Annotated in this window: 62 protein-coding genes and 1 pseudogene (2 of these 63 cut by a window edge); 44 read left to right on the plus strand and 19 right to left on the minus strand. The window is 74.0% G+C overall.

What is annotated here, in order from left to right:
• Positions 1-683, minus strand: the 5' portion of a protein-coding gene (locus BJ983_RS27285) for a LysR family transcriptional regulator (protein ID WP_179796689.1). The gene continues 259 nt to the left of window position 1, outside the view; the window shows 683 of its 942 coding nt (coding positions 1-683); its start codon is at positions 681-683; the stop codon falls past the left edge of the window.
• A gap of 85 nt (positions 684-768) precedes the next feature.
• On the opposite strand from BJ983_RS27285, the gene bla reads away from it, so the two are divergent.
• The 3 genes from bla (at position 769) to BJ983_RS27300 (ending at position 3,230) form a co-directional block, all read left to right on the plus strand.
• A complete protein-coding gene (bla, locus tag BJ983_RS27290; protein WP_179796690.1) occupies positions 769-1,644 on the plus strand; it encodes a class A beta-lactamase in 876 nt (291 codons plus the stop codon).
• A 155-nt stretch (positions 1,645-1,799) separates the two neighbouring features.
• The gene (locus BJ983_RS27295; protein WP_179796691.1) at positions 1,800-2,507 is read left to right on the plus strand and encodes a GPP34 family phosphoprotein; all 708 of its coding nucleotides are present in this window, start codon (positions 1,800-1,802) and stop codon (positions 2,505-2,507) included.
• Positions 2,508-2,618: 111 nt separating this feature from the next.
• Positions 2,619-3,230 carry a hypothetical protein gene (locus tag BJ983_RS27300; RefSeq protein ID WP_179796692.1) on the plus strand — a complete coding sequence of 204 codons (612 nt, stop codon included), beginning with the start codon at positions 2,619-2,621 and terminating at the stop codon, positions 3,228-3,230.
• Between the two features lie 2 nt (positions 3,231-3,232).
• Here BJ983_RS27300 and BJ983_RS27305 read toward each other — a convergent pair whose 3' ends face one another.
• The 3 genes from BJ983_RS27305 to BJ983_RS27315 form a co-directional block, all read right to left on the minus strand.
• Positions 3,233-3,694 (minus strand): hypothetical protein, encoded by a 462-nt coding sequence (locus BJ983_RS27305; RefSeq protein ID WP_179796693.1) that lies wholly within the window; start codon positions 3,692-3,694, stop codon positions 3,233-3,235.
• A gap of 61 nt (positions 3,695-3,755) precedes the next feature.
• A complete protein-coding gene (locus BJ983_RS27310; protein WP_179798322.1) occupies positions 3,756-4,961 on the minus strand; it encodes an MFS transporter in 1,206 nt (401 codons plus the stop codon).
• A 1-nt stretch (position 4,962) separates the two neighbouring features.
• Positions 4,963-5,256, minus strand: coding sequence for a 4a-hydroxytetrahydrobiopterin dehydratase (locus tag BJ983_RS27315; RefSeq protein WP_179796694.1), 294 nt, complete (start codon positions 5,254-5,256; stop codon positions 4,963-4,965).
• 46 nt (positions 5,257-5,302) lie between these two features.
• Here BJ983_RS27315 and BJ983_RS27320 point away from each other — a divergent pair, with 46 nt between their 5' ends.
• Positions 5,303-5,701 carry an NUDIX domain-containing protein gene (locus BJ983_RS27320; protein ID WP_179796695.1) on the plus strand — a complete coding sequence of 133 codons (399 nt, stop codon included), beginning with the start codon at positions 5,303-5,305 and terminating at the stop codon, positions 5,699-5,701.
• A gap of 4 nt (positions 5,702-5,705) precedes the next feature.
• Here the strand turns inward: BJ983_RS27320 and BJ983_RS30295 are convergent, their stop codons facing one another.
• Positions 5,706-6,038, minus strand: a complete 333-nt coding sequence (locus tag BJ983_RS30295) for a hypothetical protein (protein WP_218891746.1) — start codon at positions 6,036-6,038, stop codon at positions 5,706-5,708.
• A gap of 122 nt (positions 6,039-6,160) precedes the next feature.
• Here BJ983_RS30295 and BJ983_RS27330 point away from each other — a divergent pair, with 122 nt between their 5' ends.
• From BJ983_RS27330 to BJ983_RS27355, 6 genes are all read left to right on the plus strand, one after another.
• On the plus strand, positions 6,161-8,233 hold the full coding sequence (locus BJ983_RS27330) for an ABC transporter substrate-binding protein (RefSeq protein ID WP_179796696.1): 2,073 nt from the start codon (positions 6,161-6,163) through the stop codon (positions 8,231-8,233).
• A 153-nt stretch (positions 8,234-8,386) separates the two neighbouring features.
• Complete coding sequence (locus BJ983_RS27335) at positions 8,387-10,168, plus strand: ABC transporter substrate-binding protein (protein ID WP_179796697.1); 1,782 nt, start codon at positions 8,387-8,389, stop codon at positions 10,166-10,168.
• Positions 10,169-10,248: 80 nt separating this feature from the next.
• Positions 10,249-11,247: an ABC transporter permease subunit gene (locus BJ983_RS27340; protein WP_179796698.1), complete on the plus strand. Its 999-nt coding sequence runs from the start codon at positions 10,249-10,251 to the stop codon at positions 11,245-11,247.
• Positions 11,240-12,178 (plus strand): ABC transporter permease, encoded by a 939-nt coding sequence (locus tag BJ983_RS27345; protein WP_218890500.1) that lies wholly within the window; start codon positions 11,240-11,242, stop codon positions 12,176-12,178. Before BJ983_RS27340 ends, BJ983_RS27345 begins: the two co-directional genes overlap by 8 nt.
• A 3-nt stretch (positions 12,179-12,181) precedes the next feature.
• The gene (locus BJ983_RS27350; RefSeq protein ID WP_179796699.1) at positions 12,182-13,192 is read left to right on the plus strand and encodes an ABC transporter ATP-binding protein; all 1,011 of its coding nucleotides are present in this window, start codon (positions 12,182-12,184) and stop codon (positions 13,190-13,192) included.
• Positions 13,189-14,247: an ABC transporter ATP-binding protein gene (locus tag BJ983_RS27355; RefSeq protein WP_179796700.1), complete on the plus strand. Its 1,059-nt coding sequence runs from the start codon at positions 13,189-13,191 to the stop codon at positions 14,245-14,247. Before BJ983_RS27350 ends, BJ983_RS27355 begins: the two co-directional genes overlap by 4 nt.
• A gap of 63 nt (positions 14,248-14,310) precedes the next feature.
• On the opposite strand, the gene BJ983_RS27360 is transcribed toward BJ983_RS27355, so the two are convergent.
• Complete coding sequence (locus tag BJ983_RS27360) at positions 14,311-15,171, minus strand: aminoglycoside phosphotransferase family protein (RefSeq protein ID WP_179796701.1); 861 nt, start codon at positions 15,169-15,171, stop codon at positions 14,311-14,313.
• A gap of 128 nt (positions 15,172-15,299) precedes the next feature.
• On the opposite strand from BJ983_RS27360, the gene BJ983_RS27365 reads away from it, so the two are divergent.
• From BJ983_RS27365 to BJ983_RS27375, 3 genes are read left to right on the plus strand one after another with little or no spacing between them, the layout of a single operon-like run.
• Complete coding sequence (locus BJ983_RS27365; RefSeq protein WP_179796702.1) at positions 15,300-15,977, plus strand: maleylpyruvate isomerase family mycothiol-dependent enzyme; 678 nt, start codon at positions 15,300-15,302, stop codon at positions 15,975-15,977.
• A gap of 5 nt (positions 15,978-15,982) precedes the next feature.
• Positions 15,983-16,825: an N-acetyl-1-D-myo-inositol-2-amino-2-deoxy-alpha-D-glucopyranoside deacetylase gene (gene mshB / locus BJ983_RS27370; protein WP_179798328.1), complete on the plus strand. Its 843-nt coding sequence runs from the start codon at positions 15,983-15,985 to the stop codon at positions 16,823-16,825.
• Positions 16,822-17,190 carry a hypothetical protein gene (locus tag BJ983_RS27375; RefSeq protein WP_179796703.1) on the plus strand — a complete coding sequence of 123 codons (369 nt, stop codon included), beginning with the start codon at positions 16,822-16,824 and terminating at the stop codon, positions 17,188-17,190. The genes mshB and BJ983_RS27375 overlap by 4 nt, the downstream gene beginning before the upstream one ends.
• 31 nt (positions 17,191-17,221) lie before the next feature.
• Here BJ983_RS27375 and BJ983_RS27380 read toward each other — a convergent pair whose 3' ends face one another.
• Positions 17,222-17,812, minus strand: coding sequence for a hypothetical protein (locus tag BJ983_RS27380; protein WP_179796704.1), 591 nt, complete (start codon positions 17,810-17,812; stop codon positions 17,222-17,224).
• Positions 17,813-17,873: 61 nt separating this feature from the next.
• On the opposite strand from BJ983_RS27380, the gene BJ983_RS27385 reads away from it, so the two are divergent.
• From BJ983_RS27385 to BJ983_RS27400, 4 genes are all read left to right on the plus strand, one after another.
• Positions 17,874-18,686, plus strand: a complete 813-nt coding sequence (locus BJ983_RS27385; RefSeq protein WP_179796705.1) for a hypothetical protein — start codon at positions 17,874-17,876, stop codon at positions 18,684-18,686.
• A gap of 179 nt (positions 18,687-18,865) precedes the next feature.
• Positions 18,866-19,186: a ferredoxin gene (gene fdxA / locus BJ983_RS27390; protein WP_179796706.1), complete on the plus strand. Its 321-nt coding sequence runs from the start codon at positions 18,866-18,868 to the stop codon at positions 19,184-19,186.
• Positions 19,183-20,280, plus strand: a complete 1,098-nt coding sequence (gene dapC, locus BJ983_RS27395; RefSeq protein WP_343054380.1) for a succinyldiaminopimelate transaminase — start codon at positions 19,183-19,185, stop codon at positions 20,278-20,280. Before fdxA ends, dapC begins: the two co-directional genes overlap by 4 nt.
• Positions 20,280-20,519 carry a zinc-ribbon domain-containing protein gene (locus BJ983_RS27400; RefSeq protein ID WP_179796707.1) on the plus strand — a complete coding sequence of 80 codons (240 nt, stop codon included), beginning with the start codon at positions 20,280-20,282 and terminating at the stop codon, positions 20,517-20,519. Before dapC ends, BJ983_RS27400 begins: the two co-directional genes overlap by 1 nt.
• Positions 20,520-20,532: 13 nt before the next feature.
• On the opposite strand, the gene dapD is transcribed toward BJ983_RS27400, so the two are convergent.
• Positions 20,533-21,513, minus strand: coding sequence for a 2,3,4,5-tetrahydropyridine-2,6-dicarboxylate N-succinyltransferase (gene dapD / locus BJ983_RS27405; RefSeq protein WP_179796708.1), 981 nt, complete (start codon positions 21,511-21,513; stop codon positions 20,533-20,535).
• Positions 21,514-21,552: 39 nt separating this feature from the next.
• On the opposite strand from dapD, the gene dapE reads away from it, so the two are divergent.
• Positions 21,553-22,608 carry a succinyl-diaminopimelate desuccinylase gene (gene dapE / locus BJ983_RS27410; protein ID WP_179796709.1) on the plus strand — a complete coding sequence of 352 codons (1,056 nt, stop codon included), beginning with the start codon at positions 21,553-21,555 and terminating at the stop codon, positions 22,606-22,608.
• 72 nt (positions 22,609-22,680) lie between these two features.
• Here dapE and wrbA read toward each other — a convergent pair whose 3' ends face one another.
• Positions 22,681-23,307: an NAD(P)H:quinone oxidoreductase gene (gene wrbA, locus BJ983_RS27415; RefSeq protein ID WP_179796710.1), complete on the minus strand. Its 627-nt coding sequence runs from the start codon at positions 23,305-23,307 to the stop codon at positions 22,681-22,683.
• 188 nt (positions 23,308-23,495) lie between these two features.
• Between wrbA and BJ983_RS27420 the strand changes: the two genes are divergently transcribed.
• From BJ983_RS27420 to BJ983_RS27455, 8 genes are all read left to right on the plus strand, one after another.
• Entirely contained in the window at positions 23,496-24,221 is a 726-nt protein-coding gene (locus BJ983_RS27420) for an LOG family protein (protein WP_343054457.1), read from the plus strand.
• Positions 24,218-24,757 (plus strand): TIGR00730 family Rossman fold protein, encoded by a 540-nt coding sequence (locus BJ983_RS27425; protein ID WP_179796712.1) that lies wholly within the window; start codon positions 24,218-24,220, stop codon positions 24,755-24,757. Before BJ983_RS27420 ends, BJ983_RS27425 begins: the two co-directional genes overlap by 4 nt.
• On the plus strand, positions 24,754-25,698 hold the full coding sequence (locus tag BJ983_RS27430) for a glucosyl-3-phosphoglycerate synthase (protein WP_179796713.1): 945 nt from the start codon (positions 24,754-24,756) through the stop codon (positions 25,696-25,698). The genes BJ983_RS27425 and BJ983_RS27430 overlap by 4 nt, the downstream gene beginning before the upstream one ends.
• 36 nt (positions 25,699-25,734) lie before the next feature.
• Positions 25,735-26,175 (plus strand): DivIVA domain-containing protein, encoded by a 441-nt coding sequence (locus BJ983_RS27435; RefSeq protein ID WP_179796714.1) that lies wholly within the window; start codon positions 25,735-25,737, stop codon positions 26,173-26,175.
• Positions 26,162-26,611: an SRPBCC family protein gene (locus tag BJ983_RS27440; RefSeq protein WP_179796715.1), complete on the plus strand. Its 450-nt coding sequence runs from the start codon at positions 26,162-26,164 to the stop codon at positions 26,609-26,611. The genes BJ983_RS27435 and BJ983_RS27440 overlap by 14 nt, the downstream gene beginning before the upstream one ends.
• The gene (locus BJ983_RS27445) at positions 26,608-27,237 is read left to right on the plus strand and encodes a DNA-3-methyladenine glycosylase I (RefSeq protein ID WP_179796716.1); all 630 of its coding nucleotides are present in this window, start codon (positions 26,608-26,610) and stop codon (positions 27,235-27,237) included. The genes BJ983_RS27440 and BJ983_RS27445 overlap by 4 nt, the downstream gene beginning before the upstream one ends.
• Positions 27,238-27,367: 130 nt before the next feature.
• A complete protein-coding gene (locus BJ983_RS27450; protein ID WP_018335229.1) occupies positions 27,368-27,535 on the plus strand; it encodes a DUF3117 domain-containing protein in 168 nt (55 codons plus the stop codon).
• Between the two features lie 2 nt (positions 27,536-27,537).
• A complete protein-coding gene (locus BJ983_RS27455; protein WP_179796717.1) occupies positions 27,538-29,016 on the plus strand; it encodes a leucyl aminopeptidase family protein in 1,479 nt (492 codons plus the stop codon).
• A gap of 76 nt (positions 29,017-29,092) precedes the next feature.
• On the opposite strand, the gene BJ983_RS27460 is transcribed toward BJ983_RS27455, so the two are convergent.
• Positions 29,093-30,082 carry an O-methyltransferase gene (locus BJ983_RS27460; protein ID WP_343054381.1) on the minus strand — a complete coding sequence of 330 codons (990 nt, stop codon included), beginning with the start codon at positions 30,080-30,082 and terminating at the stop codon, positions 29,093-29,095.
• 204 nt (positions 30,083-30,286) lie between these two features.
• Between BJ983_RS27460 and sigE the strand changes: the two genes are divergently transcribed.
• The 4 genes from sigE (at position 30,287) to tatB (ending at position 33,835) form a co-directional block, all read left to right on the plus strand.
• Positions 30,287-30,889, plus strand: coding sequence for an RNA polymerase sigma factor SigE (sigE, locus tag BJ983_RS27465; RefSeq protein ID WP_179796718.1), 603 nt, complete (start codon positions 30,287-30,289; stop codon positions 30,887-30,889).
• Entirely contained in the window at positions 30,886-31,545 is a 660-nt protein-coding gene (locus tag BJ983_RS27470; protein ID WP_179796719.1) for a zf-HC2 domain-containing protein, read from the plus strand. The genes sigE and BJ983_RS27470 overlap by 4 nt, the downstream gene beginning before the upstream one ends.
• Positions 31,546-31,699: 154 nt before the next feature.
• A complete protein-coding gene (locus tag BJ983_RS27475; RefSeq protein ID WP_179796720.1) occupies positions 31,700-33,331 on the plus strand; it encodes a trypsin-like peptidase domain-containing protein in 1,632 nt (543 codons plus the stop codon).
• Between the two features lie 15 nt (positions 33,332-33,346).
• On the plus strand, positions 33,347-33,835 hold the full coding sequence (tatB, locus tag BJ983_RS27480; protein WP_179796721.1) for a Sec-independent protein translocase protein TatB: 489 nt from the start codon (positions 33,347-33,349) through the stop codon (positions 33,833-33,835).
• Between the two features lie 6 nt (positions 33,836-33,841).
• On the opposite strand, the gene BJ983_RS27485 is transcribed toward tatB, so the two are convergent.
• A complete protein-coding gene (locus tag BJ983_RS27485) occupies positions 33,842-34,330 on the minus strand; it encodes a MarR family winged helix-turn-helix transcriptional regulator (RefSeq protein ID WP_179796722.1) in 489 nt (162 codons plus the stop codon).
• Positions 34,331-34,409: 79 nt separating this feature from the next.
• Here BJ983_RS27485 and BJ983_RS27490 point away from each other — a divergent pair, with 79 nt between their 5' ends.
• From BJ983_RS27490 to BJ983_RS27510, 5 genes are all read left to right on the plus strand, one after another.
• On the plus strand, positions 34,410-35,288 hold the full coding sequence (locus BJ983_RS27490) for a dioxygenase family protein (RefSeq protein WP_179796723.1): 879 nt from the start codon (positions 34,410-34,412) through the stop codon (positions 35,286-35,288).
• A gap of 314 nt (positions 35,289-35,602) precedes the next feature.
• Positions 35,603-37,246: a glycosyltransferase family 2 protein gene (locus BJ983_RS27495; RefSeq protein ID WP_179796724.1), complete on the plus strand. Its 1,644-nt coding sequence runs from the start codon at positions 35,603-35,605 to the stop codon at positions 37,244-37,246.
• 30 nt (positions 37,247-37,276) lie between these two features.
• On the plus strand, positions 37,277-37,453 hold the full coding sequence (locus BJ983_RS27500; RefSeq protein ID WP_179796725.1) for a hypothetical protein: 177 nt from the start codon (positions 37,277-37,279) through the stop codon (positions 37,451-37,453).
• Between the two features lie 4 nt (positions 37,454-37,457).
• Positions 37,458-38,423: a polysaccharide deacetylase family protein gene (locus BJ983_RS27505; protein WP_179796726.1), complete on the plus strand. Its 966-nt coding sequence runs from the start codon at positions 37,458-37,460 to the stop codon at positions 38,421-38,423.
• Positions 38,420-39,877, plus strand: a complete 1,458-nt coding sequence (locus BJ983_RS27510; protein WP_179796727.1) for a lanthionine synthetase LanC family protein — start codon at positions 38,420-38,422, stop codon at positions 39,875-39,877. Before BJ983_RS27505 ends, BJ983_RS27510 begins: the two co-directional genes overlap by 4 nt.
• 170 nt (positions 39,878-40,047) lie before the next feature.
• Here BJ983_RS27510 and BJ983_RS27515 read toward each other — a convergent pair whose 3' ends face one another.
• Positions 40,048-40,605 (minus strand): helix-turn-helix domain-containing protein, encoded by a 558-nt coding sequence (locus BJ983_RS27515; RefSeq protein WP_179796728.1) that lies wholly within the window; start codon positions 40,603-40,605, stop codon positions 40,048-40,050.
• Positions 40,606-40,622: 17 nt separating this feature from the next.
• On the opposite strand from BJ983_RS27515, the gene BJ983_RS27520 reads away from it, so the two are divergent.
• Positions 40,623-41,099, plus strand: a complete 477-nt coding sequence (locus BJ983_RS27520; RefSeq protein ID WP_218891647.1) for a GNAT family N-acetyltransferase — start codon at positions 40,623-40,625, stop codon at positions 41,097-41,099.
• 88 nt (positions 41,100-41,187) lie between these two features.
• Here the strand turns inward: BJ983_RS27520 and BJ983_RS27525 are convergent, their stop codons facing one another.
• The 3 genes and pseudogenes from BJ983_RS27525 to BJ983_RS27535 form a co-directional block, all read right to left on the minus strand.
• Complete coding sequence (locus BJ983_RS27525; RefSeq protein WP_179796729.1) at positions 41,188-42,321, minus strand: Mrp/NBP35 family ATP-binding protein; 1,134 nt, start codon at positions 42,319-42,321, stop codon at positions 41,188-41,190.
• Positions 42,322-42,525: 204 nt separating this feature from the next.
• Positions 42,526-42,966 (minus strand): annotated as a pseudogene (locus BJ983_RS27530) (DUF1003 domain-containing protein); the annotation flags it as partial.
• Positions 42,959-44,269 (minus strand): magnesium transporter MgtE N-terminal domain-containing protein, encoded by a 1,311-nt coding sequence (locus tag BJ983_RS27535; protein ID WP_179798343.1) that lies wholly within the window; start codon positions 44,267-44,269, stop codon positions 42,959-42,961. The gene BJ983_RS27535 and the pseudogene BJ983_RS27530, both read right to left, overlap by 8 nt.
• Positions 44,270-44,441: 172 nt before the next feature.
• Here BJ983_RS27535 and BJ983_RS27540 point away from each other — a divergent pair, with 172 nt between their 5' ends.
• The 3 genes from BJ983_RS27540 (at position 44,442) to BJ983_RS27550 (ending at position 47,426) form a co-directional block, all read left to right on the plus strand.
• Positions 44,442-45,401: an aldolase/citrate lyase family protein gene (locus BJ983_RS27540; protein ID WP_179796731.1), complete on the plus strand. Its 960-nt coding sequence runs from the start codon at positions 44,442-44,444 to the stop codon at positions 45,399-45,401.
• A 44-nt stretch (positions 45,402-45,445) separates the two neighbouring features.
• Entirely contained in the window at positions 45,446-46,639 is a 1,194-nt protein-coding gene (locus tag BJ983_RS27545; RefSeq protein ID WP_179796732.1) for an acyl-CoA dehydrogenase family protein, read from the plus strand.
• Positions 46,640-46,907: 268 nt separating this feature from the next.
• Positions 46,908-47,426, plus strand: coding sequence for a YflT domain-containing protein (locus BJ983_RS27550; RefSeq protein ID WP_018335213.1), 519 nt, complete (start codon positions 46,908-46,910; stop codon positions 47,424-47,426).
• Positions 47,427-47,528: 102 nt separating this feature from the next.
• Here BJ983_RS27550 and BJ983_RS27555 read toward each other — a convergent pair whose 3' ends face one another.
• The 3 genes from BJ983_RS27555 to BJ983_RS27565 form a co-directional block, all read right to left on the minus strand.
• The gene (locus BJ983_RS27555) at positions 47,529-48,008 is read right to left on the minus strand and encodes a hypothetical protein (protein ID WP_179796734.1); all 480 of its coding nucleotides are present in this window, start codon (positions 48,006-48,008) and stop codon (positions 47,529-47,531) included.
• A 61-nt stretch (positions 48,009-48,069) separates the two neighbouring features.
• Complete coding sequence (locus tag BJ983_RS27560) at positions 48,070-49,545, minus strand: MFS transporter (RefSeq protein WP_179796735.1); 1,476 nt, start codon at positions 49,543-49,545, stop codon at positions 48,070-48,072.
• 146 nt (positions 49,546-49,691) lie between these two features.
• A complete protein-coding gene (locus BJ983_RS27565) occupies positions 49,692-50,780 on the minus strand; it encodes a magnesium and cobalt transport protein CorA (protein ID WP_179796736.1) in 1,089 nt (362 codons plus the stop codon).
• A 304-nt stretch (positions 50,781-51,084) separates the two neighbouring features.
• Here BJ983_RS27565 and BJ983_RS27570 point away from each other — a divergent pair, with 304 nt between their 5' ends.
• The 5 genes from BJ983_RS27570 (at position 51,085) to BJ983_RS27590 (ending at position 54,471) form a co-directional block, all read left to right on the plus strand.
• Entirely contained in the window at positions 51,085-51,600 is a 516-nt protein-coding gene (locus BJ983_RS27570; RefSeq protein ID WP_179796737.1) for a MaoC/PaaZ C-terminal domain-containing protein, read from the plus strand.
• Between the two features lie 75 nt (positions 51,601-51,675).
• On the plus strand, positions 51,676-52,185 hold the full coding sequence (locus BJ983_RS27575; RefSeq protein WP_179796738.1) for a PH domain-containing protein: 510 nt from the start codon (positions 51,676-51,678) through the stop codon (positions 52,183-52,185).
• 16 nt (positions 52,186-52,201) lie between these two features.
• Positions 52,202-53,059, plus strand: a complete 858-nt coding sequence (locus BJ983_RS27580; protein ID WP_179796739.1) for a PHP domain-containing protein — start codon at positions 52,202-52,204, stop codon at positions 53,057-53,059.
• 1 nt (position 53,060) lies between these two features.
• Positions 53,061-53,903, plus strand: coding sequence for a RecB family exonuclease (locus tag BJ983_RS27585; protein WP_179796740.1), 843 nt, complete (start codon positions 53,061-53,063; stop codon positions 53,901-53,903).
• Between the two features lie 37 nt (positions 53,904-53,940).
• The gene (locus BJ983_RS27590) at positions 53,941-54,471 is read left to right on the plus strand and encodes a hypothetical protein (RefSeq protein ID WP_179796741.1); all 531 of its coding nucleotides are present in this window, start codon (positions 53,941-53,943) and stop codon (positions 54,469-54,471) included.
• Here the strand turns inward: BJ983_RS27590 and BJ983_RS27595 are convergent.
• Positions 54,455-55,137, minus strand: partial view of an aminotransferase class V-fold PLP-dependent enzyme gene (locus BJ983_RS27595; protein WP_179796742.1) — the 3' portion only. It continues 541 nt past the right edge of the window; the window shows 683 of its 1,224 coding nt (coding positions 542-1,224); its start codon lies off the right edge, out of view — the gene reads right to left on this strand; its stop codon occupies positions 54,455-54,457. The genes BJ983_RS27590 and BJ983_RS27595 overlap by 17 nt on opposite strands.

The raw sequence follows: 55,137 nt of genomic DNA on the forward strand, positions 1-55,137 counted from the left end.
GCGGCCAGGACGGCGCGGTCGTCCTCGACGGCGATCACCCGCGGCCGGACGCCGCGGCGCGACACGGCGTCCACCAGCTGGTCGTGCGCCGCGGGGTGGTGGGCCCGGGGCGGCAGCGCGAGGGGGAGGTCGCGCAGCGCCGCCCACCGCAGCTGTCCTCCGGGCGCGCGGGCGGCCGGCACGAGCAGGCGGGTGGCGAGCCGGACGACGGGCCCGGCCGCCAGGTCGGACAGCACCCCGGGATGGCGGACCACCGCGAGGTCGCACCGGCCCGCGAGGAGCCGCTCCGCCAGCTCGACCGTCGGGGCCACCGTGGTCTCGACGCCCCGGCCCGAGGCCTCCCGCACGGCGGCGGCGAGGGCGGCGACGACGTCGGGCCGCAGGACGCCGACCACCCCGAGCCGGACCGTGGAGCCGGCCTCCGCCTGGTCGAGCGCGCTGCGTCGCAGGGCGCCGGCCGCCGCGACGAACGCCTCGGCGGGACCGAGCAGCGCGCGCCCGGCCGGGGTGAGCACCACCTCCCGGGCGTTCCGCTCGAACAGGCGCACGTCCAGGTGCGACTCCAGGCGGCGCAGCCCCTGCGACAACGGCGGCTGGGTCATCCCGAGGCGGTCCGCGGCCCGCCCGAAGTGCCGTTCCTCGGCGATCGTCACGAAGAACGTCACGTGCCGCAGGAGGTCCACGAGCAGCAACGATAGGCCGGACAGCATCGTCGTCCGTGCGATACGGACTTCGACGGATCCGGTTCGTCCTGCTTCGCTGCGGATCATGACGCTCTCCCGACGACGGGTCCTCGCCCTCGGTGCCGCGGGCACGGCCGCCCTCCTCGGCGGCTGCGCCGCTCCCGCCCCGGCGCCCCTCGAGCCGACCACCCCCGCCGTCGGGAACGATCCCTTCGCGGCGATCGAGGCGGGCTTCGGTGGCCGCCTCGGCGTGTTCGCGCTCGACACCGCCACCGGGCGGACGGCCGGGCACCGGGCCGACGAACGGTTCCTGCTGTGCTCGACCTCGAAGATGCCGACCGCCGCGGCGATCCTGGCGCGGCGGGTGCCGCTCGAGGAGGTCGTGCGCTACGCGCCGGCCGACCTGGTGCGGAACTCGCCGACCACCTCGCGGTCGACCGCGCTCACGATCGGCGAGCTCTGCGCCGCCGCGATCACCGTCTCGGACAACACCGCGGAGAACCTGCTGCTGCGCCGGCTGGGCGGGCCGGAGGCGGTCGAGGCGTACCTCCGGACGATCGGCGACGGCGTCACGAGCCTCGACCGGTACGAGCCGGAGCTCAACGCCCGGCAGGGCACGCTCGACACGTCGACCCCGCGGCAGATGGCGGCGACGCTGCAGGCCTGCACGCTCGGGACCGGGCTGGACGGGTCCGGCCGCCGGCAGCTCACCGACTGGCTCGTCGCCAACACCACCGGCGGGCAGCGCATCCGCGCGGGCCTGCCGGCCGGGTGGCGCACCGGCGACAAGACCGGGAGCGGCGACCGGAACGAGGTGAACGACGTGGCGGTGACGTGGCCTCGCGGGCGCCCACCGGTCCTCGTCACGGTCTACACCGAGCCCGCCGATCCGGCCGAGGAGCGCAACGTCCCCGCGGTCCCGGCGGCCGCCGCCGCGGCGGTCCGGGCCCTCGGATTCTGACGTCGGCGTGTCGCCGGTGCGGCGCAGACGGGTGGTCGACCCCGTGCGACGACCGGTCGACCGGGTCGAAGATCGACGATCGGTGAGGACGAGCGGTCGATCGCGACGCCCGACCGGGTGAGGTTCCCCCGGGTCGTGTGCCTACGCTGTCCGCCGTGCGTTCCGAACGATGGTCGGCCCCCACCCGGGAACTGACCCTGCCCGAGCGCATCGCGTGGGTGCTCGGGGACGAGGACGGACGGCCGGTCTCGAGCCTCACCGAGCCGGCCGGGCTGCTCGTCGCCGCCGCGATGGTGGAGCTGCTGCTCGACGCCTCCCTGCTCGACGCCGGGTCGTCCTACCGCCGCGGTCCGGTCGAGCCGACCGACCCGCTGCTGTGCTGGGTGGCCGACGGCCTGCTGCGCCAGGGCGGGCACAAGAGCGACCTCGGGCACGCGGTGACGGGTCCCCGCGGCGCGCAGATGATCCGCCGCACGATGGACCGGCTCGTCGAGCGCGGCCTCGCGCACCGGGAGCCGCGCCGGGTGTTCGGCTACCTCGCGATGCCGGTGTTCGGCTCCGCGCTGCGGGTGCACGAGACGAACGCGCTGCACCACGACCGGAGCGTCGTCCGCCAGGTGCTCGACGGCGCCGAGCCCGACGAGGACACCGCCATGGTGGTCGTGCTCCTCCACCACGGGCGCCGGGTGCGCGCGCTGCACCCGCTCGACGTCGGTACCGCCGCCGACCGGTCCCGGGCGATCGCGTCCGGCCGGTTCGTCCGCCCGGGGATCGACCAGGACATCGTCCGGCTCGTGAGCCCCACCGTGCAGACCGTCCTCGCGGCCCTGACCGCCACCGAGGTGCTCAGCTCCGGCGGCTGACGCCGCGCGCTAGCACGTCCTCCGGGGTCTGATCGTCGGGGGGTCCCGATCGGGGCCTCGGCGGTCTAGTCTCGTGACGTTCCACGCGCAGCGTTCCTCCAGGGGGCAGCCATGCCGACCACGCAGCCGTCCGCCACGCCCGACGGGCTCCCCGTGCTGGAGGCGGGCGCCCATCGCGACGCCCGCTCCGGGAGCTGCGTCATGGAGTACGTCTCCGTGCTCGCCGGCGAACGCTTCACCGACCGACCGCAGTGCACGCACCCCGCCGTGGCCGCCCTCGCCTGGCAGGTCAACGACGCGGTCTCGCACGAGGTGCGCCAGCAGCTGGGGCTGCGGGCGGTCGACCTCGTCGGCGCGGGCCGCGACCACGACGGGCCGGTGCGCCCGCTGGTGCTCGCCGCGGTCGCCCGGGCCGGGCTCGCGCTCGACCCGGAGAACCGCTTCTTCACCCGGCTGGTCCGGCGCGTGGGGGCCGCCCAGGAGCGGGCGGCGGCGCGGCGCGCGGCGGGGCACGACGCCGGGGACGGCGCGGGCGGCCGCATCGCGACGCTGCTGCACGTCGGGCCGGTCAACCACGCCTGCGCCCACCTGCTCGTCGCCGCCCGGGCGGCCGGGCTCGACGGGGCCGCGCGCGACGCCATGATGCTGGCGCTGCTCGACGACTGCCTCGCGTCGCTGCGGGGCGAGCGGACGTCCGGCCGCACGCCGGCCACCACCGGCTGAGCTCAGCCGAGCTGCACGCAGACCCCCGCGACGACCTTCAGGCACACGGCCACCGCGGGGGCCCGTGAGGGCGCGACGGAGGCCCGCGGGGCGGATGCCGGGGGCTGCGGCGCCGGCGATCCCGACGACGATCCCGACGACGGGTCCGCGGGCCGGGGCGCCCGGGCGGCGGTCGCGGGGGCGGTGGTGTCGCCCGCGACGGCCGGCGCGGGGTCGCGCGTGGTCCCCGGAGCGGTCGGCGTCGTCGGCGCGGCGGGTGCCTGCGACCGGACCTCGCCCCCGGCCGGGACCACCACGGCGGCAGGGGCGGGCGGCGCGCCCGTCGGGCCCCCGACGGCGGGTGCGGTCGGCGTGGGCGTCGAGGCCTCGGCGTCCTCGGCCACGCGGGTCAGCACCGTGGCCACCTGCGCCACGATCATCATCGCGAGGGCGCCGGCGGCGACGGCGAGCAGGATCCGGCGCACGACGCGGTAGTCGGGCCGACGACGTCCGGTATTACGGACCGGCCCCGTCGTCGAGGCGGGTTCACCCGACCGTCCGATCGGTGGTCGCGCGCCGCCGCCACGTTGCTCCGAGCGCGGTCACACAGGCGAGCGCGGCGACCGCGAAGGACCACGGCGCACCCAGCGCCCCGAGCACGGCCGCCAGCGCCGTGGCGCCGACCCCGGTGCCCGCATCGTAGGCCGTGTTCCACACGCTGCTGGCGGTCCCGGAGCGCCCGGGTCCGGCGCGGTCGAACAGCGTGACGAGCGTGTCGTTCTGCACCGCGCCGAAGCCGAGCCCCACCAGCCCGGCCCCGGTCACGACGACGGGTGCGCTCCCCGCGAGCAGCCCGCCGGCGGCGGTCGCCGCCCCGAGCGCCGTGACGACGAGCGACGGCCGGGTGATCCGGCCCGCGAGGTGGAGGCGGTCGCCGAGCTCCCCGGAGACGCCGCGGCCGACGAGCTGGGCGAGGGTCAGGGCGAACAGCGAGAGGGCGGCCGTCGAGGTGGCGCCCGCCCCGACGAGCGGGAGCACCGTGATCACCCCGCCCGCGCTCGCCGCGCACACCAGCATCACGACCCACGGCCCGGCGACGGTGCGCACGTGCAGCGAGGGCCGCTCGCCCGTCGCCTCGTCGGCCGTGCCGCCCCCGCCGTCGGGACGATCCCCGGGGACCGTCCCGGACCCGTCGTCGGGAACGACCACCCGGCGTGGCAGCAGCGCCATCGCGGGCAGGGCGAGCAGCGGCAGCGCCGCGCCGAGGAGCAGGACGGGGGTGGGGCCGAGCCGCGACCACGCCCAGACCCCACCGGTCAGCAGGACCAGCTGGGGCAGGCCGATCGCGATGCCGTAGACGCCGGTGGCCCGGCCGCGGATCGCCGGCGGGACGAGGTCGGACACGAGGGCCGCGCCTGTGACGGTGAGGATGCCGAAGCCGACCCCGCGCGCGACGGCGACCGGCACGAGCAGCCCGAGCGAGGGGCTCAGCGGGAGCAGCGCGGCCGGGGCACCGAGGGCGAGGGCGCCGAGCGCGAGCGCCGCGCGGTGGCCGACGGCGCGCAGGAGCGCGGGCACGCCGAGCTGGGACACGACGGTCGCGGCCATGAACACGCCGGTGACCGACCCGGCCAGCCCGGGCCCCGCCCCGCCGTCCGTGGCCCACAGGGGGAGGACCGGCAGGAGCAGGGCGTACCCGCCGAACGCCGCGAAGGTCGCGGCGAGGACGGCGAGGAAAGGTGCGCTGCGCAGGTCAGGCCTGCGCGTCGATGGCCGCCGAGATCTTCCGCGCGAGGTCGGGGTCCTTGGCCGTGAGGCCGCCCTCGGAGTGCGTGGAGAGGCGGAAGGTCAGCGTGTCGTACCGGATGTCGATGTCCGGGTGGTGGTCGGCGGCCTCGGCCTCCCGGGCGACGGCGTCGACCACCGCGATGGCGTCGAGGAAGCCCGGCAGCGTGGCGGTGCGCACGAGGGAGTCACCGTCCCGCTCCCAGCCCGGGAGGTCGGCGAGGGCGGTCGAGACGGCGTCGTCGGAGAGCAGGTCGGCCATGGGAGGTCATGATGCACGTGATCGGGCCGGGATGAGGGGGACGCGGGTGAAGGTCGTGGTGGGGGCGGCGGTGGTGGACGGCGGGCGGCTGCTCGTGGCGCAGCGGGCGGAACCGCCGGACATGCGGGGCCGGTGGGAGCTGCCCGGCGGGTCGGTCGAGGACGGCGAGTCCGAGCCCGACGCCGTGGTGCGCGAGCTGCACGAGGAGCTCGCCTACGCCGTGGTGGTCCAGGGGCGGCTCGGTCCGGACGTCCCGGTGACCGGCCGCTCGGGGGAGTCGCTGCTGCTGCGGTTCTACCGGTGCGCCCCGGCGGAGGGGGCCGTGCCCGTGGCCCTGGAGCACCTGGCGCTGCGCTGGGTGGCGGCCGACGAGCTGGACGGGGTCGCGTGGCTCCCCGCGGACGAGGTGCTGCTGCCGGCGCTGCGGGCGGCCCTGGGGGAGTGAGGGCTCAGGCGGCGCGGGCGCGCTTGACGGCGCGGGCGAGGTCCTTGCCGGTGAGCCCCGACTCGGCGGCCTTCGCGGCCCGCATGAGCACCACCGGGCAGCCCTTGCACCGCGGGGTGGACCGGCAGCACTTCTTCTTGGCGCGCTTCGCCCCGGTGATCGCGCAGGCCTGTGTCGGGTCGACCACGACGCGGCGGGGCGTCGGGTCGGGGAGGCCGACCGGAGTCGCGGTCGGGGCCGGGACGGAGGTCCGGACGACGGCGGTGGGGGTGGTGCGTTCCCGCGGCCGCAGGCGCGCGAGGGCGTCCACCCAGGTCGTCGCAGCACCCTTGCCCATGAGGTGAGGCTAACCTGAGCAACCCGGCGGGCGGAAGGGCCGAACGCGGACGCGACGCCCTGCCGTGTCACGATGGCGCGCCCCCGCGACGTCGCACGAGAGGCCCTGCTCACCGCCCCGTCATGAGAGCCTTCCTGGTCGCCGTCCTCGCCGGTCTGCTGGTGCTCACCGGGTGCTCGTCCTCGCCCCCGCCGGTGGTGGGCCAGGCCCCGACGACGGCCACCCGCCCGCAGCCGCAGCTCGAGCCCGACCCCACGCAGCTGCGCATCGGGGTCGACGACCTGGGCATCGGCTTCAACCCGCACCGCCTGGCCGACCTCACGCCGACCAGCCGGACGATGGCCTCGCTGGTCCTGCCGAGCGCCTTCCGGGTCGGGCCCGACGGGGTGCGGCGTCCGGACACCACCGTGGTCACGTCGGCGAGGGTCTCCGCCACCCGCCCGTACACGGTGTCCTACGAGATCGCGCCCGCCGCGGCGTGGAGCGACAACGCCCCGATCGCCGCCGAGGACTTCGTCTACCTGTGGCAGCAGATGCGCTCGCAGCCCGGCGTGGTCGAGGCCGCGGGCTACCGCGCGATCTCCGACGTCCGGTCGCGGGCCGGGGGCAAGGCCGTCGACGTGGTGTTCGACCGGCCCTACCCGGCGTGGCCGACCCTCTTCGACCACCTGCTGCCCGCCCACCTGCTCAAGGACGCCCCGGGCTCGTGGGGCGGGGCGCTGCAGGACAGCATCCCGGTGTCCGGCGGTCCCTACGCGGTCCGGCTCGTCGACCGCATCCGTGGCCAGGTGACCCTGGTCCGCAACAGCGTCTACTGGGGCACCCCGGCGGTCTCCGACCAGATCGTGCTCCAGGCCGCGGACCACGCCTCCCTGATCGACCGGGTCCGCACGGGGGACGTGCAGTCCACGCAGTTCCGCGCCGACGGGGCGGACCTCGCGGCCCTGACCGCGCTGGCCGGTGCCCCGCCGGGGCCCGCCGGGGCGTTGGCGGTGCGCGCCGTGCCCGAGGCGCAGCTCGTCGAGCTCGCGCTCCGCTCCGACGACGGCCCGCTGGCCGACCCCCGGGTCCGGCGGGCGGTCGTGTCGCTCCTGGACCGGGACGCCCTCATCACCGTCGGCGCCGACGGCGGTCCGGCCTCGACGCTGCGCGCGGACGCCTTCGCGTCCGCACCGAGCCGGCCCGGCTACCGCCCGACGATCACCGCGGACGCGCCCGCCCGCGCGCCCGACCGGGCCGCGGCCACCCGGCTGCTGGCCCAGGCGGGCTACCTGCTCGGGTCGGACGGCCGGTGGACCCGTGACGGCGCACCGCTGCGGCTGCGGCTCTCGGCCCCGGCCCAGGTCGCGCCCTTCGGACGGCTCCTCGGCACCCTCGCCGCCCAGCTCAACGCCGCGGGCATCGGCACCACGGTCGTCGCCGACGCCGGGGCGAACCCCTTCCCGCCGGGACGCGGGCCGATCCCGTCGGACACCCCGTCGGTGGTCGCCACCCCCTCCGTCCCCGGGCCCCTGACCTCGTCGGCCGTGCCGGGGACGACCACCACCTCGCCGGCCCCCTCGCCCACGACCACCACCACGACCACGCCGACGGAGACGACGACCTCGGTGCCGCCGATCCCCAAGTCCCCGTCGGACATGGCGGTCGCCGACGTCACCGTCCTCGCCCTGCCGGTGGGGGCCGACCCGATCGCGGGCCTCGACTCCGTCGTCGGCTGCCCCGGGCGGCAGGCCCCCACGACGTCGGGGGTCTCGCCCGCGGTGCCGCGCACCACCACGGCGACCGCCCCGGCCACGACGTCACCGGAGTCCCCGCCGACCACCACGAACGCGGCCCCGACGTCGACGCCCCAGGCCCCGACCACGACGACGGCCGCGCCCCTCGCCGCGCAGGGGACGCCGGAGGCCTCGGAGGCCCTGTCGGTGACCGGGTTCTGCGACCCGACGCTGCAGTCGATCCTCGACGGCGCCTCGTCCGGGTCGATCGACGAGGACACCGCCCTCGCGCTCGTCGAGCCGATGCTGTGGCGGGCCGCGCCGGTGGTCCCGCTGTTCCAGGCGGCGACCACCCTGGTGGCCCCCGAGGCCCGGACCGACGTGGTGGTCCCGCCGTTCGGGGTCAGCCCGTTCGCGTCGGCCGACCGGTGGGCCCCGCCGGCCCGTCAGGGCCAGGCGAACGGCGACGCGAACAACTAGCGGGCGCCGACCACCCGGACGAGCGGGTCGAAACGGACAGTGAGCGACCACTTCGTGACGTTGCGGCAACACTCCGGGGTAGCGGTAGAGGTCTGGACCACTTAGGTTGCCCCCGGCGGCGATCCCGCCTGTCAAACGTCTTCTGGAGGTGTGGTGACCAGGTTCACCAGGCGCGGTCGTTCGCGCTGGATTGCCGTCGGAGCGCTGGCCGCGGCCGGCGCGCTCGTGCTCGCCGGCTGTGGCGGGGGAGGCGGCGAGAACAACTTCGGTTCCACGACCGCCCCCCAGGCCAAGGGGCGGCAGGGCAACGTCTACATCTCGCCCCAGGTGGCCTCCGGCCCGGCCGTGACGGTCGCCGCCGACACCGCCTACACGGCGTACAACAACGACACCGCGGCCAACAACACGGTCTACAACCTCTACGCCTCGCTCCCGGTCCTCGCCTCCGCGACCGTCCTGGACAACGACGGCACCCCGCTGATCAACGGCGACATGATGGCCGGGATCGACGAGGTGTCGACGAACCCGCAGGTCATCCGCTGGCGCATGAAGCCGGGGGTCACCTGGTCGGACGGTCAGCCCTGGAACTGCAAGGACTTCTACCTCGCCTACCTGGCCGGGAGCGGGAAGATTCCCGGCTTCACGGCGGCGAGCACCAACGGCTACGGCAACATCGGACAGGCGCAGTGCCTGGACGACACCACCTTCCAGGCCACGTTCGCCCAGCCCTTCGCCGACTACATCGGCCTGTTCAGCCAGAACAACGGTGACCTGCTCCCCGCGCACATCCTCGAGCAGAAGACCGGGATCCCGGACATCCGCCAGATCACGCCCGCCTCGCCGCCGGCGCAGCTCCAGGCGATGACGCAGTTCTGGAACACCGGCTGGAACGGCTTCGACAAGTCGGTCATGCCGGCCTCGGCCCAGTACCAGCTCGACAGCTGGGTGCAGGACCAGTCGGTGACGATGACCCGCAACCCGGCGTGGAAGGGCAACCCGGGCGGACCGGAGCGCCTCATCTACCGCAACATCGCGGACGCCACCGCTGCGGCCCAGGCGCTGCAGAACAACGAAATCCAGGTCACGGCGAACCAGCCCGACGTGAACGCCGCGAACCTCATGCGCGGCCTCGCGGCCCAGGGTGTGAAGTTCCAGGCCACGTCCGGTGCCTCCTACGAGCACCTGGACATGAACTTCAAGAACCCGCTGTTCGCGGACAAGGCCGTGCGCACCGCGTTCGCGCAGTGCGTGCCCCGGCAGGACATCACCGACAAGCTGGTCAAGGGCGTCCAGCCGGACGCCGCGCCGCTGCAGAGCCTGATGTTCCTGCCGTCCCAGAGGGGCTACGAGGACGCCTACTCGTCGCTCATCGGCACCGGGAACCCGCAGCAGTCCGCCCAGACCCTGACCCAGGACGGCTGGGTCAAGGGGCCGGACGGCGTCTTCGCCAAGAACGGCCAGCCGCTGCAGTTCCGGATCAGCCACACGAACGTGCCGCGGCGCGTGCAGACCGTGCAGCTGATCCAGGCGGCCTGCCAGCAGGCGGGCATCAAGATCGTCGACGACAACGACCCGAACTTCCTCGACACCCGTCTCGGGGCCGGTGACTACGACGTCGCGCTCTACGCCTGGCAGAACGACCCGTTCACCTCGTCGCACGAGTCGATCTACAAGACCGGTGGCTCGCAGAACTACCAGAGCTACTCGAACCCGCAGCTCGACGCGCTCATGGCGCAGGCGTCGGGGAACCTCGACCCGGCCGGCTACCTCGCGCAGTGGCAGCAGGCCGACAAGCTGATGGCGCAGGACCTGCCGTCGATCCCGCTCTACGTCCAGCCCAACACCGTCGGGTACACGGACAAGATCGACAACGTCTGGTACCAGCCCAACCTCGGTGCGATGCTGCACGCCAACGAGTGGGCCGTCACGCAGTAGCTCGGCCAACTGGTCAGCGACACCCGACGGGACCGGCGACCCCGGTCCCGTCGGGTCCGCTCGACGGAAAGAGGTGACACGTGGCCGCGTACATCGTGCGGCGCGTCCTGATCTCGATCGGCGTGCTCCTCGTGGCGTCGTTCCTGCTCTACGTGATGGTGGCGAGCTCGGGTGACCCGCTCGCGGGCCTGAAGGCCCGTCCCGGCATCACGCCGGAGGCCATCGAGGCGACCGCCCGCCAGCTCGGGCTCGACCAGCCGATCCTCGTGCGGTACTGGGACTGGCTGACCGGGGTCCTCTCCGGCAACTGGGGCACCAGCGTCGCGCTGGGGCAGGCCCAGGCCGAGGTGCTCCCGGCCGTGGGCAGTGCCCTCTGGGTGACCATCCGGCTCGTGGTGATCGCGGAGATCCTCGCGCTGCTGATCGGCGGTGCGGTCGGGGCGATCGCCGCCCTGCGGCAGTACTCGATCACCGACTACACCGCGACGACGCTCGCCTTCGTGCTCTTCGCGATGCCGGTCTTCTGCATCGGCATCATCCTCAAGGTCTACGGGATCCAGCTGAACCTCGTGCTGGTCGACATCTTCGGCGAACGCTGGCTCACGACGGCGGGTCCTCCCGCCGGGGGGTTCACGGGCTCGCCCGGCGAGGTGTTCTTCAAGTTCACCGGGGCGTACATCCTCCCGACGATCGCGCTGGCGGCCATCAGCTTCGCGGCCTACAGCCGGTTCCAGCGGGCCTCGATGCTCGAGACGATGCGCTCGGACTACGTCCGGACGGCCCGGGCCAAGGGGCTCACCGAGCGCCAGGTGGTGCTCCGGCACGCCCTGCGCAACGCGCTGCTCCCGGTGACGACCTACTTCGCCTACAACTTCGGGGCCGTCTTCGGTGGCGCCATCGTCACCGAGCAGGTGTTCGGCTGGAACGGCATGGGCTCCCTGCTCGTCCGGTCCATCCAGCAGTACGACCCGAACATGCTCATGGGCTGGCTGATCGTCACCGCCACCATCGTCGTGCTGTTCAACCTGCTCGCGGACATCGCGTACAGCTACCTCGACCCGAGGATCCGTCTTGGCTGAGACGACGCAGACCACCCCGGCGACCCACCCGGGGAAGGTGCCCGACCCGCCGTCGGGACGGGCCGACGGCGGCGACGTGGGCGGGGCCTTCCTGACCCAGGGCCAGCTCGTCCGGCGGCGCTTCCTGCGCCACCGCGCGGCGATGACCGCGCTGACGATCCTGGTGCTGTTCATCCTGTTCGTCTACATCGCCCCGTTCTTCCTCGGGTACTCCCTGACGAACCTCTCCGCGGGGTCCTACGAGGACCCGAGCCCGGCGCACATCTTCGGCACCGACCAGGTCGGCGCGGACGTGTTCTCGCTGGTGATGAAGGGCTCGCAGTTCTCGCTGCAGATCGGGTTCATCGCCGCGGTCATCTCGACGGTGGTCGGGGTGCTGCTCGGCACCACCGCGGGCTACCTGCGCCGCGGCACCGACACGGCGGTCTCGCGGGTCACCGACCTCTTCCTGGTCGTCCCGCTGCAGGCCGTCGCGGCGATCCTCATCGCGGGCCTCGGCGGCTCCTGGTGGCTGGTCGGACTCATCCTCGGGTTCTTCCTCTGGATGCCGATCGCCCGCGTCACGCGCGCCGAGGCGCTGGCGCTCGCGCAGCGCGAGTTCGTCGAGGCCGCCCGGGCGTCGGGGGCGACGACGTGGCGGATCGTCACGAAGCACCTCGTGCCGAACATGATCGGCACGATCGTGGTGAACGCGACCCTCACCCTCGCGCTCGCCGTCCTCACCGAGGCGGCGCTGTCGTTCATCGGGCTCGGCGTGCAGATCCCGGACACCTCGCTGGGCCTGGTGCTCAACCAGAACTACACCCAGCTCGGGACGCGTCCGTGGCTGTTCTGGGCGCCGTTCGTGGCGATCGTGCTGATCTCGCTGACCATCAACTTCATCGGCGACGGGTTGCGCGACGCGTTCGACCCGCGCCAGACCAGGCGGTAGGAGATGTCACTGCTCGAGGTGGACGGCCTGTCCGTCACGTTCCCCTCCGAGGACGGCGAGGTCCACGCCGTCCGCGGGGTCAGCTTCACCGTCGAGCCGGGCGAGGTGCTCGGCGTCGTCGGCGAGTCCGGGTCCGGCAAGTCGGTGTCGCTCATGGCGGTGCCGCGGCTGCTGCCCGGTTCCGCGAAGGTCACCGGGTCGGTCCGCTTCGACGGGACCGAACTGGTCGGCGCCCCGGCCGAGACGCTGCGCAAGCTCCGCGGGTCGGAGATCGCGATGATCTTCCAGGACCCGATGAGCTCGATGAACCCGGTGCACACCGTGGGCCGGCAGATCGCCGAGGCCCGCCGGGCGCACGCGTCGGTGTCCAAGGACGAGGCCTGGCGCGACGCGGTCGCGGCGCTCGCGCTGGTCGACATCCCGCAGCCGGAGACGCGGGCGAAGCAGTACCCGCACGAGTTCTCCGGCGGCATGCGTCAGCGCGCCATGATCGCGATGGCGATGGTGAACAAGCCGCGGCTGATCATCGCCGACGAGCCGACCACCGCGCTCGACGTCACCGTCCAGGCGCAGGTGCTGGAGGTGCTCGACCAGGCCCGCGTCGAGTCCGGGGCCTCCCTCGTGCTCGTCAGCCACGACCTCGGCGTCGTCGCCGGCACCGCCGACCGCGTGCAGGTCATGTACGGCGGGACGATCGTGGAGACCGGGCCCACCGAGGAGGTCTTCGACCGGCCGCGCATGCCCTACACGGTCGGCCTGCTGTCCTCGCTGCCCGCGCTCGACCAGATCGGCGGTCGGCTGCACCCGATCCCCGGGGCTCCGCCGTCGCTGGTGTCCCTCCCGCCGGGGTGCTCCTTCGCGCCCCGGTGCCCGCTCGTCGAGGACGCCTGTCTCGCGGCGGAGCCGGACCTCGTGTCGGTCGGCCCCGACCACCTGTCCCGGTGCCGCCGGTGGGAGGTCCTCGCCGAGGGCCCGACCGAGAACCTCTTCTCCCGCACGGAGGTGCCCGCATGAGCGCACCCAGCACCGAGGCCCGGACCGGATCGGCGGGCGAGCGGGACGGCGCGCTGCTGCAGGTCCGCGACCTCACCACCACGTTCCCCGTTCGCGGCCAGGGCGTCCTGCGTCGCACGGTGGGCCGGGTCCAGGCGGTCACCGAGGTCTCACTGGACGTCGACGCCGGGGAGACCCTCGGCGTCGTCGGCGAGTCCGGCTGCGGCAAGTCCACGACCGGGCGCTCGATCCTGCAGCTGATCAGGCCCGACTCCGGGTCGGTGCGCTACGACGGGCGCGAGCTCGTCGGGCTCTCCGCGAAGGAGATGCGCCCGCTCCGGCGCGAGCTCTCCATGGTGTTCCAGGACCCGTTCGGGTCCCTCGACCCGCGCCTGCCGGTCTCGGAGCTCATCGCCGAGCCGCTGCGCATCCACCAGGTGTACTCCGCGGAGTCCGACCTGCGGGACCGCGTCGACGAGCTCCTCGGGCTGGTCGGCCTGAAGTCCGAGCACCGCAACCGGTACTCCCACGAGTTCTCCGGGGGCCAGCGCCAGCGCATCGGGATCGCCCGCGCGCTGGCGGCCAACCCACGCGTGGTGGTGCTCGACGAGCCGGTCTCCGCGCTCGACGTCTCCGTGCAGGCGGGCGTGGTCAACCTGCTCGAGGACCTGCAGGAGCGGCTCGGCCTCTCCTACCTGTTCATCGCCCACGACCTGTCGGTGGTCCGCCACATCTCCGACCGGGTCGCCGTGATGTACCTGGGCAAGGTCGTCGAGCTCGGGGACGCGGCGTCGGTCTACGAGAACCCGCGGCACCCGTACACGCAGGCGCTGCTCTCGGCGGTCCCGCTGCCCGACCCGGCCGCGGAACGGCGTCGGCGGAAGTCCCGGGTCGTGCTCACCGGCGACATCCCCAGCCCGGCGAACCCGCCGTCGGGATGCCGCTTCCGCACGCGGTGCCCGAAGGCGCAGCAACGGTGCGCCGACGAGGTGCCGGTGCTGCGGGCGAGCGATCCGACCGGCACGCACACGTTCGCCTGCCACTTCCCGATGGGCGACGCCGACTCCGCCGCCTGACCCCACCCCGTGCTGAGCGAGCGGCACGTTCGCAGCATCTATGTGCGCGAACGTGCCGCTCGTTCAGTCCGGGCGCTGGGCCAGTCGGACCAGCGCCGCGGTGTGGGCCGAGTCCGGGGCACCGCGCAGGGCCGCGACCGCGTTCGCCGGGGCCAGGGCGTGGCACCAGGCGAGCAGCCGGTCGGCGTCCAGTCGGTCGACGTCCCGGCCCAGGCGGTCGACCGTCGCGTCGAGCGCCTCCGGGTCCAGCAGGACGAGGTCGACCAGGTCGAAGGTGCGGTCGCCGAGGTGGGGGCGGGGATCGATGACGACGGGCCCGTCCGACCCCACCAGCAGGTTCGCCGGGTGGAGGTCGCCGTGGACGACACCGTGGTGACCGCGCTGCTCCCCGAGCGCAGCGGCGTCCTCCGCGGCGCGGTCGAGCAGCTCGAGCGGGATCCGGGCACGGACGACGGCGTCCTCGGCGACCTGCTCGCGCACCCGCCCCAGCCAGAACGCGATCCGGTCGCCCAGCGGGGGCAGGTCGGGGAGCTCGCCGTCGACCGCGAACAGGTCCCGCACCGCCGGCAGGACGTCCCCGACGCGGGTCCCGGCGGGCAGCGCGGTCCCCGGGCGGACGCGCGCGAGCAGCAGCGCCCCGTCGTCCCGGTCGAGGAGGTCGACCACGTGGCGGCAGGGCGCCCAGTGCCGCAGTGCCGCTGCCTCCTGCTCCGCGATCATGACGGCGGGTGTCACCTTCAGCACGCCCCGGTCGGTCGGGACGACGAGCGCGGAGTTCCCGGAGAGCACCCGGCCGTCGGGAGTCAGGTCCCAGCGCCGCGCGAGCCGGTCGACGAGCGCCGGCACCTCGTCGAGCCACCCCTCGACGTCGGGACCGTGCCGGACCACCATCCGGCGCCGGGCCTCGTCGGGAACCTCGATCACGCGCCCAGGGTGCCGACGTGAGCCCGTGGCGGCGACCGGGTTTCACCCCGGGCGTGATGCTCCTCGCGGCCGCACCGGTCGTGTTCTCGCCGCTCCTGCGGGACGAGCTCCCGCCGGAGTGAGGCACGATGATCGGTGTGGACCCGATCGAGGAGTGGAGCAAGTCCCAGGAGCGCGTGATCGCGCTGCTGGAGGGCGCGTCCGGGGACCAGGTGGAGCGGCACGTGCCCTCCTGCCCGGACTGGACGGTGCGCGACCTGTTCAGCCACATGGTCGGGCTCGGCACGGACGTGGTCGCGGGCGACGAGCCCGACGACCACAACGAGACCTGGACCGCCCGGCAGGTCGACGAGCGTCGGGGCCACTCGGTCGGGCAGTTGATCGAGGAGTGGCGGCGCACCGCCGAGCCGCTGCGCGCGTGGATGCGGGAGAACGGCCCGCGCCCCCTCGGCGACGTGATCATCCACGAGCAGGACCTGCGCGGTGCCCTCGGCGTCCCCGGTGGCAAGGACTCCGGCGGGGTGGCCCTGATCCGCGACCGTTTCGCCCCCCGCGTCGGCGCCCGGCTGCCCGAGGGCACGACCCTGGGCCTCGTCGGGACGCAGTGGTCCTGGGCCTCCGACGGCGGCGATCCCGAGCAGGCCGACGTCGTGCTCCACGCCGACGAGTTCGAGCTGCACCGTGCCTCGCTCGCCCGCCGCTCGGCGGACCAGCTCCGGTCGTGGACCACGAAGGGCGATGTGGAGCCGATCCTCGACGCCTTCGCCACGCTCGGGGACCTCCCGGAGGAGGACCGGACCGAGTGAGCCGCATGGTGCTCGTCCACGCCCATCCCGACGACGAGACGATCACGTCCGGCGGGCTGATGGCCCGGGCCGTCGACGCCGGCTGGGACGTCACGCTCGTCACCTGCACGCTCGGCGAGCTCGGCGAGGTCATCCCGCCGGAGCTGAAGTACCTCGAGGGCTCGGCCGAACTCGCGCCGTACCGCGCGAAGGAGCTGGCCGCCGCGTGCGCCGCGCTCGGCGTCACCGACCACCGCCTCCTCGGCGAGGAGGGCCGCTGGCACGACTCCGGCATGGTCTCCACCGGCGAGGGCATCCGCGCGGCCGCTCCGGCCCACCTGTCCGAGGGCGCGTTCGCCACGCGCGCGGACGTCGACCTCCAGGTCCACCAGCTCGTGGAGATCCTCGAGGAGACCACCCCCGACGTCGTGATCAGCTACGACGCCTCCGGCGGCTACGGCCACCCCGACCACGTCCGCGCCCACGAGATCGCCGGCGGCGCGGTGGAGCGGATCGACCCGCTGGGGGAGCGCGTCGCGCTGTACGCGGCGGTCGCCCCGTACGGGGAGGTGGCGCGCGGCCTGGAGGCCCTGCGCCGCCGCCCGTGGCTGGGCCTGCCGGTCCCGGACGTGGGTGGGCTCCCGACGGTCCCCGACGACACGGTCACCGTCCGCATCGCCCTCGGCCCCGCGCGCATCCGCAAGCTCGCCGCCCTGCGGGCGCACGCCACCCAGATCACCGTGCACGACGACGGGTCCGAGCCGCCCGTCTTCGCCCTCTCCAACGAGCTGGCGCAGCCGGTGATCGGCAGCGAGGGCTTCGTGCTCCTGCGGGGTCCCGACGGCGGGTTGGCGGCGCTCTCGGCGTGAGGGTCGCGGTCCTGGCGGTGGTGCTGCTCGACGTCGCGCTGCTCGCGTTCGCCGAGGTGGCGTGGTTGACCCTGGAGGTGGGGTCGACGCCCGCCCCGGTGTCGATCCTCGTTGCAGCGGTGACCACCCCGCTCGCCGTCCGGGTGGTCGACCGGTGCTTCCCGGGCTCGCGGCTGGTGTTCGCGCCGCTGGTGACGTGGTTCCTCGTCGTCGTGGTGTTCGGCTTCTGGGGCCCGGCCGGCACCGGGACCTTCCCGGCCGACTGGCGCGCCCTCGTGCTCATCGCGGCCGGGCTGTTCCCCGGCGTGTGGGTGGCCAGCCGTCCGGTGCGCCCGGCCCCGTCGGTAGGCGCCGCCTCGTCCTGACCTGGTGTGCGGGGCGCACACCGCCGACCGGTCAGCGGCGGTGCTCCGCCCCGGACAGCCCGATCAGCGTCCACACGGCCGAGATGCCGAGCAGCGGCACGGCGATCGCGGCGATGTTCGGGGCGAGGTCGATGTCGATGCGGCACGCGGCCAGGAGCGCGACCGCGACGATCATGCCCAGCACCCCGTCGCCGACGCGCACCGAGCGGGGCGGAGGAGGCGGCCGGTGGGCGGACGCCGCCGCGGCGGCGGCGCGCGGCCCGGGAGCCGGACCGTCGACGACGACCGGCCCCGACCCGACGTCGGGAAGGAGCCGACCGGGCGAGCGCGGGAGGCCGCGGCCGACGAGCTCGTCGACGGCGGCGCCGAGCCCGGAGCGGGGGACCCGCACCGTCCGGGAGCCGTGCCGGAACACCCGCCGCCCGTCGGCGGAGTGCTCGGCGTACTCGACCTCCCACTCCTCGAGGCCGTCCACCGGCCGGAAGAGCAGGCGTCGCTCGCGGCGCCCGGAGGCGGGGAACCACCACGAGACCGCGCCGCTGCGACAGGCGCCGTAGTGCGCGCCGAGCGCGGTGAGATGCGGGCCGACCTCGGCCCGTACCGCGTTCGCCCGGATGTCCACGGCCCCACTGTGACCCACGCCATGCGGTGTGACCACCCCTGCGATCGGGCATGGACCGGACATGGCCGCCGTGTCCGACGAGTACATGATCAGCGTTCTGCGCCCGTTCGTCGCCGCCACCGGGCCGGTGCTGTCCGGCCTGCGGGACGCCGACCCGTTCCGGCTGGGCAGGCTCGCCCAGCGGCGGTCGCTGGAGCTGGAGGGGCCGGCGCAGGAGGAACCGCCGGCGAAGGGCCGGATCGGCAAGATCGGGCGCACGGTCCGTCGGCTGCGTGGCCGCGTCCTGGACCGTCTCGCGACCTCGCGTCTGCCCGGCACCCCGCGGTGGGCGGTGATGTCGCACGACGAGCGCGACCAGTGGTGGGTCGGCCGGGTCGGTCGGTTCACCTCGGCGATCGCGGCGGTCCCCGGCATCGGTGGTGCGCTGGCGCGTCGGCTCCCGGTCTCGGACATCCTCGGCCTGTCCGCCCAGGGCCTGGTGGTCTGCGCGATCGCGGGCGAGCACGGCGTCACCGGGCGCGACGAGCAGGTCCGGCTCCTCGCGTCGGTGCTCTTCGAGCGCGACCTGCGTCCCGCCGGCGACGCCCATGGCGACCAGGTCGAGCGGGACGCGGCCGACCTCACCGGCGACCTGCACGGCGACCACTCCGGCGACAGCCGGCTGCGGTCGCTCGCGCGGGCGGTGTGGCGGATGGGGCGCTCGCTGTTCGCCCTGCACGACGAGCTGGGCCGCCGGCCGCAGGGCCGCCGCTTCTGGCGGGCCGTCGCGAACCTGCCGGTGGTCGGCGCGTTCGGGGCCTACAAGGCGGAGCGGTCGGGCCTCAAGCGGGCCGCGCGCGCAGCGGCGGCATGGGTGGGGCGGGAGCACGGGTAGCCGCTGCGGCCGGTCCCCGTCGGGTGTGGTGCCTGACACGTCGTGGGACGGGCGACCCGCCCGGGCAGGACGCGCCGCCGAACGGAATACTGCGGGGGCGTTTCATCGCCGTGTGCGGGCCGACCACCACCGGCCCCGGTGGTGAGGACACTCGAGTTGAGTAGGGAGCAGGAGTCGACGTGACGTACGTGATCGCCGAACCGTGTGTGGACGTGCTCGACAAGGCGTGCATCGAGGAGTGCCCCGTCGACTGCATCTACGAAGGCGGTCGGATGATGTACATCCACCCCGACGAGTGCGTCGACTGCGGTGCCTGTGAGCCGGTGTGCCCGGTCGAGGCCATCTACTACGAGGACGACGTGCCGGACCAGTGGTCCGTGTACACCCAGGCCAACGTCGACTTCTTCGACGAGCTGGGCTCGCCGGGGGGCGCCTCCAAGGTCGGCAAGACCGACAAGGACGCGGGCCCCGTGCCGAGCCTGCCGCCGCAGGGCGAGTGAGCGCGGGCAGCCTGCCCGCCCTCCCGGACTTCCCCTGGGACAGTCTCGCCGCGGAGACGGCGACGGCGCGGTCGCACCCCGACGGCGTCGTCGACCTCTCCGTGGGCACCCCGGTCGACCCGGTGCCCGCCGTCGTCGCGACCGCCCTGCAGGAGGCCTGGAACTCGCCGGGCTACCCGCAGACCCACGGCACGCCGGCGCTGCGGAACGCGGTCGTCGAGGCGCTCGCGCGGCGCTTCGGCGTCGCCGGGCTGGAGCCCGACGCCGTGCTGCCGACGATCGGCTCCAAGGAACTGGTCGCGTGGCTGCCCACTCTGCTGGGCCTCCGGGGTGCGGTCGTCGCGATCCCGTCGCTCGCGTACCCGACCTACGAGGTCGGGGCGCTGCTGGCGGGCGCGGAGGCGGTCCGTGTTCCCGACGACGGGCCGCTGCCGCGCGACGCGCGGCTGGTCTGGCTCAACTCGCCGTCGAACCCGACCGGCCGGGTGCTGTCGGCCGAGGCGCTGGCCGCCCGAGTCGCGGAGGCTCGCGGGATCGGCGCGGTCGTGGCGTCCGACGAGTGCTACCTCGGGTTGCCCGGTCCCGGCTCCGACCCGGTGTCGGTGCTGGACCCCCGCGTGCACGGCGGGTCCCTCGAGGGCCTGCTGGCGGTCCACTCGCTGTCCAAGACCTCGCAGCTCGCGGGGTACCGGGCGGCGTTCGTGGCCGGTGACCCGGCGCTCGTGTCCTCGCTCCTCGCCGTGCGCAAGCACGCCGGGATGATCGTGCCGCGCCCGGTGCAGGAGGCGATGACGGCGGCGCTGTCCGACGACCTGCACGTGGCCGAGACGCGGCAGCGCTACGACGCGCGCCGCGCCGTGCTGCGCCCCGCGCTGGAGGCGGCGGGGTTCACCGTCGACCACTCCGAGGCGGGCCTCTACCTGTGGGCGACCCGGGGCGAGCCGTGCCGCGCGACCCTGGGGTGGCTCGCCGAGCGGGGCGTGCTCGTCGCGCCGGGGGAGTTCTACGGTCCCGACGGCGGGTCGCACGTGCGGATCGCGCTCACGGCCTCCGACGAGCGGATCGGCACCGCCGCGGCCCGACTGGGCGCCTGATGCTGATCTTCGGCACCCGCCGGACCGCACAGCAGCTCGCGGTGCTGATGCTGACCTGCCCGCAGGGACATCCGGCGGCCCACACGGTGACCCGGTTCGTCACGCGGTTCACGCTGTTCTTCGTGCCGACCTTCCGGGTCCGCACCCGGCACGTCGTGCAGTGCACGCTGTGCGGGCAGTCGGGGCAGGTCCCGTCGTCCACGGCGGAGGAGCTCGTCAGGCAGGCCGCGGCCGCCTGACGAGCAAGCCGGTTCAGTTCTTGTGCAGGGCCTCGTTCAGCTCCACCTTCGCGCCCTCGGTGCGGGCCAGCGCCTCGACGGCACCGGAGGTGGAGTTGCGGCGCAGGAGGAGCCCCGAACGGCCGCTGAGCTCGGCGGCCTTGACGACCTTCCCGTCGTCCAGCGTGACCCGCGTCCCCGCCGTGACGTAGAGGCCGGCCTCGACCACGCAGTCGTCGCCGAGCGAGATCCCGATGCCGGCGTTGGCGCCGAGCAGGCAGCGCTCGCCGATCGAGATGACCTCCTTGCCGCCGCCGGAGAGCGTCCCCATGATCGAGGCACCGCCGCCGACGTCCGAGCCGTCGCCCACGACGACCCCGCCGGAGACCCGTCCCTCGACCATCGAGGCGCCGAGGGTGCCGGCGTTGAAGTTGACGAAGCCCTCGTGCATGACCGTGGTGCCCTCGGCGAGGTGCGCGCCGAGGCGGACGCGGTCGGCGTCGCCGATGCGCACGCCCGTCGGGATCACGTAGTCGACCATCCGCGGGAACTTGTCGACCGAGTACACGGTCACCGGCCCGCGGGCGCGTAGCCGGGCGCGGACCCGCTCGAACTCGGGCACGGGGCAGGGGCCGTGGTTGGTCCACACGACGTTGGCGAGCAGGCCGAAGAGGCCCGTCAGGTCGACGCCGTGCGGCCGGACCAGGCGGTGCGAGATGAGGTGGAGGCGCAGGTAGACGTCGTAGGCCGACGTGGGCGGGCCCGTGAGGTCGGAGACGGTGCGCACCGCGACCACCTCGACGCCGCGGTCCTCATCGGTGCCCAGCGCGTCCACCAGCGACGGCTCGAGCTCGCTCGCGGGGACGACGACGGTGCCCGGCTCGGCCGCCATGTCGTCGGTGTCGGAGGACAGCTCCGGCAGCGGGTACCAGGTGTCCAGGACGGTGCCGTCGAGGGCGACGGTCGCGAGGCCGAGTCCGACGGCTCTGGTCGGGTTGCTGCGTGCGGTGCTCATCGCCGACCAGCCTATCGGTGGTCACTACTCTGGGCCGCCGTGCGCATCGATCTGTCCGCCGACCCCGTCGACCTCACCGCGGCGCTCGTGGACGTCCCCAGCGTCTCCGGCGACGAGCGCGCCCTGGCCGACGCCATGGAGGCCGCGCTGCGCGGGTACGACCACCTCGAGGTCGTCCGCTCCGGCGAGGCCGTGCTGGCCCGCACCCTGCTCGGCCGCGACCGGCGCGTGCTGCTCGCCGGGCACCTCGACACCGTGCCGATCGCGGACAACGTGCCCTCGCGCCGGGAGGGCGACCTGCTCTACGGGTGCGGCACGTCGGACATGAAGGCCGGGGTCGCGGTGATGGCCCACCTCGCCGCGACGCTGGCCGAACCCGCCCACGACGTCACGCTCGTGCTCTACGACTGCGAGGAGATCGAGGCCACCCGCAACGGTCTCGGGCGCATCGAACGGACGCTGCCCGACTGGCTCGACGCCGACCTCGCGATCCTCGGCGAGCCGACGTCGGGCCTGGTCGAGGGCGGCTGCCAGGGGACGATGCGCGCGGTGCTGACGCTGACCGGCCGCCGGGCGCACAGTGCGCGGTCCTGGCTCGGGGAGAACGCGATCCACGCCGCGGCGCCGGTGCTCGGCCGGCTGGCGGCCTACGCGCCGCGCACGGTCGACATCGACGGCTGCGTCTACCGCGAGGGGCTCCAGGCGGTGCGGATCGGGGGCGGGGTCGCGGGCAACGTGGTGCCCGACGTGTGCGAGGTGACGGTCAACTTCCGCTTCGCCCCGGACCGCTCGGTGGAGCAGGCCGAACAGCACGTCCGCGAGGTGTTCGACGGCGTCGACCTCGTGATCACCGACCGCTCGCCGGGCGCGCTGCCCGGACTGTCCGCGCCGGCCGCGGCCGAGTTCGTGGCGGCGTCGGGGGAGACGCCGGTGGCGAAGTACGGGTGGACCGACGTGTCCCGGTTCTCCGCCCTCGGCATCCCCGCCGTGAACTTCGGCCCGGGCGACCCGAACCTCGCCCACACCCGTGACGAGCACGTCGACGTCCGGCGCATCACGGCCGGGACGGAGACGCTGCGCCGCTATCTGGCGTAGCCCCCGGAACGCACGAACGGCACTTTCGCAGCATCTATATGCGCGAAAGTGCCGCTCGTTCGGTCAGTTCACCTAGCTGGCGGCCAGCGCGGCGTCGCGGCCGGCGGTCAGCTGCCCGGCGATGCCCGCGACCCGCTGGCCGGCGAAGCGCGCGGCCTGCCGGGTCTCGTCGCTGATCGGGATCGAGCCCTGGCCGTCGACGTGGGAGACGCCGTAGGGGTTGCCGGTCGCGAACATGATCGCGTCGGTGTACCCGGGCGACACGATGATGCCGCCGAAGTGGTGGATCGTGTTGTACAGCGCCAGCAGCGTCGACTCCTGGCCGCCGTGCGCGGTCGAGCTCGAGGTGAAGCCCGAGTAGACCTTGTCGGCGAGCATGCCCTGCGCCCACTGCGGGCCGAGCTGGTCGATGAACTGCTTCAGCTGCGCGGCCACGTTCCCGTAGCGCGTCGGCGAGCCGAAGATGACGGCGTCGGCCCAGAGGATGTCGTCCGCCGTGGCCTCGGGGGTGTCGGCGGTCTCCTCGCGGTGCGCCTTCCACTTCTCGTTCGAGTCGATGGCGGCCTGGGGGGCCAGCTCGGCGACCGTACGCAGACGCACCTCGGCGCCGGCCTTCTCGGCGCCTGCCGCGTACTCCTGTGCCAGCTGGTGGATCGTGCCGGTCTGGCTGTAGTAGATGACGGCGACCTTCGTGGCCAACGTGACTCATCCTCCCGGACATCGAGATTGGTTGCTTCTTCAACCGAATACCCGCTCGACCGGGTCGCACACGTGCATTTCCGGTGACGGCTCCGCGTCCGGCGCGAGCCGGTCGAACGGCCGTCCCTACGCTGGCCGACGTGACGGAAGCCCGATTCGACGACCTGACGACGCCGCGGCCGACCACCATCGACAAGCGGCGGGCCGAGCACAAGGACCCGGCCCGGCTGTCGTCCACCACCGACCAGCGGCTGCTCGACTCCCGTGGCCCCGGCGACTGGGTGCACTCCGACGCGTGGCGCGTGCAGCGCATCCAGGCCGAGTTCGTCGAGGGGTTCTCGGTGCTCGCCGAGATCCCGCGGGCCGTCACGGTCTTCGGTTCCGCCCGCACCGCGCCCGACCACCCCGACTACGCCACCGGCATGGCCCTCGGCGCCGCCCTCGCGCAGGCCGGCTACGCGGTGATCACCGGCGGCGGGCCCGGGATCATGGAGGCCGCGAACCGCGGCTGCTCCGAGGCCGGCGGGCTGTCGGTCGGCCTGGGCATCGAGCTGCCGTTCGAGCAGGGCCTCAACCCGTGGGTCGACCTCGGCGTCGGCTTCCGCTACTTCTTCGCGCGCAAGACGATGTTCGTGAAGTACGCGCAGGCCTTCGTCTGCCTGCCCGGCGGCTTCGGCACGCTCGACGAGCTGTTCGAGGCCCTCGTGCTGGTGCAGACCGGCAAGGTCACCCGCTTCCCCGTCGTCCTGCTCGGCTCGTCCTACTGGGGCGGGCTCGTCGAGTGGCTCCGGCACACCGCGCTGGACCACGGCGTGATCAGCCCGAAGGACGTCGACCTCATCCACGTGGTGGACGACGTCGAGGAGGTCGTGGCGATCGTGGAGCGAGGCTTCCAGGACCTGGTGGAGCGGTGAGCTCGACCAAGGCCGTCTGCGTCTTCTGTGCCTCCGGTCCGGTCGGCGAGGAGTACCTGGCGCTGGCCCGCGACGTCGGCACCGGGATCGCGCAACGGGGCTGGACGCTGGTGTCCGGCGGCGGGCGGGTCGGGATGATGGGCGAGGTGACGCGCGCCGCTCGGGCCGCCGGCGGGCACACCGTGGGCGTCATCCCGGAGGGCCTGGTGCACCGCGAGGTGGCCGACGAGGACTCCACCGAGCTCGTCGTCGTGCCGGGGATGCGGGAGCGCAAGGCCGAGATGGACGCGCGCTCGGACGCCTGGATCGCGCTGCCCGGCGGGCTCGGCACGCTCGAGGAGCTGTTCGAGGCGTGGACCTCGCGCTACCTCGCGATGCACGACAAGCCCGTGGTGGTCTGCGATCCCGGCGGCTTCTACGACGGACTGTTCGCCTGGCTGGACGGGCTGCGCGGCACCGGGTTCGTCGGCGTCGCCGCCCTCGCGACGCCGGTCCGCGTGACGATGGTGGACGCGGCCCTGGACGCCTGCGCATGACCGGGTGGACCGACTGGTTCGCCCGCCGCACGTGGGCCGAGCCGGGATGGACGGTCGACGAGCTGGTGGCCGCGAAGGCCGGCCGCACGGTGTCGGTGGTGCTCCCGGCCCTGGACGAGGAGGCCACGGTCGGTGGGGTCGTCGCGGTCGTGCGCCCGCTGCTGGGCTCGCTGGTCGACGAGCTCGTCGTCGTGGACTCCGGCTCGACCGACGCGACCGCCGCGGTCGCCCGGGCCGCCGGCGCGCGCGTGGTCAGCCGGGAGGAGGCCCTGCCGGACGTCGCGGTGCGCCCGGGCAAGGGCGAGGTGCTGTGGCGGGCACTGGCGGCGACGACGGGGGACCTGGTGGTCTACCTCGACGCCGACCTCGTCGAGGCCGACCCCGCGTTCGTCCCCGCGCTGCTCGGCCCGCTGCTGACCGCGCCGGGCGTGGCGCTGGTCAAGGGCTTCTACCACCGCCCGCTGCGCCTCGGGGAGCACGACGCCGTCCGCGACGGCGGCGGACGGGTGACCGAGCTCGTGGCCCGTCCGGCGCTCGCGGCGCTGCGTCCGGAGCTCGGCGGGATCGTCCAGCCGCTGGGGGGCGAGTACGCCGGCACGCGGGAGCTGCTGGAGTCGCTGCCGTTCGCGGGCGGCTACGGGGTGGAGATCGGGCTGCTGCTCGACACCCTGGACCGCCGCGGGCTCGACGCGATCGCGCAGGTCGACCTCGGGGTGCGCAAGCACCGGCACCGCTCGTTGCGCGAGCTCGGGGTGACCTCGGCCGAGGTGCTCGGGGCGGTGCTGCGTCGCAGTGGCTGTCTCGACGGTGCGTCGCAGCCCGACGCCGGGTCGGACCGGCTCACGCAGTTCGTCCCGGTCGGCGGCCACTGGCTCCCCGAGGACCACGGCGTGGCCGCCCACGACCGACCGCCCATCCGGGAGTACTCGGCCCGCCGCTGACGGGCGCTGTCGGACCCCTCTGCCACCATCGGTGCCATGGGCAGTGCTCTGGTCTACGTCCTCGTGGTCGGGGTCGTGGCGGCGGTGATCTACCTCGCGACGTCGTTGCTGGCCGGGCGGGGGGAGGAACTGGCGCCGATGCCGCCCGGGGCGACGCCCACGCGGCTCCCGGCGCGGGACCTGCTCGGTGCGGACGTGCGCGGGTTGCGGTTCCAGCAGGCGTTCCGTGGATACCGCATGAGTGAGGTGGACTGGGCGCTCGACCGGCTCGCCGCCGAGGTCGACACGCTGCGGTCGCGGCTGGCGGCGTACGAGGGGCCCCCTCGTGCCGACGGCGGCGACGCGGACGCGCCGACCTCGGTCGCCGGCGTCGACCCCACCCCCACCGACCCCACCGACGTGAGCGGAGCGACGGGCATGACCACTTCAGCCGGTGCAGGCGGAGCAGCCGGAGGTGCCGCACATGGCCACGCGTGACATCACGGTCGGCGTCGACATCGACGCCCCGGCCGACGTCGTGTGGAAGGCCGTCACCGACTGGGAGGGCCAGAGCGAGTGGATGCTCGGCACCGGGGTGCGGGTGACGAAGGGCGACGGCGTCGGAGTCGGGTCCGAGCTCGCCGCCACCACCGGGGTCGGCCCGCTCGGGGTCACCGACACGATGCGCATCGTGGGCTGGGACCCGCCGCACCGGGCGACCGTGGTGCACACCGGTTCCGTGGTGCGCGGCTCCGGCACGTTCACCGTGATCGAGCTGGGCCCCGGCCGCTCCCGCTTCGAGTGGGGTGAGCGGCTCGACCTCCCGCTGGGCGCGCTGGGGGCCCTCGGCTGGCCGCTGGTGTCGCCGGTGTTCGCGCTCGGACTCAAGTACTCGCTGCGCAAGCTCGCGGCGCGGTGCGAGGCCGAGAGGTGACCACCGCGCCCGAGCTCGGCGACGGCGGGGCGAGCGCAGCGACGGGGAACGACGCCGTCGTGGGGGAGGACGGGGTCGCCCGCTGCCCCTGGGGCGCGCAGGACCCGCTGCTGCGCGGGTACCACGACGCCGAGTGGGGGCACGTCCTGCACGGGCGCGACGCGCTCTACGAGCGGCTCTGCCTCGAGGCGTTCCAGTCGGGCCTCTCGTGGCTGGTCATCCTGCGCAAGCGCCCGGCGTTCCGGGCGGCGTTCGCCGGATTCGACGTGGACACCGTCGCGGGGTACGACGAGGGCGACGTGGAGCGTCTGCTCGGCGACGCCGGCATCGTCCGGAACCGGCAGAAGATCGAGGCGGCCATCTCGAACGCCGCGGCGGTGCTGCGGGTCGAGGCGGAGGGCCCTGGCCTGGACGCCCTGCTGTGGTCCTTCGCGCCCGACCCGCCGCCGCCGTCGCCGCGCACCCTCGGCGACGTCGCGGCGACCACCCCGGCCTCCACCGCGATGGCGAAGGAGCTCCGTCGTCGGGGGTTCCGGTTCGTCGGTCCGACCACCGCGCACGCGTTGATGCAGGCCACCGGCATGGTCGACGAACACCTCACCGGGTGCTTCCGCGCGACGCGCTGAGCGACACACCGGGGCCGATGATCGCTCCGGTGTCGTGGTCGGGACGGGAATGGGGAAGAATCGTCGCGCGGTGTGCAGCGTTCCCGGTTCGGGTTCTCTGCCACGACGACCATGTGGAGGGAGCACGACTATGGCGGCCATGAAGCCCCGGACCGGTGACGGTCCCCTCGAGGTCACCAAGGAGGGGCGCGGGATCGTGATGCGCGTGCCGCTCGAGGGTGGGGGCCGGCTCGTCGTCGAGATGACCGCCGACGAGGCCGGCGATCTGCGGGAGGCCCTCTCCTCGATCTCGTCGTAGAGGTGACCACCTCGCCCCCGCGGTCCCCGGTGCCCTTCGCCGCGCCGACGCTGCCGACCCCGCTCGCGGAGATCCGTCTCGTCGACCCCGGCGCGGGGTCGTCCGGGGCGGCCGTGGTGCGCCTGTGCCGGACCGGCGACGACGCCGGCCCGCCCGCCGACGCCCCCAGCGGGTGGCTGCCCTCCGCCGGGGCCGTCGCCGCGCTCGCCCCGGAGGACGGCGTGGGCCGTTGGTTGGTCGGCGCCGGAGCCGGTGCGGCGAAGGACTGGCGGGGCGCGGGGGCGGCCGCCGTCCGGGTCGCGTCCGGCCGGTCCGAGCCCGGTGCGCTGCTCGGGGCGGAGGACGGCCCGGCGCGGGTGCACGTGGTCCCCGAGGCCGGGGTGTCCCCCGACTGGCCGTCCGTCGCCACGGGGCTGCTGCTCGGGTCGCACCGGTTCGCGGTCAAGTCGTCGGCGCCGGCCGCGCCACCCCGGGTCACGGTGGAGGTCCCGGAGGAGGAGCGGCCCGCCGTCGAGCGCGCGCTCGTGCTCGCCGGCGCCACCGCCGTCGCCCGCGACCTCGCCGACAGCCCGTCCGGGGCGAAGTCGCCCGCCTGGTTCGCCGACCACGCACTGGATGCCCTGGCCGAGGGCGTCGAGGCGGTGGTGCGCGACGAGCAGTGGCTCGCCGAGCAGGGTTTCGGGGGCGTGCTCGCCGTCGGCGGCGGGTCGTCACGTCCCCCGCGGTTCCTCGAGCTCACCTGGTCACCGGCCGGGGCGACGACGCACGTCGTCCTCGTCGGCAAGGGCATCACGTTCGACACCGGCGGCATCTCGATCAAGCCGAACGCGGGCATGGCCGACATGCGCACGGACTGCTCGGGTGGGGCCGCCGTCGTCGGCGCCCTCGGCGCGGTCGCCGCGCTGGACCTGCCGGTCCGGGTGACCGGGCTGGTGCCGCTCGCGGAGAACCACGTCTCCGGCTCGGCCTACCGGCCCGGCGACGTGGTGCGCCACTACGACGGGCGCACCACCGAGGTGACCAACACCGACGCCGAGGGCCGCATGGTGCTGGCCGACGCGCTGGGCTACGCGGTGGCCACGCTGGCGCCCGACGTCGTCGTGGACGTCGCGACGCTGACCGGCGCCATGAAGGTCGCCCTCGGGGTCCGTACCGGGGGCCTGTTCGCGACGACGGACGACCTCGCCACCGGCCTCGTGGCCGCGGGGGAGTCGACCGGCGAGGCGTGGTGGCGCGTGCCGCTGACCGCGGGCCACGACGCGGACGTCGACTCCCAGCTGGCCGACGTCCGGCAGGCCCCACCGGGGCCGGGCGGCATCGTGGCGGCCCTGTTCCTGCGGCGCTTCGTCGGCGACGTCCCGTGGGCGCACCTCGACATCGCCGGCCCCGCCCGCTGCGACTCCCCGCACGAGGAGGTCGCCAAGGGTGCGACCGGCTTCGCGGCGCGCACGCTCGTCGAGTTCTGCGCCCGCCACGCCTGACCCTCCTGAACGAGCGGCACTCTCGCGCGCCCAGACGGTGCGAGAGTGCCGTTCGTGCAGCGGTGGGCTCCGCCGATCAGCCCAGCAGCGAGGCGCAGAGCAGCCCGTCGGACAGGGGCAGCAGCAGCGGGGCGAGGCGCTCGTCGGTGCGCACCATCCGCACCGTCTCGCGCAGTGCCGCGGAGATGGCGTCCCGGCGGGCGGGGTCGGTGACGCGGCCGGTCCAGCAGACGTTGTCGAGCACGACCACGCCGCCGGGGCGGAGCAGGCGGATCGCCTCGGTGAGGTAGAGCGGGTACTCGACGGTCGCGGCGTCGACGAGCACGAGGTCGTAGGCGGCGTCGGAGAGCCGGGGGAGCACCTCGAGCGCCCGCCCCGTGATCATCCGCACCCGGCCCGACCCGAAGCCCGCCTCAGCGCAGGTGATCCGGGTGAGTCGCTGGTGCGCCACCTCGGTGTCGATGCTGGTCAACAGGCCCTCGCGCGGCATCCCCCGCAGCAGGCTCACGGTGCCGACCCCGGCGCCGGTGCCGATCTCGACGACGGCGCGGGCCCGGCCGGACGAGGCGAGGAAGGTCAGGGCCGCGGCGGCACCGACCCCGACCGGGACGATGCCGTGCTCCAGTGCGCGCTCCCGCGCGGCCGCGAGGACCTCGTCCTCCGCGCTGAAGTGCTCGGCGCGGGCCCGCAGGCGCTCGCGCTCACCGGCGCCCTCGTCGACGTCCTCGACGTCGACCGGACCCGGCGCGACCGGCCCCGTCCCGGCGTCGGGAAGAGGTCCCGCGGGCATCAGCCGCGGCAGGGGCTGCGGGGTGGTGGCGGCCTCGTCCTCGGTCGGGCGCGGACGGCCGGCGAACGACGTGCTCGGCAGGCGTAGCGGGCCGGTGGGCACGCGCGGGTAGACCGGGATGCGCGCGGTGCTGCGACCCGGTCGGTGGGCGCTGCGGCGGGTGGCGTCATCGGAGGTCCGGACCGGCGTCCGACCCGTGGGCGGCGCGGCCGCCGGCGGCGGGACGGGAGGGTGGGGCGTGACCGGATCGGTGCCGACGACCCGGAGCGTGCGCACGCGTCGTGTCCCCTCGAGTCCCCCGTCCTCACCCACGCGGCCCAGGCTAGATCGGGAGACCCGCCCGATCGCCGCGCCGCGCCGCACGCGTCCGGATGGTGCCGCCCGCCGGAGTGACGACGGTCGCGCGGCTCGGCGCCGTTCCTCAGCGCCCTCTCAGACGACGCTCACCCGCGTGTCATGACCGACGGAGAGAGTGAACCCATGACCGAGACGCTCGCCGCGCGCCCCGACCACCTCGAGGGGCACGTTCCGGGCACCGACGAGGCGCAGGCCTGGACGCCGCCGTCCTGGGACGACGTCGTGCGCGAGCACGCCGACCGCGTGTACCGCCTCGCCTACCGGCTGACCGGCGACGCGCACGACGCCGAGGACCTCACCCAGGAGACGTTCATCCGGGTGTTCCGCTCCCTCGCCGCCTACAAGCCGGGCACCTTCGAGGGCTGGCTGCACCGCATCACCACGAACCTCTTCCTCGACATGGTGCGGCGTCGCGGTCGCCTGCGGATGGAGGGTCTCCCGGAGGACACCGACCGGCTCCCCGGCGGTGGCCCGGACCCCGAGCAGGTCTTCTCGGAGGCCCACCTCGACCCCGACCTGCAGGGCGCCCTCGACGAGCTCGCGCCGGAGTTCCGCGCGGCCGTCGTGCTCTGTGACGTGGAAGGTCTCTCGTACGAGGAGATCGCGGCCACCCTGGATGTCAAACTGGGGACCGTGCGCAGTCGAATCCACCGGGGCCGACAGGCCCTCCGCAGTGCGCTGGAGCGTCGTCGTGGTGACGCGGGGCGGACGGGAGCGCTGACGTGATCGGCCGCGCCGGGGGAACGCCCTGGTCGCGCTGGTCCGACTCCGGGCACCTCACGCTGGACGCCGTGGTCGCCTTCGTCGACGGCGAGCTGGGCGAGGCCGCCGCGGGCCGCGCCGCCGCCCACGTCGACCACTGCCCGAGCTGTGCGGGCGAGGTGGGCGCGCAACGTCAGGCCCGCCGTCGGCTCCGCGCCGCCGACTGCCCCGGCGTCCCCTCCTCGTTGCTGACGTCGCTGCGCAACATCCCCGACCACGCCGAGCTGCCCGAGGTCCCCGCCGGGCTCGGGCTGGACGCCGAGGGCCGCTTCGTCGTGCCCGCCGAAGCGCCGCCGGCCCGGCACGGTCGCCGCGGTGGTCGTCGCCCGCGTTCCCGACGACGGGTCCTCCCGGCGGTCGTCGCGTCCGGCCTCGTGGCCGGGGCGGCCGCCGTGGCGGCGCCGGTCCTGGCGGCAGGTGCCCCCGCGGTCCCGGCGCCCGGGCGCGCGCCCGACGCGGCCGCGTCGTTGACGGCGGCCGTGCCCGCCGTGGGGGAGCGCGGCAACGCCGTCGCCGGGGCCGTCGTGCAGGACGCGGTGGCCCGTGCGGCCACCCCGACGAGCGCCACCACGCCTCCCGCAGCACCGGGTGACGCCACCCGGGCGCGCCCGTCGTCCTGACCGGTCCTTCACCGACCGACCCGCAGGATCGGGTGGTGTCGCCCCGGGAGTCGTCCGCGCTCTACCGTGGCAGGACGATGACCACCCACCGCGCGCGCTCGATCACTCCCGGCCCCCGGCCGGCGTCGGCGCCGTCGTCGACGAGAGCGCACCCATGAGCAGCCCCTGGTCGCGGAACGCGACGACGGAGCGCCCCGAGGCGCGCCCGGACCCGGCGCCCGCGGCGCCCGACGACGAGCACGCCGGGCACGACGTGAACGGCAGTGACCTCCACGGGCGCCCGGGGACCGACGGGAACGGCCGGACCAACGGTCACGGCGCCTCGGCCGCTCCCGGGAACGAGCACCGCCAGGCCGACCTCGCCGCCGACTTCGGCCGGCCCGCCGGCGCGGCGGGGTCCTTCGCCGGGCGCCCGCCGGGCGACTCCCGGGACACCCAGACGCCCCCGGCGTCCCGCGAGCCGTCGGTCGCACTGGCGAGCGCCTTCGGGCGTCCCACCGACGTCGCCGAACCGCTGCAGCGTCCCCGCGAGACGCCCGCCGGCCCCACGGACACCCCCGAGTACCTCTGGGCGGGCCGGGAGGCCGAGCGCGACCCGTGGCGCAACCCCGACGCCACCGTCGAGCTGGGCGCCCCGGCCGTCCGCGACGCCGGTCCGGCGCCCGACCGACGGGCCTCCGGCCCCCGGCTGTCGGCCCGCGAGCTGCTCTTCGGCCGCCGGGTCGCCCCGAGCGCCCTGGTGCTGCTCGCCGTGCTGGCCCTGCTGGTCGGGGCCGTCGGCGGGGTCGTCGGCCACCTCACGGCCGAGGGCACGGACACGATCGTCGACCCCGGGGCCACGCTCGCCCAGGTCGACGCCGGGAAGGAACGGCCCGCCGGGTCGGTGGCCGACGTCGCCGGCCGGGTCCTGCCCGCCGTCGTCTCGATCGAGGTCCGGTCCGGCACCACCGGCGGCACCGGGTCGGGCGTCGTCGTCGACCCGCGCGGCGACATCGTCACCAACAACCATGTCGTGTCCCTGGCCGCGACCGACCCGCGCGCCACGCTCGAGGCGGTGTTCGCCTCCGGGGCGCGCGCGCCGGCGCAGATCGTCGGACGCGACCCGCAGACCGACATCGCGGTCATCAAGGTGAACGTGGCCGACCCCGTCGTCGCCCAGCTCGGTCGCTCGGCCGACCTGCGCGTCGGCGACGGCGTCATCGCGATCGGCTCCCCGCTCGGGCTCGCCGGCACGGTCACCACCGGCATCGTCAGCTCCCTGCGCCGGCCCGTGCGGCTCGACGCCGAGACCGCGAACGTGAACCCGGTGATCGACGCGATCCAGACCGACGCCGCGATCAACCCCGGCAACTCCGGCGGGGCGCTCGTCGACTCGACCGGCGCCGTCGTCGGGATCAACACCGCCATCCGCACGCTCGGCGGCAGCGACTCCTCGGGGCAGGGCGGGTCCATCGGCCTCGGGTTCGCGATCCCGATCGACGACGTCCGGGTGATCGCGGAGTCCCTCATCCGCACCGGGTCCTTCGCGCACACCGACCTCGGGGTGAACGCGAAGTCGGTGACCGACGGGGCCTCGGACGGGGCGCAGGTGCTCAACGTCGTCCAGGGCGGCCCCGCGTCCCGCGCCGGGGTGCTGGAGGGTGACGTGATCACCCGCGTGGACGAGCGCCCGATAGCCTCGTCGGACGAGCTGGTCGTCGCGATCCGGGAGCACCGTCCCGGGGACACGGTGACCCTCGGGGTGGTCCGCGGTGGGCGACCCCTGTCGCTGCAGGCGCAGCTGTAGGGCCGGGAGGGCCGGGTGTTCGAGAGCGTCGGGTGGGGCGAGATCCTCGTCCTCGCGCTGATCGGGCTGTTCGTGCTGGGCCCGGAACGGCTGCCCGGGGCGATCCGGTGGGTCGCCGACACCATGCGGACGGTGCGCGAGTACGCGGCGGGCGCCCGCGACCAGCTGCGCAACGAGATCGGCCCGGAGTTCGACGAGTTCCGCAAGCCGCTCGAGGACCTGCGTCAGATCCGCAACATGGACCCGCGGGCCGCGGTGCGCCGGTCCCTGCTCGAGCCGGTGCAGGACGGGACGTGGACGGGCGCCGCGACGCCGGCCGACACCCCACCACCGGCCGTGCACGGCTCCGCCGGGACGAACGGCGCGGCCGGGGTGACCGGCTCGCACGCCTCGAGCTACGGGCTGCCCGCCGCCGGCGCCGGCGGCGTCGTGAAGGGCCAGTCCGACCGCGCGGTCCCGCTCGCGCCGGGCGAGGCGGCGCCGTTCGACCCGGACGCCACCTGACGGCGGTCAGCAGCCGTTGCTCAGCGGGTTGGCGCGCATCTTCCCCCCGGGGTCGAGCCGTCGGAGGATGGCGCCCGTGATCTCGTCCAGGTCGGCGATGTGGTCGGGGCCCACCGCGTCGATGACCAGCCGTCGCACCTCGGCGGCGTGCCCGGGGGCTGCCGCGACCACCTTGTCCCACCCGGCGTCGGTGAGCCGGGCCATCGTCACGCGGCCGTTGTCCTCGCAGGGCTCCCGCGCGACCCAGCCCTGCTTCTCCAGCCGCGACACCACGTGCGAGAGCCGGGAGAGCGACGAGCTGACCATCGAGGCCAGCTCGCTCATCGGCATCGTCCGGCCCGGGGTCTCGGAGAGCATGGCCAGCACCAGGTACGAGAACTGGGTGAGCCCGGCGTCCCGTTGGAGCTGCGCGTCCAGCGCGGCGGGGAGCAGGGTGAACATCGCGGCGGTGCGTCGCCACGCCCGCTGTTCCTCCGCGGTCAACCAGTCGGCCATGGCCCTACGCTACACTTGATGCTTCAACTGTGCACGTGTAGCGTCGGTGCCCGAACCACCGCGCACCAGGAGTCCCGTCATGAGTTCCCCGTTCGACACGGCCGCCCCCGGCGCCGCCTTCGACGCCTTCATCGGCCCGGCCCGGGACACCGCCTCGGGTCGTCGACCGTGGACCCCGGCCGACGGTCCGATGCCGGCGATCTACCTCTCGCACGGCGCACCGCCGCTCTACGACGACGGCGGGTGGATGCGTGACCTCTTCGGCTGGGCGCACCGCATGCCGCAGCCGCGGGCGATCGTCATCGTCTCGGCGCACTGGGAGTCGGCGCCGCTGACGCTGTCGGCCCCGGACGAGGGCACGCCGCTGGTGTACGACTTCGGCGGCTTCGCCCCGCGCTACTACACGATGACCTACGCGACGCCCGACGCGACGGCGCTGTCCGACCGGGTGGCGGGCCTGCTCGGGAACGGGACCGAGGAGGTCCACCGGTCGGCCCGCGGGCTCGACCACGGCGCCTGGGTGCCGCTGTCGGTGATGTACCCGAACGCCGACGTCCCGGTGCTGCAGGTCTCGATGCCCGACGAGGACCCCGAGCGGCTCATGCGCATCGGCGCCCGGCTGCGCGAACTGCGCCACGAGGGTGTGCTCGTCGTGGGGTCCGGGTTCATGACCCACGGCCTGCCCTTCCTCACCCGCGACATGCTGCGCGGCGACGCCGTGCCGGGCTGGACCGACGACTTCGACGCCTGGGTGTCCGACGCCCTCGCCCGCGGGGACGTCGAGGAGCTCCGCCGCTTCCGCGACGCGCCGGGGATGCCCTACGCGCACCCGACGGCCGAGCACTACGTCCCGCTCTTCGTCGCCCTCGGCGCGGCGACCGATCCCGAGGCGCCGGTGCGCACCGAGATCGACGGGATGATGTGGGGCCTCTCCCGGCGCTCCTTCTCGCTCGCCTGATCCTTCCCGACGGCGGGTCGGGGCGCGCCGGTCGGCGCGTCACCCGGCCCGCTCGTCGTCCTCCCGCGGCCGGACGGACGACGCCTCCTCGTCGTGCGGCGCAAGCGCCTGAACTTCGCGATGGTGACGACCCGTACATCCGTGGCCAAACCGTGATAGTGGTGTAACACTCGGACGGTCCGTGACGGTAATGGACATATCGGCATCGATCGGGCGATGCCGATGGAGTGACGAGTCGGTCGGGAGACACCATGCGTCAGGCTGAGGGAGGGCATCGCGCGTCCACGACGCTGCTCGATGCTCCGACCGGTGGCATGAGACGCGCCCGTCCGGGTCACAGCCCGCGGATCACGGTCGCCCAGCTCCTCGCCGCGCAGCTCGAGGACGAAGAGGCACCCACCACGCGGTTCCCCGCGCCGGTGGCGGCCGGCCGCATCCCGGGCGCGCGCGCCGGGTCCGGGCCCCTGCCCGCCGTCACCGCGCAGGCCCTCGAGGCCGCCGCCACCACCACCACCGCCAGCGCCCCGCCCACGCGACGCCACGCCACCCGCCCGACGCCGGGGCCCCGCCGCGCCGACCGGACCGGCCGACCGGCCCGCCACGCGGTCGCCGCGCCCGCCCCGGAAGCGCCCGCGCCGTCGGTCCCGACCTCGGCCGCGCCCGCGCCGTCGGCCCCGATGCCGACCGCGCCCGCCCGCCGGACGCCCTCCCCGGCACCTCGTCCGACGGCCGGTGCGCCCGCACCCACGCCGGCCGCACCCACGCCGGCCGCACCCGCCCGGCGGACGCCGTCCCCGGCTCCGCGCGAGACGGCGACGGCCACCTCCACGCCCCCGGCCCCGCGGCCCACCGCGGCGCCGCGCCCGACCGCGGCCGCCGCCGGAACCCGTCGTCGGGAAGGGCGGACGGCGACGGGCGTGACCAGCCTCGTCGTCCTCGTCCCCGCGCACGACGAGGAGGCAGGCATCGCCGACACCGTCGAGGGCCTGCTGGCGCAGGAGACGCCGGAGTGGCTGGAGATCGCCGGGATCGTCGTGGTGGCCGACAACTGCACCGACCGCACCGTCGAGATCGCCCGCCGCTACCCGGTGACGGTCATCGAGACCGAGGGCAACACCGAGAAGAAGGCGGGCGCCCTCAACGAGGGCTGGCGCCGCGCCGCACGCGACGCGGACCTCGTCCTGACGATGGACGCCGACACCGTGCTGCGCCCCGGGTGCGCCGCCGCGATGGCCGCCGAGCTGCGGGCGGACACGATGCTCGGCGGGGTCTGCGCGCGCTACTGGGCCGCGCCCGGCCGCGGGCTCGCGTGGCGGCTGCAGCGCCTCGAGTACAGCCGCTACGACGACCTGCGGGAGCTGCGGAGCTGGCGGGTCAGCGTCGCGAGCGGGGCGGCCGCGATGTACCGGCGCCAGGCGCTCGACGAGGTTGCGGTCCACCGGAACGCCGGTCCGTGGGACGGCTCGTCGCTCATCGAGGACTACGCCCTCACCCTCGACCTCAAGACCGCGGGCTGGAAGGTCGGCGCCGCCCGCGACGCGCACGTGCTCACCGAGCCGCCGCGGACGTTCCGCGAACTGTGGGTGCAGCGGCTGCGCTGGGGCCGCGGCGGGATGGACGAGTGCCTCAAGCGCGGCTGGATCCCGGCCACCCGGCGCGACATCGCGTCCTACGGGCTGTTCGTGCTCAGTGTGTTCTTCCGCGTCCTGTTCATCACGATGATCGTCCTGATGATCACGCACGCGGTCCCGTTCCGGTACGCGCTGGTCGGGCTCATCCCGCTCGGCGTGATGTGGCTGGAGCGGGTCACCTCGATGTGGCGGTTGCCCGGACGGAGCGTGCAGGACGTCGCGCTCGTGGCCGTGCTCGTCGTCGAGGACCTGTACGGCTTCTTCCTGGAGTTCTGCGCGGTCGTCGCCGCGTGGCGCTGTCTGTTCGCCAGGCGCCAGGCCTGGTAGTCCCCCTCGCTCCCCACCGAGAGGTCCCCGATGTACGGCGAGTCCCTGTACCTGACCAGCGGCGTCACCGGCGGCGCCACCGGCCTCGCGCTGGCCGCGTCCCAGGGGGTCAGCGCGATCGCGATGATCCTCACCGGCGTGACCGTGGCCTTCACGCTCATGCTGCTCGTCCGCATCGCCCGGCGCGGCGCCCGCCGCTTCCACTGAGCGCGTGGCGGGACGACGACGACGGCGGGGGGACGACCCCTCGTCCACCGAGACGACCCTGCTCGGCGCCGCCGCGCTCGCGGCGGCCACCGACCGGTCCCGACGACGGCGGGGCGCGGGCTTCGACACCCGTCGACGTCACACCCTCGTGGTGGTCGGGGTGCTGGTGGTGCTGTTCGGCAGCGGCGTGGCCGGGTTCGCGACCTGGCTCGCCGGCGCCGACGAGGCCACCGCGGAGGCGGCCCCGTCGGCTTCGTCGGTGCAGGAGGTCAGCGTGGTCGGGCCCCGCTACGAGCCCACCGCCGCCGACCGCGCCCGGACCCCGACGCGGATCACGCCCGCGACCCCGCTCGTGGCGCTGACCTTCGACGACGGCCCGACCCCGGAGCTCACCCCGTACGTCCTCGACGTGCTGAAGGCGAAGGGCGCGAAGGCGACGTTCTTCTTCCAGGGCGACCAGGTCGAGAAGCACCCCGGGATCGCGCGCCGTGCGCAGGCGGAGGGCCACGTGATCGCGCTGCACTCCTACGAGCACGTGTACTTCCCCGACCTCGACCAGGCGCGGGCCCGCGACCAGATCGTCCGCGGCGAGGAGGCGCTGACCCGCGAACTCGGCGTGCGCCCGACGATGTGGCGCTACCCGTTCGGCGAGGCCTCCCCGGTGGCCGACGCGGTGCTCGCCGAGCGGCGTCTCGTCGGTGGCGTCGGGTGGGACTGGCTCTCCACCCTCAAGGGTGACTTCGAGTGCCCGGGCGCGGACGCGGTGACCCGGCTCGTGGTGACCGAGGCCCGCGGCGACGCGGTGATCCTGCTCCACGACGGCGGGGACGCCATCTCGTGCGCCGGCGCGCAGTGGGAGTACCTGCCCCGCGCGATCGACGCGGTGCGCGACAAGGGCCTGGAGTTCGGGGTCGTGGTCCCGACGGGTCGGCCGAACGGGTCGGAGGAGACCGCCGTGGTCGCCCCGTGACGCGCGTCCTGGTGCTCGTGGCGGTCCTGGCCCTGGCCGTGGGCTGCGCGTCGGGGTCGTCGAGCGGGCCCGGGGCCGACCCGGCCCCGAGTCCCGCTGCGGCCGCCGTGCCCGCCGACGTGGCGCGGGGCCTCGACGCCCTGATCGCGACGGCGGAGTCCGGCCCCTCGGGCGGGAGCGCGTGGCCGAGCGTGATCCAGGCGCCGCACCGCCAGGTCGACCGGGACGTCGGGGTCGCCGGGATCGCCGCGGGCCTGCTCGCCGTCGCCGAGGGTGCGCCCGAGGGCTCGGTCCGCGACCGCTCCCTCGACACCGTCCGCGACGCCGCCGACTTCCTCGTCGCCGCCCAGCGCGGCGCCGGTCGGTTCCCCGACTACGTCGACCCCGACGGCGTCGCCGGCTACGCGTACTCCTCCTACGACGACGGGGCGGCGGGCGTCGCCGACCTGCTCTGGACGGCGGGGGAGCGCCTCGACGAGCCGCGCTACCGCGACGCGGCCCGGGCGGCCACGGCGTGGCTGGTGGAGCGCGCGGAGGACGTGCCCGGCGCCCCGGCGTGCCCGCAGGTGTGCCGGTGGGCCTGGAGCGACGACGGCCCGCCGTCGTACCGCAACGGCATGGGGGAGGGGCAGGCCGGCATCGTCTACGCGCTGAGCGTGCTGGCCGACCGCACCGGCGACCGGCGCCTCGCCGCGTACGCCGCGGGCGGTGGCGCCTACCTGCTCTCCCAGCAGGGTCCCGACGGCGGGATGCCCGAGCGCGCCGACCAGCCCGCCCGCAACACCGGCTTCCTCTCCGGCGCTGCGGGCGCGGCCTTCACGTTCCTGCGGCTCCACCAGGCCACCGGCGAGCAGCGCTGGCGCGACGGCGCGGAGCGGGCCCTGGACTTCCTCGACCGCACCGCCGTGCCCGCGGCCGGTGGCTCGACGTGGCCGATCTGGGTCGACCCGGAGGGCGCGCCCGGCAACCCGCGGCGCGCGACCGGCATGGAGGAGGGCGCCGCGGGCATCGGCTGGGTGTCGCTGCAGGCCGCGGAGATCCTCGACGACGACGGGCACCGCGCACGGGCGGAGGCGGCCGGACGCTGGTTGCTCGCGGTCGGGCAGACCCGTGACGGCGGCGGCGTCTCGTGGCCCGAGTTCGAGGGCAGCCCGATCAGCCACCTCTCCACCAACTCCGGCGCGGCCGGGACCGGGTGGTACCTCGACACGCTGGGCCGGGTGACGGGGGAGGCGGTCTACCGCGACGCCGCGGTCGACGCGCAGCGCTGGCTCGCCGCCTCGATGCGGCCCGACGGCACGTGGCCGTCCAACGTCACCGACGGTCGGCCGCAACTGCTGGGCGAGCCGTCCTGGCACTGGGGCTCGGCGGGCATCCTCGCGTTCCTCGCCCGGATGTCGGGCGGCCCGGTCGACAGTCCGGGCATGCAGCCGCCGTTGGTGCCCCTGCGCTGAGCTGCCGTCCGCGCCCTGTCCGCGAGGTGTACGTCAGGCAGGTTCCGGGAGCTCGGAGCCTGCCTCATGTCGACCTCGCGGACGCGGCCGGTCGGCGGCCCGCCGCGAGGTGTACGTGGGGCAGGTTCCGACGGCTCCGAACCTGCCTGATGTGCACCTCGCCGCGTCGGTCAACGCCGGGTGACCGCCACGAGGTAGCGCACCGGCCCGTCGTCCGGATTGCGGTAGACGCAGTCGACGGGAGGCCCGAGTTCGAGGCAGTCGCCGGCCTCGAGGCGGTGCACGGTCGTTCCCTCCACGAACTCCAGCACGCCCTCGAGCACCCAGATCCGGTGGCGCAGGAACGTGTAGGTGTCGGCGGCGAACCCGGCCTCCGCACGGGGCGGCATCGTGACCTCGACGAGCTCGAGGTCACCCCCGGCCCGCGGGGAGACCGCCCGCCGCACGTATCCCGACGTCGGGTCGGTCCAGGTCGGCTGCTCGGCCCGCCGGGAGACGCGGCCGTCGCCCTCCGCGCGGGCGACGAGCTGCGAGAGGCTCAGCCCGAGCGCCCCGGACAACCGGCCGAGCAGCGCTGCCGTGGGCTGGGCCTCACCCGCCTCGACCTTGGCGATCATCGCGCGCGAGACCCCGGTGCGGTCGGCGAGCGCGCGGACCGTGAGGTCACGCTCCCATCGCCGTTCGCGGACGACGGCGGCGAGCGAGGTCGTCAGATCCACGGCGGCCACTATAGTGGCCAACCGTGCTGACCATCCGAGACGCAGGAGTGGACGACGCCGCGGCGTGCGCCACGATCTACGCCCCGTACGTCCGGGACACCGTCATCAGCTTCGAGGAGCACCCGCCGTCGCCCGGGACCATGGCCGAGCGCATGGCGGCCGCGCACGAGTGGTTGGTGGGCGAGGACGCCGGCCGGGTCGTGGGGTACGCCTACGCCGGGTCGTTCAACGACCGGCACGCCTACCGCTACACGTGCGGTGTCAGCGTCTACCTCGAGACGGGTCGCCGACGGACCGGTGCCGGCCGCTCGCTGTACGAGGAGCTGTTCGGGAGGCTCCGGGACCGTGGCTACGTCCGGGCCGCGGCCGGCATCACGCTGCCGAACGAGGCGAGCATCGGCCTCCACGCCGCGCTCGGGTTCGCGCCCGTGGGCACGTTCCCGCGCGTGGGGTGGAAGTTCGACGCGTGGCACGACGTCGCGTGGATGCAGCGCGACCTCTGAGCGTGGCGCGCGGCTGACGTCGGGCGTCAGCCGTGTGCCACCGCTGACGTCGGTCGTCAGCCGCGTGCCACCGCTGACGTCCCGGGGCCTAGCGGCCGGCGGGCGAGATGTTCAGCGACATCCCGGCGAGGCCCCGCGCACGCACGGTGAGCCGGTCGGCGACCTTGCGCAGCGCTTCGCCCGCGGCGGACTGCGGCGCGGAGAGCACCAGCGGCACCCCGGCGTCGCCGCCCTCGCGCAGGCGGGTGTCGATCGGGATCTGGCCGAGGAGCGGGACCTCGGAACCGATCGACTTGGTCAGCGAGTCGGCCACGGTCTGCCCGCCGCCGGAGCCGAACAGGTCCATCCGCGACCCGTCGGGCATGTCCATCCAGCTCATGTTCTCCACGACGCCGACCAGACGCTGCCGGGTCTGCAGGGAGATCGCGCCGGCGCGCTCGGCGACCTCGGCGGCCGCCTGCTGCGGCGTGGTGACCACGAGCAGCTCGGCGTTCGGGATCAGCTGCGCCACCGAGATGGCGATGTCGCCGGTGCCGGGCGGGAGGTCGAGGAGCAGGACGTCGAGGTCGCCCCAGAAGACGTCGGCGAGGAACTGCTGCAGCGCGCGGTGCAGCATCGGGCCACGCCACACCACGGGGGTGTTGCCGGGGGTGAACATGCCGATGGAGATGACCTTCACCCCGTGGGCCTGGGGCGGCAGGATCATCTCGTCGACCTTGGTCGGCAGGTCGGTGGTGCCCAGCATCCGGGGCACGGAGTGGCCGTAGATGTCGGCGTCGACGACCCCGACCTTCAGGCCCTTGTCGGCCATCGCAGCTGCGAGGTTGACGGTCACCGAGGACTTGCCGACCCCGCCCTTGCCCGACGCCACGGCGTACACGCGGGTCATCGACCCGGGCTGGGCGAAGGGGATGACCGGCTCGTCGGCGTCGCCCTTGACGGTCTTGCGCAGCTCGCGACGCTGCTCGTCGTTCATGACGTCGAGCTCGACGGCGACGGCGCTGACGCCCGAGACCCCCGAGACCGCGGTGGTGACGCGGTTGGTGATCGTGTCCTTCATCGGGCAGCCGGCGACCGTGAGGTAGACCGCGACCTCGACCTTGCCGTGGTCGAGGACACGGATGTCCTTGACCATGCCCAGCTCGGTGATCGGACGGTGGATCTCGGGGTCCTCGACACCGCCCAGTGCGGTGCGGATCGCCTCGACGGACGGTGCAGCCATACCCCGATGCTACGTGTCGGTACCGACGCTCCCGTTCGACGGACCCGTGTGCTCCAGCACCCTGCCGAGGGCCCGTTCCACGGCCTTGTCCACCGCGCGCTCGAGGGCCCGCTCCAACGTCTTGTCGAGCGACTTGTCGACCGCGCGGGTCAGCGCCTTCTGGGTCTCCCGGTCGACGCCGGACCGCTCGGCGCCGCGCTCGGCGAGCTCGCTGCGCAGGAAGTCACGGGTGACGGTCTCCCCGACGGCGAGACGCACCGCGGCCAGCTCGCGGGAGAGGTACTCGGTGTCGGCGATGGTGCGCTGGGCGCGGGCCCGGTCCTCGTCGAGCGACACCCGGTCCCGGTCGTCCTGCCGGTTCTGCGCCAGCAGGATCAGCGGCGCGGCGTAGGCGGCCTGGGTGGAGAAGGCCAGGTTGAGCAGGATGAACGGGTAGGGGTCCCACTCGCCGATGATCCCGACGAGGTTCAGCGCGATCCAGACGATCACGAACACCGTCTGCCACAGCAGGTAGGTCCCGGTGCCGAGGAAGCGGGCGAGGCGCTCCGCCATCCGCCCGAACGCCTCGGTGTCGAAGTTGAAGCGGAGCCGGCGCTGGGGCCCCGAGGGCTGGTCCAGTCGCCGACGGGCGGAACGCTCAGGCACGGGGGGCTCCCTTGGCGGCGCCGGGGTTCGGGAGGGCGGCCTCCGGGATGCGGAGCCCGCCCGTCGTCGTGGGGTCGGGGTCCTGGGACCGCCAGTCCTCCGGCAGGAGGTGGTCGAGGACGTCGTCGACGGTGACCGCGCCGAGCAGGTGGTCGTTCTCGTCGATCACCGGACCGCAGACGAGGTTGTACGTGGCGAAGTAGCGGGTGACCTCGGTGAGCGAGGCGTCCGGGTCCAGCCGGGTCAGCTCGGCGTCGAGCACGCCCGCGACCAGCTCGAACGGAGCCTCGCGCAGCAGTCGCTGGGCGTGCACGCAGCCGAGGTAGCGCCCGGTGGGGGTGGCCGACGGGGGTCGGCAGACGAACACCATCGACGCGAGGGCCGGGGTGATGTCGGGGTTGCGCACCCGGGCGAGGGCCTCGGCGACGGTCGCGTCCGGGGCCAGCACGATCGGCTCCGGCGTCATCATGCCGCCGGCCGTGTCGGCGGAGTAGGTGAGCAGGCGGCGCACCGACTGCGAGTCCTCGGGCTCCATGAGGCCCAGCAGCTGCTCGGACTCCGGGTCGGGCAGGTCGGCGAGCAGGTCGGCGGCGTCGTCGGGGTCCATCGCCTCGAGCACGTCGGCGGCGCGCTCCGAGGCGAGGTGGCGCAGCAGGTCGCGCTGCTCGTCGTTGGGGAGCTCCTCGAGGACGTCGGCGAGCCGCGCGTCGTCGAGACCGTCGGCCACGTCGAAGCGCCGCCGGGTGGGGAGGTCGAGCAGGGCCCGCGCGACGTCGGCCGGGCGCATGTCCTCGAACGTGGCCAGCAGCTGCTCGGTGCCCTGGCCCTCCTCGGCGAGCGACAGACCGCTGATCGCCGCCCACGGCAGCACCTGCACCGGGCCCCGTCGTCCGAGGACCCCCAGCCGCTCGGTGACCGCCAGCCGCGTGATCAGCCAGTCACGGCTGCGGGCGTGCTCCATGAGCACGTCGGCGACGGTGGCGTCGGTCTGCTTGTCGACGATCCGCACCCCCGCGTCGAGCATCTCCCCGACGACGAGCACCTCGTTCGGGCGCTGCGCGAACGGCCGCAGGTTGACCTGCCCCGTCGTCAGGGTCACCGCCCCGGCGTCGATGGCCGTGATGCGCAGCATCGGGACGAAGATCCGCCGTCGGGACCCCACCCCCACGACCAGACCGAGCACCCGGGGTGGTCGCGGACCGACCGAGACGGCGGACACCGCGTCGCGCACGCGACCGATGTGCTCGCCGTCGGGACCGAGAACGGGCAGACCGACCATCCGGGCGACGAACACCCTGGTCATCGCGGTGGTGGCGGGACGGGTCACGCGCTGAGGTTAGCGGCGTTGCACTCCCGGCTCGCGGCGGAGAGGGTGCTCACCTGAATCGGGACAGCGGTGTCGTCGCATGTCAACATCCCGGTCAACCGTGTGCCTTCACGACGACAGGTGGAGGCCTTCGAGGAGGTCAGTGCGAGTGAGTGTCGAGAACCGTCCGCGTCGGTCGTGTCTCGCGGTCCCGGGGTCGAGCCAGAAGTTCATCGACAAGGCCAGGACCCTGCCGGCGGACCAGATCTTCCTCGACCTGGAGGACGCCTGCGCGCCGCTGGCCAAGCCGGGCGCCCGCAAGACGATCGTCTCGGCGCTGAACGAGGGCGGCTGGGAGGGCAAGACCCGGGTCGTCCGCGTGAACGACTGGACCACCGAGTGGACCTACCGCGACGTGACCGAGGTCGTCGAGGGCGCCGGTGCGAACCTCGACGCGATCATGCTGCCGAAGGTGCAGACCGCGGCGCAGGTGCACGCCCTGGACTTCCTGCTCACGCAGATCGAGAAGACCATGGGCTACGAGGTCGGCCGCATCGGCATCGAGGCGCAGATCGAGAACGCCCTGGGCCTGACCAACGTCAACGCGATCGCCGCCGCGTCCCCGCGCATGGAGACCATCGTCTTCGGCCCGGCCGACTTCATGGCGTCGATCAACATGAAGTCGCTGGTGGTCGGCGAGCAGCCCCCGGGCTACACCGAGGGTGACGCCTACCACTACATCTACATGCAGATCCTCATGGCGGCCCGCGCCTACGACCTGCAGGCCATCGACGGTCCCTACCTGCAGATCCGCGACGTCGACGCCTTCCGTCGGGTCGCACAGCGGTCCGCGGCGCTCGGCTACGACGGCAAGTGGGTGCTGCACCCCGGCCAGATCGACGCGGCGAACGAGGTCTTCTCGCCGAACCAGGACGACTACGACCACGCCGAGAACATCCTCGACGCCTACGAGTACTTCACCTCCGAGGCGGGGGGCAAGAAGGGCTCGGCGATGATCGGCGACGAGATGATCGACGAGGCCTCGCGCAAGATGGCGCTGGTCATCGCGGGCAAGGGTCGCGCCGCCGGGATGACCCGTGGGGAGCGCTGGACCCCGCCGGAGAGCTGAGCGCATACTCGCCGGTAACTAACCTTCGTCAGGAGCACTCAGTCATGGCACGTCTCGCCCAGACCGCCGGCCTCACCGAGGTCCAGGAGGAGATCCTCTCCACCGTCCGCGACTACGTGGACAAGGAGATCATCCCGAAGGCCCAGGAACTCGAGCACGCCGACGAGTACCCGCAGGAGATCGTCGACGGGATGAAGGAGATGGGCCTCTTCGGGCTCATGATCCCGGAGGAGTACGGCGGCCTGGGCGAGTCGCTGGCCACCTACGCGCTGACGGTCGAGCAGATCGCCCGCGGGTGGATGAGTGTCTCGGGTGTCATCAACACCCACTTCATCGTCGCCTACATGCTCATCCACCACGGTACGGAGGAGCAGAAGCAGAAGTACCTGCCGAAGATGGCGACCGGGGAGATCACCGGTTCCTTCTCGATGTCGGAGCCGGAGCTCGGCTCGGACGTCGCGGCCATCAAGACCCGGGCGACCCGCGACGGCGACGACTACATCGTCAACGGCGCGAAGATGTGGCTGACCAACGGCGGGTCCTCGACCCTCACCGCGGTGCTCGTCAAGACCGACGAGGGCGCCGAGAAGCCGTACCAGAACCTGACGACGCTCCTGGTGGAGAAGCCGCGCGGGTTCGGCAAGGTCGCCGAGGGGCTCTCGATCCCCGGCAAGATCGACAAGATGGGCTACAAGGGCGTCGACACCACCGAGATGGTGTTCGACGGCTACCGCATCCCGCAGACCCAGGTGCTCGGAGAGCTGCCGGGCAAGGGCTTCGCGCAGATGATGGACGGCGTCGAGGTCGGTCGCGTGAACGTGGCCGCCCGCGCCTGCGGCATCGCGATCCGCGCCTTCGAGCTCGGCATCGAGTACGCCCAGCAGCGCTCCACCTTCGGCAAGCCGATCGCCCAGCACCAGGCGATCGCGTTCAAGCTCGCCGAGATGGCCACCAAGGTCGAGGCGGCCCACCTCATGATGGTCAACGCGGCCCGCCTGAAGGACCGCGGCGAGCGCAACGACGTCGAGGCCGGCATGGCCAAGATGCTCGCCTCCGAGTACTGCAAGGAGGTCACCGAGGAGTCGTTCCGCATCCACGGCGGCTACGGCTACTCCAAGGAGTACGAGATCGAGCGGCTCATGCGTGAGGCGCCGTTCCTGCTCATCGGTGAGGGCACCTCGGAGATCCAGAAGACGATCATCAGCCGTGGTCTGCTGAAGGACTACAAGCTGCGCTGATCCCCGCCCCTGGGTGGCAGCGAAGCGTCGTTGCTGTCGTCCAGTGGCAGGAACGCCACGTCGTCGCGAGGGAGTCGCCCGGTCGCCCGGGTGGCTCCCTCGAGTCGTCTCCGGAGTGGGCTCTTCGTGTCAGGACGTAGGCGCTGCGCCGTTCGGCCGACCGCGTCAGCGGGCACACACTCCGCGTGGGCACTTTCCACCGGTTCCGTCCGTTGGAAGGATGCGCGGACCCCGAGAAACGGGGCCGATCAGTCAGCGGAGGTCAGTCGTGAGCGCGCCGTTCCTCGGCAACCGTCCCGGGGCCGCCCCCGGGCTGCCGAACCTGCCCGAGCCGCCGTCGGGCTGGCCGATCGGGTCGTACGCGAAGTACGAGGAGGCGCAGCGGGCGGTCGACCACCTCGCCGACAACGACTTCCCGGTCGCCGACGTCACCATCGTGGGCGTCGACCTCATGCTCGTCGAGCGGGTCATCGGCCGGCTGACGTGGGGTCGGGTCCTCGCGACCGGCGCGGCGTCCGGCGCCTGGCTGGGCCTGTTCGTCGGCGTGATCCTGTCGCTGTTCAGCGCCAACGGGTCGTTCGGCGCGATCCTGCTCGGCCTCGGGATGGGCATCGTGTTCGGTGTCGTCTCGGGCGCGATCACCTACGGCGCCTCGCGCGGGCGGCGGGACTTCACCTCGGCGAGCCAGCTCGTGGCCGGCCGGTACGACGTCCTCTGCCAGCCCCGCAACGCCGAGAAGGCCCGCGACATGCTGGCCAAGCTGGCGATCGGTTCCGAGCAGACCTAGGTCGTCCCGACGGCGGGTCGCGAGGTCCACGTCAGGCAGGCCTGCGGGCCGTCCGGCGTGCCTGGTGTGAACCTCGGACCCCGCAACGGTCGACGGTCGCGTTCAGGCCGTCGCCTTCGCCGTCCACGACCGGAAGCGGCGCCAGAAGAGGCGCTGCGAGAACGCCCAGAGCCGCAGCATCCGCGGGTGGACGTGCGCGTCGATGCGCAGCTCCACCTCGGTGCCGCCGCCCGGCGCGTCGGCTACCCCGATCCACAGACGGGTCGGGCGGAGCAGCCGGAACGAGATCGCGTACGCGCCGTAGAGGTACTGCAGGTCGCGGTGCTCGCCCTCGCGGATCTCGCCCAGCACGCCCGGTAAGTGCAGGCCGGGGCCGTGGTGGGTGGTCACCACGCCCTCGCCGAAGCCGCCGCCCAGGAACTCCACGCGCCACGGCGGGATCTGGGTGCCGGTGAAGGTCGCCGGGTCGTTCAGCCACGCCCAGACCCGGTCCCGCGACGCCGGGGTGACGAAGCGCTGCACGTGCTGGTGGGATCGCCAGCCGGGCGGCGCCGGCTGGTCGGGCCCAGCGAGGTTGCTCACGCCGGGTGATGCTGCCAGGCCGGGCCCGGACCTGCCGTCGGGAAGCGAGCGGGAACGGGGATCAGGGGCTCGCCGCCCCCGAGGCGCGGACCACCGACAGCGGGGTCGCGACGTCCTCGAGCGACTGGTTCTCCGCCTTCACCCCGAGGGCGAGGGTCACGAGTCCTCCGACGATCATGATCACGGCGCCGACGATGTAGCCCAGGAACAGCTTCGAGGGGTCGGGCGCGTTCTTGTCGATCAGGGAGCCGTAGAACAACGGGGCGATCGAGCCGAAGCCCTGCGCGATGGCGAAGAAGACCGCGATGGCCTTCGCCCGCACCTCCATCGGGAAGATCTCGCTGACGGTGAGGTACGCGGCCGAGGCGCCCGCCGAGGCGAAGAAGAAGATGACGCACCAGGCGATCGTCTGGGTGGTCGCGGTGAGGGCCCCGGCCCGGAACAGGAACGCCGAGACCACCAGCAGGCTGCCCGAGAGCAGGTACGTGCCCGAGATCATCGGCTTGCGCCCGAGCGAGTCGAACAGCGGTCCGAGGAGCAGCGGGCCGAGGAAGTTCCCGATCGCGAACGGGATGTAGTAGAGCGCCGTGTCCTGCACGCCGAAGAAGGTGCCGAGCACCGTGGCGTAGGTGAAGAAGATCGCGTTGTAGAGGAACGACTGCGTGATCATCAGCGTCGCCCCGAGCGTGGAGCGGCCCGGGTAGGTCCGGAAGAGCACGCGCAACAACGCGAGGTACCCGGTCTCCTCGGTGGGGGTGATCTCGATGGCCTTGCGGTCGTCGACCGGGGGCAGCGGCTTCCCGCCCGCCTCGACCTCCTGCTCGATGTAGGAGATCGAGGCCTCGGCCTCGTCGCCGCGGCCGTGCATGATCTGCCAGCGGGGGCTCTCGGGGAGGTTCCGGCGCAGGAACAGGATCGAGAGGCCGAGGACCGGGCCCAGCAGGAACGCGACGCGCCAGTCGATCGCGGGGGAGAGGGCGCCGGAGAGCAGCGGGACCTGGACGACCGCGGCGATCGCGGCGCCCGCCCAGTAGGTGCCGTTGACCGCGATGTCCACGCGCCCGCGGTAGGACGCCGGGATGAGTTCGTCGATCGCCGAGTTGATCGCCGCGTACTCCCCGCCGATGCCCGCCCCTGCGATGAACCGGGTCAGGTAGATGAAGGCGATCGCCGCGCCGCCGGACCCGATCGTGAACGCGGTGAGCGCCGACCCGCCGAAGTAGATCGCCAGCGTGATCATGAACAGCCGTCGGCGGCCGAGCCGGTCGGAGATGTGGCCGAAGACCAGGGCGCCGACCACCTGACCGATCAGGTACGCCGTCGCGAGCCCGCCCACCGCGGTCGCGGACAGGCCGAGCCGCGAGGAGTCCGTGAGCTTGTCACCGACGTTGCTCGCGATCGTGATCTCGAGGCCGTCGAGGATCCAGGCCGTCCCGAGCGCGACCACCATGCGGGTGTGGAACGGCGACCAGGGCAACCGGTCGATCCGGGCGGGGATGAGGGAGCGGACGCTCCCCGGTTGATGGGTCGCCGTCACGAGAACCCCCTCGCGCCACCGCCGGACCGTTGGTGAGCCCAGCTACACGACGGCGGAGGTGCCCCCGATCCGGCGGTTCCAATCGCGTTCCCGACGGCAGGTGGGCCGGGTTGCGCCGCCCGGCGCAACCCGTCGTCCGGAATGTCCTACAACCACCGGTTCCGACGGAAGGTGCGGAAGAGCCATCCGCAGATCCCGAGGATCACGAGGACCACGAGCGGATAGCCGAAGCTCCAGTGCAGTTCGGGCATGTAGTCGAAGTTCATGCCGTAGATGCCGGCGAACATCGTCGGCACCGCGAGCAGCGCGGCGTAGGCGGTGATCTTGCGCATGTCGTTGTTCTGGCGCAGCGTGATCTTCGCGAGGACCGCGTCGACGAGCGTGGTCAGCAGTTCGTCGAACTGGGAGACCCGCTCCGCGACGGTGGCGAGGTGGTCGTCGACGTCGCGGAAGTAGCTGCGCACCTCGGTCGGCACCAGCGGCGAGTAGCCCTCGGTGAGCCGCCGCAGCGGGTTGACCAGCGGCGCGACGGCCCGACGGAGCTCGAGGACCTCGCGCTTCATCAGGTAGATCTGGTCGGCCGAGAAGTCGGAGTAGGGCGCGAACACCTCGGCCTCGATGGTGTCGATGTCGCCCTCGACCGCGGCGGAGACGTCGAGGTAGGCGTCGACGATGTGGTCGGCCACCGCGTGCAGCACGACGGCGGGCCCGAGGGCCAGGTGCTCCGGGTCCTCCTCGAGCATCCGGCGCACGCGGCGCAGCCCGGAGTGCTGCCCGTGGCGGACGGTCACCACGAAGTCGCGCCCCACGAAGCACATCAGCTCGCCGGACTCGACGATCTCGTTGGCGGTGGTCGGCGAGGCGTGCGCGACGTAGCGCATCGTCTTGAACACCGAGAACAGCATGTCGTCGAAGCGCTCGATCTTCGGGCGCTGGTGGGCGTGCACCGCGTCCTCGACGGCGAGCGGGTGCAGCCCGAAGACCTCGGCGATGTCCTCGATCTGCTCGGCGTCGGGCTCGTGCAGGCCGATCCAGACGAAGCCCTCACCGCGGCTGCGGACCTCGGCGATCGCGTCGCGCGGGTTCCACCGGCCCTCGACCCGGCGGCCGTCCACGTAGATGGCGCAGTCGACGACGAAGGCGGACATGGGCACGTGCGGGACGCCGACACCGGTGTCGAGGGCGCGGGGACGGCGCACGCGGGCGGCCGTGCGCAGCGAGGGGAGGGCGGGCATGGGTGACCTCGGTTCTCGGGTCGTGGCGGAGGACGGCTCTCCGCGTCGCCCCGGGCCGGAACGCCCGCTCAGGGGCGTGGAGACGGCCGCGAAGGGACGCGGCCGGTACTTCCGCCGGGGGTGTCGGCTGCCTGCTCGGGGGAGTCCACGTCCACCTCCTGTCTCGATCCATGTCGCACGGCTCACGCGTTCGTGCTGGTCCGCGCCGTGCACCGATGGTCCATCCTACGACTCGGCCCGCGGCCGCCGCCGTGGGAGTGACGTGCGACGTCGCCGTCGTCGAGTGAATTCAGGGAGTGGACACGTGCAGTTCGGTCGGTACTTCGAGGAGTTCGAGGTCGGGGCGACGTACAAGCACTGGCCCGGCAAGACGGTCACCGAGTACGACGACCACCTCTTCTGCCTCATCACGATGAACCACCACCCGTTGCACCTGGACAACCACTACGCGTCCGGGACCCAGCAGGGCCGCAACGTCGTCGTCGGCAACTACGTGTACTCGTTGCTGCTCGGCATGTCGGTCGCCGACGTCTCGGGCAAGGCGATCGCCAACCTCGAGGTCGAGTCGCTGCGCCACGTGAAGCCGGTGTTCCACGGCGACACCATCTACGGCGAGTCGACGGTGCTGGACAAGAAGGAGTCGTCGTCGAAGAACGACCGCGGCGTCGTCGGAGTCGAGACGATCGGCTACAACCAGGACGGCGTGGTCGTCTGCATCTACCGGCGCAAGGTCATGGTGCCGAAGCGGCCGGTGGCCGACACCCCGGAGGAGCAGTTCGCCCTGGAGCAGCCGGGCCGCCCGGTGCCGCAGGAGCGCTGAGCCGCGGCGAGGTGGTCCTCCCGTCGGCGCCGCGCGGGTTACGCTCACTCCGGGCGCTGACAGGGGAGGACCGCCGTGCTGGCACCGCGGGACATCGACGAGTACGTCCTGCCGACCGAACGGCGGGTCATCCGCTTCCGGCGGCACTGGTTCGTGATCGTCAACGAGGTCGTCCAGGCGGCCGTGCTGGTGATCATCCTGATGATCGCCGCCGCGGTGCTGCCCGAGGGCCCCGTGCTGTCGAACATGCTCTGGTACGGCGCCCTGCTCGTGCTGATCAAGGCGTCCTACAAGATCAGCGAGTGGTGGGTCGAGAAGGTCGTCATGACCGACAAGCGCGTGATGCTCGCCGAGGGCGTCTTCACGCAGAAGGTCGGCATGATGCCGCTCGGGAAGGTCACCGACCTCACCTTCGAGCGCACCTTCATGGGCCGCATCCTCGGCTACGGCACGCTGGTGATCGAGTCGGCCGGACAGATCCAGGCGCTGAGCCGGATCAGCTACATGCCGGATCCCGACGAGTTCTACGAGGCGATCTCGGAGCTGGTGTTCGGGGAGAAGCGCCAGACCCCGTCCCGGCCCTGAGCCGGCTCGGATCGGCATGATCGACCTCCACCTCCACTCGAACGCCTCCGACGGGTCCGACGACCCGGCCGACGTCGTCCGGCTCGCCGCCGCGGCGGGCGTGACGACGCTCGCGCTCACCGACCACGACACGACGGCCGGCTGGGCCGCGGCGGCGGACGCCGTGCCCTCGGGGGTGCGCCTGGTGCGGGGCGCGGAGTTCTCCACCGAGGCTCCCGACGGCAGGGGTGGCCGGGTCCCGGCCCACCTGCTCGGCTACCTGTTCGACCCCGACCATCCCGCCGTCCTGGCCGACCAGGAGCGCCTGCGGGGCGAGCGGCTGCGCCGGATCCGGGTGATGACCGGTCGGCTGCGCGCCGCGGGGTACGACATCGACCCGGAGGCCATCGCGGACCGCACCGGGGCACCCCTCGGCCGCCCCCACGTGGGGCAGGCGCTGCTCGACCTCGGCGTCGTCGGCTCGGTCGGCGAGGCGTTCCGCACCTTCCTCGCGAAGGACGGGCCGTACTACGAGCCGAAGGCCGACACCCCGATCGACGAGGCGATCGCGACGATCCGCGCCGCCGGCGGCGTGCCGGTGTGGGCGCACCCGTGGGCCCGCACCCGGGGCGATGTGATCGAGGAGTCGGTCATCGCCGACCTCGCGGGGCGCGGACTCGCCGGCATCGAGGTCGATCACCCCGACCACACGCCGGCCGACCGGGAACGCCTCCGCGGCCTCGCGGGCGAGCTCGGCCTCGTCGTCACCGGATCGAGCGATTACCACGGCACGCGCAAGGAGATCCCGATCGCGGCGGCGACCACCGCCCCCGATCAGCTCGAGGCCCTGCTCGACGGGGCCACCGGCGCGGGAGTGATCACCGGCGGCACCTAGGATGGGGCCGGTGAGCGGGCAGCTGAGTCTGGCGGACATGCCCCTCCCGCTGGTCCGGGTGACCCCCGCACGGCTGGCGACCTGGGACGCCTGCCGCCGCCGCTACCGCATGACCTACCTCGACCGGCCGACCCCGCCGCGGGGTGGGGCCTGGGCGCACGCGACCCTCGGGGCCGTGGTCCACAACGTGTTCCGCGCGGTCTACGAGGCCCCGCCCGCGCGCCGGTCCCCGGCGGCCGCCGCCCGCCTCGTCGACACCCTCTGGTCCTCCGAGGGGTTCCGCGACGAGGCCCAGGCCGGGGAGTACCGCGGCCGGGCCCAGGAGTGGGTGGCCCGGTACGTGGCCGAGACCGAGGTCGGCGAGCCCCTGGGGGTCGAGCGTCGGGTGACGGCGCCGGCCGGCGGGATCGTCGCCGAGGGCCGGGTCGACCGGATCGACGCCGGGCCGGCCGGCGAGGCCGTGATCGTCGACTACAAGACCGGTCGCCACGTGCCGACCGTCTCCGACGCCCACGGGTCCCGCGCGCTCGCGCTGTACGCCCTGGCGGCGGCGCGGACGCTGCGCCGGACCTGCCGTCGGGTGGAGCTGCACCACCCGCCGTCGGGGACGGTGGCCGTCGCCGAGCACGACGAGACGTCCCTGGCGCGGCACCGGCGGGCCGCCGAGACCGACGCCCGGGCCATGGCGGACACCACCGACGCCCTGACCCGCGGCGGCGATCCGGAGGCGCTGTTCCCGCCGACGACCGGCCCCGGCTGCACGCGCTGCGACTTCCGTCGCAGCTGCCCCGAGGGTCGGGCCGCGTCGGCGTCACTGCCGTCGTGGTCGTTCCTCGCCCCGTGACCGCGCCCGCGCCCACCGCCGCCCGAGGAAGGACGAGATGAGCGCCCGACAGCCGGACGACTGGTCGAGCCCGGTCCCCGCGGACGACCCGACGCCGCCGCAGGGCTGGGCGGCCATGGACCGCGCGTTCACACCGGCCCCGGGGACGCCGATCGAGCGGCCGGCGCCCGCGCCGTCCGACGGGCCGACCCTGCCGCACCCGGCGACGCCGCGGCACCTGCAGGCCCTGCCGTCCGCGCTGCCGGCGTCCGCGCCCCGGACCGGCGCGTTCGGACGTCCGATCGGGCGGCACCGCCCCACGGCGCTCATGCGGCTCGTGGAGGTCGCCCGGGTGCTGACCGGCGGGCTCATGGTGCTCGCGCTCGTCGTCGTCGTGGCACCCCTCGTGCTGCGGGCGGTCGGGCCCGGGCTCGGCGTCGTGGTGGGGCACGTCAGCGGCGCCGTGGTGGCGCTCGCGGCCACCGGGGTCGCGGCCTGGCGCCGGACCCCGGTGTGGGCGGCCACGGTCGCCGCGGCGGCCGTGCCCGTCACGGTGCTGGTGGTGCTCTACCTCAACTGGTGGGCCTGAGCCCCGCGACCTCGGAGAGCACCTCGAACCCCGCCGCCACCTCGGCGAAGGACGTCGAGAGCGGGCTCAGCCCGATGCGGACTCCGTCGGGCGCCCGGAAGTCGGGGATGACGCCGCGTTCCCACAGCGCCGCGACCAGCGCCCGGGCGTCCGGGTGCCGCACGGTGACGTGCCCGCCGCGACGATCGGGATCGCGGGGGGAGGCGAGCTCGAGGCCGAGGGCGTCGGCGTACTCGACGGCGAACGCCGTCAGGCCGACCGACTTCGTCCGCACCGCGTCGATCCCGACCTCCGCGTACAGGTCCAGCCCCACCTGCAGCGGCACGGTGGCGAGCACCGGCGGCGTGCCGGAGAGGAACTGCCGGATGCCGGCGGCCGGCTCGTAGCCCGCCGCCATGGCGAACGGGTCGTGGCGCCCGAACCAGCCCTGGATCGGCTGGCGCAGCACCCCGTGGTGGCGGGTCGCGACGTAGGCGAAGGCGGGGGAGCCGGGGCCGCCACCGAGGTACTTGTAGGTGCACCCGACGGCGAGGTCTGCGCCCCAGCCGTCGAGGTCGACCGGCACCGAACCGACCGAGTGGCAGAGGTCCCAGAGCACGGGCGCGCCGGCGTCGTGGGCGAGCCCGGTGATCGGCGCCGCGTCCGCGAGGTACCCGGAGCGGTAGG

The organism is Actinomycetospora corticicola, assembly GCF_013409505.1.
Taxonomy (GTDB): domain Bacteria; phylum Actinomycetota; class Actinomycetes; order Mycobacteriales; family Pseudonocardiaceae; genus Actinomycetospora; species Actinomycetospora corticicola.

Bases quoted from the DNA above. Each gene is read 5' to 3' on its own strand.
- BJ983_RS27315 (WP_179796694.1), bottom strand. From the start codon at position 5,256: ATGGCCGACCTGCTCTCCGACGACGCCGTCTCGACCGCCCTCGCCGAC.
- BJ983_RS27435 (WP_179796714.1), top strand. From the start codon at position 25,735: ATGGGCAGTGCTCTGGTCTACGTCCTCGTGGTCGGGGTCGTGGCGGCG.
- BJ983_RS27545 (WP_179796732.1), top strand. From the start codon at position 45,446: ATGGCACGTCTCGCCCAGACCGCCGGCCTCACCGAGGTCCAGGAGGAG.
- mshB (WP_179798328.1), top strand. From the start codon at position 15,983: ATGGTGCTCGTCCACGCCCATCCCGACGACGAGACGATCACGTCCGGC.
- BJ983_RS27590 (WP_179796741.1), top strand. From the start codon at position 53,941: ATGAGCGCCCGACAGCCGGACGACTGGTCGAGCCCGGTCCCCGCGGAC.
- BJ983_RS27585 (WP_179796740.1), top strand. From the start codon at position 53,061: ATGGGGCCGGTGAGCGGGCAGCTGAGTCTGGCGGACATGCCCCTCCCG.
- bla (WP_179796690.1), top strand. From the start codon at position 769: ATGACGCTCTCCCGACGACGGGTCCTCGCCCTCGGTGCCGCGGGCACG.
- BJ983_RS27300 (WP_179796692.1), top strand. From the start codon at position 2,619: ATGCCGACCACGCAGCCGTCCGCCACGCCCGACGGGCTCCCCGTGCTG.
- BJ983_RS27385 (WP_179796705.1), top strand. From the start codon at position 17,874: ATGGCCGCCGTGTCCGACGAGTACATGATCAGCGTTCTGCGCCCGTTC.
- BJ983_RS27365 (WP_179796702.1), top strand. From the start codon at position 15,300: ATGATCGGTGTGGACCCGATCGAGGAGTGGAGCAAGTCCCAGGAGCGC.
- BJ983_RS27490 (WP_179796723.1), top strand. From the start codon at position 34,410: ATGAGTTCCCCGTTCGACACGGCCGCCCCCGGCGCCGCCTTCGACGCC.
- sigE (WP_179796718.1), top strand. From the start codon at position 30,287: ATGACCGAGACGCTCGCCGCGCGCCCCGACCACCTCGAGGGGCACGTT.
- BJ983_RS27350 (WP_179796699.1), top strand. From the start codon at position 12,182: ATGTCACTGCTCGAGGTGGACGGCCTGTCCGTCACGTTCCCCTCCGAG.
- dapD (WP_179796708.1), bottom strand. From the start codon at position 21,513: ATGAGCACCGCACGCAGCAACCCGACCAGAGCCGTCGGACTCGGCCTC.
- BJ983_RS27525 (WP_179796729.1), bottom strand. From the start codon at position 42,321: ATGGCTGCACCGTCCGTCGAGGCGATCCGCACCGCACTGGGCGGTGTC.
- BJ983_RS27355 (WP_179796700.1), top strand. From the start codon at position 13,189: ATGAGCGCACCCAGCACCGAGGCCCGGACCGGATCGGCGGGCGAGCGG.
- BJ983_RS27565 (WP_179796736.1), bottom strand. From the start codon at position 50,780: ATGCCCGCCCTCCCCTCGCTGCGCACGGCCGCCCGCGTGCGCCGTCCC.
- BJ983_RS27485 (WP_179796722.1), bottom strand. From the start codon at position 34,330: ATGGCCGACTGGTTGACCGCGGAGGAACAGCGGGCGTGGCGACGCACC.
- BJ983_RS27430 (WP_179796713.1), top strand. From the start codon at position 24,754: ATGACCGGGTGGACCGACTGGTTCGCCCGCCGCACGTGGGCCGAGCCG.
- BJ983_RS30295 (WP_218891746.1), bottom strand. From the start codon at position 6,038: ATGGGCAAGGGTGCTGCGACGACCTGGGTGGACGCCCTCGCGCGCCTG.
- BJ983_RS27440 (WP_179796715.1), top strand. From the start codon at position 26,162: ATGGCCACGCGTGACATCACGGTCGGCGTCGACATCGACGCCCCGGCC.
- BJ983_RS27535 (WP_179798343.1), bottom strand. From the start codon at position 44,269: ATGACCAGGGTGTTCGTCGCCCGGATGGTCGGTCTGCCCGTTCTCGGT.
- BJ983_RS27450 (WP_018335229.1), top strand. From the start codon at position 27,368: ATGGCGGCCATGAAGCCCCGGACCGGTGACGGTCCCCTCGAGGTCACC.
- BJ983_RS27400 (WP_179796707.1), top strand. From the start codon at position 20,280: ATGCTGATCTTCGGCACCCGCCGGACCGCACAGCAGCTCGCGGTGCTG.
- BJ983_RS27495 (WP_179796724.1), top strand. From the start codon at position 35,603: ATGAGACGCGCCCGTCCGGGTCACAGCCCGCGGATCACGGTCGCCCAG.
- BJ983_RS27500 (WP_179796725.1), top strand. From the start codon at position 37,277: ATGTACGGCGAGTCCCTGTACCTGACCAGCGGCGTCACCGGCGGCGCC.
- BJ983_RS27330 (WP_179796696.1), top strand. From the start codon at position 6,161: ATGAGAGCCTTCCTGGTCGCCGTCCTCGCCGGTCTGCTGGTGCTCACC.
- BJ983_RS27475 (WP_179796720.1), top strand. From the start codon at position 31,700: ATGAGCAGCCCCTGGTCGCGGAACGCGACGACGGAGCGCCCCGAGGCG.
- BJ983_RS27580 (WP_179796739.1), top strand. From the start codon at position 52,202: ATGATCGACCTCCACCTCCACTCGAACGCCTCCGACGGGTCCGACGAC.